General features: G+C 50.7%; 48 protein-coding genes, 3 tRNA genes, 1 rRNA gene and 13 pseudogenes (1 of these 65 running past the window's edge). 47 read left to right on the top strand and 18 right to left on the bottom strand.

Features of this window, described 5'->3' with window-relative positions; genetic code table 11:
• Positions 1–3: 3 nt before the first annotated feature.
• The 3 genes from rrf (at position 4) to dkgB (ending at position 1355) form a co-directional block, all read left to right on the top strand.
• Positions 4–119: ribosomal RNA gene (gene rrf / locus J4728_RS20205) — 5S ribosomal RNA — on the top strand.
• 191 nt (positions 120–310) lie between these two features.
• Positions 311–387 (top strand) — tRNA-Asp (locus tag J4728_RS20200).
• 164 nt (positions 388–551) lie between these two features.
• On the top strand, positions 552–1355 hold the full coding sequence (gene dkgB, locus J4728_RS20195; RefSeq protein ID WP_023260524.1) for a 2,5-didehydrogluconate reductase DkgB: 804 nt from the start codon (positions 552–554) through the stop codon (positions 1353–1355).
• Between the two features lie 20 nt (positions 1356–1375).
• Here the strand turns inward: dkgB and yafC are convergent, their stop codons facing one another.
• Positions 1376–2290 (bottom strand): DNA-binding transcriptional regulator YafC, encoded by a 915-nt coding sequence (gene yafC / locus J4728_RS20190; RefSeq protein WP_000648534.1) that lies wholly within the window; start codon positions 2288–2290, stop codon positions 1376–1378.
• Between the two features lie 104 nt (positions 2291–2394).
• On the opposite strand from yafC, the gene J4728_RS20185 reads away from it, so the two are divergent.
• The 3 genes from J4728_RS20185 (at position 2395) to J4728_RS20175 (ending at position 5350) form a co-directional block, all read left to right on the top strand.
• On the top strand, positions 2395–3570 hold the full coding sequence (locus J4728_RS20185) for an MFS transporter (protein WP_052944123.1): 1176 nt from the start codon (positions 2395–2397) through the stop codon (positions 3568–3570).
• Between the two features lie 131 nt (positions 3571–3701).
• Entirely contained in the window at positions 3702–4502 is an 801-nt protein-coding gene (locus J4728_RS20180) for an endonuclease/exonuclease/phosphatase family protein (RefSeq protein ID WP_001230970.1), read from the top strand.
• Positions 4503–4579: 77 nt separating this feature from the next.
• Complete coding sequence (locus tag J4728_RS20175) at positions 4580–5350, top strand: class I SAM-dependent methyltransferase (RefSeq protein ID WP_023255415.1); 771 nt, start codon at positions 4580–4582, stop codon at positions 5348–5350.
• A gap of 55 nt (positions 5351–5405) precedes the next feature.
• On the opposite strand, the gene mltD is transcribed toward J4728_RS20175, so the two are convergent.
• Positions 5406–6773 carry a murein transglycosylase D gene (gene mltD, locus J4728_RS20170; protein WP_000644706.1) on the bottom strand — a complete coding sequence of 456 codons (1368 nt, stop codon included), beginning with the start codon at positions 6771–6773 and terminating at the stop codon, positions 5406–5408.
• 71 nt (positions 6774–6844) lie between these two features.
• Positions 6845–7600: a hydroxyacylglutathione hydrolase gene (gloB, locus tag J4728_RS20165; RefSeq protein ID WP_001052773.1), complete on the bottom strand. Its 756-nt coding sequence runs from the start codon at positions 7598–7600 to the stop codon at positions 6845–6847.
• Positions 7601–7634: 34 nt separating this feature from the next.
• Between gloB and J4728_RS20160 the strand changes: the two genes are divergently transcribed.
• A complete protein-coding gene (locus J4728_RS20160; protein ID WP_000801238.1) occupies positions 7635–8357 on the top strand; it encodes a class I SAM-dependent methyltransferase in 723 nt (240 codons plus the stop codon).
• On the opposite strand, the gene rnhA is transcribed toward J4728_RS20160, so the two are convergent.
• The gene (gene rnhA, locus J4728_RS20155) at positions 8354–8821 is read right to left on the bottom strand and encodes a ribonuclease HI (protein WP_000917872.1); all 468 of its coding nucleotides are present in this window, start codon (positions 8819–8821) and stop codon (positions 8354–8356) included. The two genes, J4728_RS20160 and rnhA, sit on opposite strands and share 4 nt — an antisense overlap.
• A gap of 63 nt (positions 8822–8884) precedes the next feature.
• Between rnhA and dnaQ the strand changes: the two genes are divergently transcribed.
• Together dnaQ and J4728_RS20145 are read left to right on the top strand one after the other, a co-directional pair.
• Positions 8885–9616 carry a DNA polymerase III subunit epsilon gene (gene dnaQ, locus J4728_RS20150; protein WP_001670675.1) on the top strand — a complete coding sequence of 244 codons (732 nt, stop codon included), beginning with the start codon at positions 8885–8887 and terminating at the stop codon, positions 9614–9616.
• A gap of 133 nt (positions 9617–9749) precedes the next feature.
• Positions 9750–9826, top strand: a tRNA-Asp gene (locus J4728_RS20145).
• Positions 9827–10147: 321 nt separating this feature from the next.
• On the opposite strand, the gene J4728_RS20140 is transcribed toward J4728_RS20145, so the two are convergent.
• The 4 genes and pseudogenes from J4728_RS20140 to tagK all read right to left on the bottom strand — a co-directional run bounded on the left by J4728_RS20140 (position 10148) and on the right by tagK (position 12692).
• Positions 10148–11203, bottom strand: a complete 1056-nt coding sequence (locus J4728_RS20140) for an ImpA family type VI secretion system protein (protein ID WP_000367614.1) — start codon at positions 11201–11203, stop codon at positions 10148–10150.
• Between the two features lie 10 nt (positions 11204–11213).
• A pseudogene (locus tag J4728_RS24025) lies at positions 11214–11309 on the bottom strand (hypothetical protein); the annotation flags it as partial.
• Positions 11297–11803 (bottom strand): annotated as a pseudogene (locus J4728_RS20135) (impE family protein); the annotation flags it as partial. The pseudogenes J4728_RS20135 and J4728_RS24025, both read right to left, overlap by 13 nt.
• A complete protein-coding gene (gene tagK / locus J4728_RS20130) occupies positions 11790–12692 on the bottom strand; it encodes a type VI secretion system-associated protein TagK (protein ID WP_000806682.1) in 903 nt (300 codons plus the stop codon). The pseudogene J4728_RS20135 and the gene tagK, both read right to left, overlap by 14 nt.
• A 367-nt stretch (positions 12693–13059) precedes the next feature.
• Here tagK and tssH point away from each other — a divergent pair, with 367 nt between their 5' ends.
• The 13 genes and pseudogenes from tssH to J4728_RS20065 all read left to right on the top strand — a co-directional run bounded on the left by tssH (position 13060) and on the right by J4728_RS20065 (position 23880).
• Positions 13060–15699 carry a type VI secretion system ATPase TssH gene (gene tssH / locus J4728_RS20125; RefSeq protein WP_208212324.1) on the top strand — a complete coding sequence of 880 codons (2640 nt, stop codon included), beginning with the start codon at positions 13060–13062 and terminating at the stop codon, positions 15697–15699.
• A gap of 99 nt (positions 15700–15798) precedes the next feature.
• Positions 15799–16341: a type VI secretion system contractile sheath small subunit gene (gene tssB / locus J4728_RS20120; RefSeq protein WP_000996817.1), complete on the top strand. Its 543-nt coding sequence runs from the start codon at positions 15799–15801 to the stop codon at positions 16339–16341.
• A 23-nt stretch (positions 16342–16364) separates the two neighbouring features.
• The gene (gene tssC / locus J4728_RS20115; protein WP_208212323.1) at positions 16365–17873 is read left to right on the top strand and encodes a type VI secretion system contractile sheath large subunit; all 1509 of its coding nucleotides are present in this window, start codon (positions 16365–16367) and stop codon (positions 17871–17873) included.
• A gap of 66 nt (positions 17874–17939) precedes the next feature.
• Positions 17940–18326, top strand: coding sequence for a BPSL0067 family protein (locus tag J4728_RS20110; protein ID WP_208212322.1), 387 nt, complete (start codon positions 17940–17942; stop codon positions 18324–18326).
• Positions 18327–18338: 12 nt separating this feature from the next.
• A complete protein-coding gene (locus J4728_RS24190; protein ID WP_020437319.1) occupies positions 18339–18785 on the top strand; it encodes an STY0301 family protein in 447 nt (148 codons plus the stop codon).
• 253 nt (positions 18786–19038) lie between these two features.
• Positions 19039–19524, top strand: a complete 486-nt coding sequence (locus tag J4728_RS20100; RefSeq protein ID WP_000312802.1) for an Hcp family type VI secretion system effector — start codon at positions 19039–19041, stop codon at positions 19522–19524.
• Positions 19525–19591: 67 nt separating this feature from the next.
• Positions 19592–19786: pseudogene (locus J4728_RS24020) on the top strand (type VI secretion system lipoprotein TssJ); the annotation flags it as partial.
• Between the two features lie 42 nt (positions 19787–19828).
• Positions 19829–20314: a type VI secretion system amidase effector protein Tae4 gene (locus tag J4728_RS20090; RefSeq protein ID WP_001081550.1), complete on the top strand. Its 486-nt coding sequence runs from the start codon at positions 19829–19831 to the stop codon at positions 20312–20314.
• A complete protein-coding gene (locus J4728_RS20085; RefSeq protein ID WP_000379146.1) occupies positions 20299–20682 on the top strand; it encodes a type VI secretion system amidase immunity protein Tai4 in 384 nt (127 codons plus the stop codon). The genes J4728_RS20090 and J4728_RS20085 overlap by 16 nt, the downstream gene beginning before the upstream one ends.
• A 142-nt stretch (positions 20683–20824) precedes the next feature.
• Positions 20825–20983 (top strand): annotated as a pseudogene (locus tag J4728_RS20080) (type VI secretion system tube protein Hcp); the annotation flags it as partial.
• Positions 20946–21845 (top strand): annotated as a pseudogene (locus J4728_RS20075) (ImcF-related family protein); the annotation flags it as partial. The pseudogenes J4728_RS20080 and J4728_RS20075, both read left to right, overlap by 38 nt.
• A 169-nt stretch (positions 21846–22014) precedes the next feature.
• Positions 22015–23522 (top strand): annotated as a pseudogene (locus J4728_RS20070) (RHS repeat-associated core domain-containing protein).
• Position 23523: 1 nt separating this feature from the next.
• Entirely contained in the window at positions 23524–23880 is a 357-nt protein-coding gene (locus J4728_RS20065) for a hypothetical protein (RefSeq protein WP_023228808.1), read from the top strand.
• Between the two features lie 79 nt (positions 23881–23959).
• On the opposite strand, the gene J4728_RS20060 is transcribed toward J4728_RS20065, so the two are convergent.
• Positions 23960–24169, bottom strand: coding sequence for a SymE family type I addiction module toxin (locus J4728_RS20060; protein ID WP_023228807.1), 210 nt, complete (start codon positions 24167–24169; stop codon positions 23960–23962).
• 235 nt (positions 24170–24404) lie between these two features.
• Here J4728_RS20060 and J4728_RS24325 point away from each other — a divergent pair.
• From J4728_RS24325 to J4728_RS20050, 3 genes and pseudogenes are all read left to right on the top strand, one after another.
• Positions 24405–24497, top strand: a pseudogene (locus J4728_RS24325) (RHS repeat-associated core domain-containing protein); the annotation flags it as partial.
• A 126-nt stretch (positions 24498–24623) separates the two neighbouring features.
• Positions 24624–24833: a hypothetical protein gene (locus J4728_RS20055; RefSeq protein ID WP_175066217.1), complete on the top strand. Its 210-nt coding sequence runs from the start codon at positions 24624–24626 to the stop codon at positions 24831–24833.
• Positions 24833–25318 (top strand): CPCC family cysteine-rich protein, encoded by a 486-nt coding sequence (locus J4728_RS20050; protein WP_175066218.1) that lies wholly within the window; start codon positions 24833–24835, stop codon positions 25316–25318. Before J4728_RS20055 ends, J4728_RS20050 begins: the two co-directional genes overlap by 1 nt.
• Before the next feature lie 122 nt (positions 25319–25440).
• Here the strand turns inward: J4728_RS20050 and J4728_RS20045 are convergent.
• A pseudogene (locus J4728_RS20045) lies at positions 25441–25683 on the bottom strand (SymE family type I addiction module toxin); the annotation flags it as partial.
• Between the two features lie 52 nt (positions 25684–25735).
• On the opposite strand from J4728_RS20045, the gene J4728_RS24320 reads away from it, so the two are divergent.
• The 10 genes and pseudogenes from J4728_RS24320 (at position 25736) to J4728_RS20000 (ending at position 34877) form a co-directional block, all read left to right on the top strand.
• On the top strand, positions 25736–25933 hold the full coding sequence (locus J4728_RS24320; RefSeq protein WP_001224066.1) for a transposase: 198 nt from the start codon (positions 25736–25738) through the stop codon (positions 25931–25933).
• A pseudogene (locus tag J4728_RS20040) lies at positions 25867–26437 on the top strand (integrase core domain-containing protein); the annotation flags it as partial. The gene J4728_RS24320 and the pseudogene J4728_RS20040, both read left to right, overlap by 67 nt.
• 772 nt (positions 26438–27209) lie before the next feature.
• Positions 27210–27707, top strand: a complete 498-nt coding sequence (locus J4728_RS20035) for a Saf-pilin pilus formation protein SafA (RefSeq protein ID WP_208212320.1) — start codon at positions 27210–27212, stop codon at positions 27705–27707.
• 74 nt (positions 27708–27781) lie between these two features.
• Positions 27782–28522 (top strand): pili assembly chaperone SafB, encoded by a 741-nt coding sequence (gene safB, locus J4728_RS20030; RefSeq protein WP_024792644.1) that lies wholly within the window; start codon positions 27782–27784, stop codon positions 28520–28522.
• Between the two features lie 23 nt (positions 28523–28545).
• The gene (locus J4728_RS20025) at positions 28546–31056 is read left to right on the top strand and encodes a fimbrial biogenesis outer membrane usher protein (protein ID WP_208212318.1); all 2511 of its coding nucleotides are present in this window, start codon (positions 28546–28548) and stop codon (positions 31054–31056) included.
• Positions 31057–31077: 21 nt separating this feature from the next.
• A complete protein-coding gene (gene afaD / locus J4728_RS20020; RefSeq protein WP_208212317.1) occupies positions 31078–31548 on the top strand; it encodes an AfaD family invasin in 471 nt (156 codons plus the stop codon).
• A 407-nt stretch (positions 31549–31955) separates the two neighbouring features.
• Entirely contained in the window at positions 31956–32777 is an 822-nt protein-coding gene (locus tag J4728_RS20015; protein WP_208212315.1) for a polysaccharide deacetylase family protein, read from the top strand.
• A gap of 82 nt (positions 32778–32859) precedes the next feature.
• Positions 32860–33097: pseudogene (locus J4728_RS20010) on the top strand (PerC family transcriptional regulator); the annotation flags it as partial.
• 497 nt (positions 33098–33594) lie between these two features.
• Positions 33595–34542, top strand: coding sequence for a LysR family transcriptional regulator (locus tag J4728_RS20005; RefSeq protein ID WP_000970301.1), 948 nt, complete (start codon positions 33595–33597; stop codon positions 34540–34542).
• A gap of 119 nt (positions 34543–34661) precedes the next feature.
• Complete coding sequence (locus J4728_RS20000; protein ID WP_208212313.1) at positions 34662–34877, top strand: hypothetical protein; 216 nt, start codon at positions 34662–34664, stop codon at positions 34875–34877.
• 3 nt (positions 34878–34880) lie between these two features.
• On the opposite strand, the gene pagN is transcribed toward J4728_RS20000, so the two are convergent.
• The 4 genes from pagN to fadE all read right to left on the bottom strand — a co-directional run bounded on the left by pagN (position 34881) and on the right by fadE (position 40044).
• Complete coding sequence (gene pagN / locus J4728_RS19995) at positions 34881–35600, bottom strand: adhesin/invasin protein PagN (RefSeq protein WP_000787605.1); 720 nt, start codon at positions 35598–35600, stop codon at positions 34881–34883.
• Positions 35601–35945: 345 nt separating this feature from the next.
• Positions 35946–36353, bottom strand: coding sequence for a Spy/CpxP family protein refolding chaperone (locus tag J4728_RS19990; RefSeq protein ID WP_000788200.1), 408 nt, complete (start codon positions 36351–36353; stop codon positions 35946–35948).
• A 370-nt stretch (positions 36354–36723) separates the two neighbouring features.
• Positions 36724–37491: an amidohydrolase gene (locus J4728_RS19985; RefSeq protein ID WP_000015789.1), complete on the bottom strand. Its 768-nt coding sequence runs from the start codon at positions 37489–37491 to the stop codon at positions 36724–36726.
• Positions 37492–37599: 108 nt separating this feature from the next.
• Positions 37600–40044 carry an acyl-CoA dehydrogenase FadE gene (fadE, locus tag J4728_RS19980; RefSeq protein WP_000973041.1) on the bottom strand — a complete coding sequence of 815 codons (2445 nt, stop codon included), beginning with the start codon at positions 40042–40044 and terminating at the stop codon, positions 37600–37602.
• A 239-nt stretch (positions 40045–40283) separates the two neighbouring features.
• Between fadE and lpcA the strand changes: the two genes are divergently transcribed.
• Together lpcA and J4728_RS19970 are read left to right on the top strand one after the other, a co-directional pair.
• Complete coding sequence (lpcA, locus tag J4728_RS19975; protein ID WP_000284051.1) at positions 40284–40862, top strand: D-sedoheptulose 7-phosphate isomerase; 579 nt, start codon at positions 40284–40286, stop codon at positions 40860–40862.
• 212 nt (positions 40863–41074) lie between these two features.
• Entirely contained in the window at positions 41075–41842 is a 768-nt protein-coding gene (locus J4728_RS19970; protein WP_000333387.1) for a class II glutamine amidotransferase, read from the top strand.
• On the opposite strand, the gene dpaA is transcribed toward J4728_RS19970, so the two are convergent.
• Entirely contained in the window at positions 41813–42553 is a 741-nt protein-coding gene (gene dpaA / locus J4728_RS19965; protein ID WP_001225658.1) for a peptidoglycan meso-diaminopimelic acid protein amidase, read from the bottom strand. The two genes, J4728_RS19970 and dpaA, sit on opposite strands and share 30 nt — an antisense overlap.
• 249 nt (positions 42554–42802) lie before the next feature.
• Here dpaA and dinB point away from each other — a divergent pair, with 249 nt between their 5' ends.
• From dinB to prfH, 3 genes and pseudogenes are all read left to right on the top strand, one after another.
• Positions 42803–43858, top strand: coding sequence for a DNA polymerase IV (gene dinB, locus J4728_RS19960; protein WP_001226204.1), 1056 nt, complete (start codon positions 42803–42805; stop codon positions 43856–43858).
• A gap of 218 nt (positions 43859–44076) precedes the next feature.
• Positions 44077–45216, top strand: a pseudogene (locus J4728_RS19955) (RNA ligase RtcB family protein).
• Positions 45213–45827 (top strand): peptide chain release factor H, encoded by a 615-nt coding sequence (prfH, locus tag J4728_RS19950; RefSeq protein WP_208212310.1) that lies wholly within the window; start codon positions 45213–45215, stop codon positions 45825–45827. The pseudogene J4728_RS19955 and the gene prfH overlap by 4 nt, the downstream one beginning before the upstream one ends.
• A 154-nt stretch (positions 45828–45981) precedes the next feature.
• Here the strand turns inward: prfH and pepD are convergent, their stop codons facing one another.
• The gene (pepD, locus tag J4728_RS19945) at positions 45982–47439 is read right to left on the bottom strand and encodes a cytosol nonspecific dipeptidase (protein WP_001292977.1); all 1458 of its coding nucleotides are present in this window, start codon (positions 47437–47439) and stop codon (positions 45982–45984) included.
• Between the two features lie 248 nt (positions 47440–47687).
• Between pepD and gpt the strand changes: the two genes are divergently transcribed.
• The 3 genes from gpt to crl all read left to right on the top strand — a co-directional run bounded on the left by gpt (position 47688) and on the right by crl (position 49938).
• Positions 47688–48146 (top strand): xanthine phosphoribosyltransferase, encoded by a 459-nt coding sequence (gpt, locus tag J4728_RS19940; protein WP_001292018.1) that lies wholly within the window; start codon positions 47688–47690, stop codon positions 48144–48146.
• A gap of 88 nt (positions 48147–48234) precedes the next feature.
• Positions 48235–49479: an esterase FrsA gene (frsA, locus tag J4728_RS19935; protein ID WP_000189582.1), complete on the top strand. Its 1245-nt coding sequence runs from the start codon at positions 48235–48237 to the stop codon at positions 49477–49479.
• A 57-nt stretch (positions 49480–49536) separates the two neighbouring features.
• On the top strand, positions 49537–49938 hold the full coding sequence (gene crl, locus J4728_RS19930; RefSeq protein WP_000174693.1) for a sigma factor-binding protein Crl: 402 nt from the start codon (positions 49537–49539) through the stop codon (positions 49936–49938).
• Between the two features lie 50 nt (positions 49939–49988).
• On the opposite strand, the gene phoE is transcribed toward crl, so the two are convergent.
• Positions 49989–51041 carry a phosphoporin PhoE gene (gene phoE, locus J4728_RS19925; RefSeq protein ID WP_001043667.1) on the bottom strand — a complete coding sequence of 351 codons (1053 nt, stop codon included), beginning with the start codon at positions 51039–51041 and terminating at the stop codon, positions 49989–49991.
• A gap of 281 nt (positions 51042–51322) precedes the next feature.
• Between phoE and proB the strand changes: the two genes are divergently transcribed.
• The 4 genes and pseudogenes from proB to J4728_RS19905 all read left to right on the top strand — a co-directional run.
• Positions 51323–52426: a glutamate 5-kinase gene (proB, locus tag J4728_RS19920; protein WP_001285275.1), complete on the top strand. Its 1104-nt coding sequence runs from the start codon at positions 51323–51325 to the stop codon at positions 52424–52426.
• Positions 52427–52437: 11 nt separating this feature from the next.
• Positions 52438–53688: a glutamate-5-semialdehyde dehydrogenase gene (gene proA, locus J4728_RS19915; RefSeq protein WP_208212308.1), complete on the top strand. Its 1251-nt coding sequence runs from the start codon at positions 52438–52440 to the stop codon at positions 53686–53688.
• 115 nt (positions 53689–53803) lie between these two features.
• A tRNA-Thr gene (locus J4728_RS19910) sits at positions 53804–53879 on the top strand.
• A gap of 163 nt (positions 53880–54042) precedes the next feature.
• Positions 54043–54297, top strand: a pseudogene (locus J4728_RS19905) (Arm DNA-binding domain-containing protein); the annotation flags it as partial.
• Positions 54298–54314: 17 nt separating this feature from the next.
• Here J4728_RS19905 and J4728_RS19900 read toward each other — a convergent pair.
• Positions 54315–54496: pseudogene (locus J4728_RS19900) on the bottom strand (IS3 family transposase); it runs 983 nt beyond the window's last position.

The raw sequence follows: 54496 nt of genomic DNA, 5'->3' as shown, positions 1-54496 counted from the left end.
TTGCCTGGCGGCACTAGCGCGGTGGTCCCACCTGACCCCATGCCGAACTCAGAAGTGAAACGCCGTAGCGCCGATGGTAGTGTGGGGTCTCCCCATGCGAGAGTAGGGAACTGCCAGGCATCAAATTAGAAGTATGGCATTAACTTTCGGGGCAGTTCACTACTCGACAGAGAGTAGGACAAAAGCGAAAGCTTTTGAACGTTGCGAAGCAACGGCCCGAAGGGTGAATCACGAAGTGATTCATAAACTGCCAGGCATCAATTTAAGCAGTAAACTGATGTAAAAATCAGTGATTGTAAAAGAATTCGGTGGAGCGGTAGTTCAGTTGGTTAGAATACCTGCCTGTCACGCAGGGGGTCGCGGGTTCGAGTCCCGTCCGTTCCGCCACTTATTAAGAGCCCTGAGCATTAGCTCAGGGCTTTTTCTTTGCCTGCGATTTAATTATTGCTCAATTCGCAAAAATCCTCTGCATTTCTCGCTCTTTTTCTACAAAGCGCTGAAGGTCATAATCCCCTCAGTTAACGAACATAGTGATTAAAAAGAGGAATTCTATGACTATCCCTGCATTCGGTTTAGGTACTTTTCGCCTGAAAGACGACGTGGTTATCGCTTCTGTGAAAACGGCGCTTGAACTGGGCTACCGTGCTGTCGACACTGCGCAAATCTATGATAATGAAGCGGCTGTTGGACAGGCGATTACTGAGAGCGGCGTACCACGTAGCGAGCTGTACATCACCACCAAGATCTGGATTGAAAACCTTAGCAAAGACAAGCTAATCCCAAGCCTGAAAGAGAGCCTGAAAAAACTGCGTACCGATTATGTCGATCTGACGCTGATCCACTGGCCATCTCCGGGTGATGCCGTGTCTGTCGAAGAATTTATGCAGGCATTGCTTGAAGCTAAAAAACAAGGGCTGACTCGCGAAATTGGCATTTCAAACTTCACCATTCCGTTGATGGAAAAGGCTATTGCCGCGGTGGGCGCAGACAATATCGCCACCAACCAGATTGAGCTATCTCCGTATCTGCAGAATCGTAAGGTGGTTGACTGGGCGAAAGCGCACGGTATCCACATCACCTCTTATATGACGCTGGCATACGGTAAGGCGCTGAAAGATGAAGTGATTGCGCGCATTGCGGCTAAACATAATGCGACCCCGGCGCAGGTTATTCTGGCATGGGCAATGGGTGAAGGTTACTCCGTGATCCCTTCATCCACCAGGCGTGAAAATCTGGCAAGCAACCTGCTGGCGCAGGATCTGCATCTGGATGCCGAAGATAAAAATGCGATCGCGGCACTGGACTGCAACGATCGTCTGGTTAGCCCGGAAGGACTGGCTCCTGCCTGGGATTAATTACCCGATCCTTTGTACCTTTACCCCTCTTTCACAGCTCCTGCGGGAGCTGTTCTTATATATTCGCTCAAAAAGTCGATAAATGCCCGAATACGTGTGCTGACGGCGCGATCGCTGTAGTAAACGGCGCTGAAAGGCATTTCTACCGGCAGACGTTTATCGGCCAGCAGTTCCACCAGTTCTCCCCGCGCGATCTCTTTATCAATCATATAATCTGAAAGACATGCAATGCCGTTACCGTTCAGGCAAAGTTGTTTTAACGTTTCCCCGCTATTGGAAGAAATCCCACATTTGATCTCATGGAGCTGCCCGTCGCTACAGGCAATCGGCCAGGTATTGAGCGAAACAGGTTCTGAGAACCCCAGACACAGATGCCGTTTCAACTCTTCAACGGTCTCAGGCTTGCCAAAGCGGGCAATATAATCCGGCGAGGCGATAATCTTGCGATAGCTGGTAAATAACGGGCGCGCGCGCAGACTTGAATCTGTCAACGTGCCTGCGCGTATCGCAACATCCACTTTTCGTTCAATAAGATTGATGAACGTTTCTGAGGAGACAAGAGACAACGTTATTTCCGGATACCGTTCACGAAAAGGTTTAATCAGCGGCATCAGGAAATGCAGCATTACCGGCGTTGCCGCATCGATACGCAGTAAGCCGCGCGGGGTATTACGCGACTCCATGATTTCCGTTTCTGCGGCGGCCATTTCTTGCAGTATCTGCTGCACGCGCCTGAAGTATCGCTCTCCTTCTTCAGTCAGGCTCAGCTGTCGGGTCGTACGATTAAGCAGACTGACGCCGAGCTTCATCTCCAGCTTTTTAACTGCCCGGCTGACAGCGGAATTGGCCTGTCCAAGCTGCTCTGCCGCCCGGCTGAAGCTGCCGCTTTCCACGACAGCGACAAAAATTGCGAGTTCTTCGGAGGTGGCTTTCATTTTTGCTCCTGAAGCAAAATTAAATTGATATTTTGGCTATTTTTGTCATTAAAACATCCAGGCATACTGCGTGTCATCTGATTACTGCTGTTATGGAGTTATGTATGCCTCTCGCTTTATTTGCACTGACTATAAGTGCCTTCGCTATTGGCACGACTGAGTTTGTGATTGTCGGCCTGGTGCCGACCATTGCTCAACAACTGGCTATCTCGTTACCTTCCGCCGGAATGCTGGTTTCAATCTATGCGCTGGGTGTGGCTATTGGCGCGCCGGTGCTAACCGCGCTGACCGGACGCCTGCCGCGTAAACAGTTACTGGTCGCGCTGATGGTCTTGTTTACGGCGGGGAATTTGCTGGCATGGCAGGCACCGGGCTATATGACATTAATCGTCGCCCGTCTGCTGACGGGCCTGGCGCACGGCGTGTTCTTCTCGATTGGATCTACCATCGCGACAAGTCTGGTGCCAAAAGAGAAAGCGGCTTCTGCGATCGCTATTATGTTTGGTGGTTTAACGGTAGCGCTGGTCACGGGCGTGCCGCTGGGAACATTTATCGGTCAGCATTTTGGCTGGCGTGAGACCTTCCTTGCGGTATCACTGTTAGGCGTGATTGCGCTGATGAGCAGTCAATTGCTGATTCCGGCCAATATTCCCGGTCGGGCGGCCGCCAGCATTCGTGACCAGGTGAAAGTACTGACTCATCCTCGTCTGTTGCTGATTTACGCCGTTACGGCGCTGGGCTACGGCGGGGTATTCACGGCATTCACCTTCCTGGCGCCAATGATGCAGGATCTGGCGGGATTCTCCCCGGCAGCGGTAAGCTGGATCTTACTGGGGTATGGCGTATCAGTGGCTATCGGCAATATCTGGGGCGGTAAACTGGCGGATAAGCATGGCGCCGTGCCGGCGCTGAAATTCATTTTCGCCGTGCTGTTTGTTCTGCTTATGGTCTTCCAGGTGACGGCCTCCACGCAGTATGTCGCGCTGGCTACCATTCTGGTGATGGGGGTCTTTGCCTTCGGTAACGTACCGGGGTTGCAGGTCTACGTGGTACAGAAAGCGGAACAATTCACGCCTAATGCAGTAGATGTGGCGTCAGGTCTGAACATTGCGGCGTTTAACATTGGTATTGCGCTGGGTTCCGTGATTGGCGGACAAACGGTGGCGCATTACGGTTTGGCGCAGACGCCGTGGATTGGCGCCCTCATTGTTCTGGTGGCTTTCCTGCTGGTGGGCGTCAGCGGACGTCTTGATAAACCTGTACGCATTGCTCTGGAGTAAATTATTGATGTAAGCGCCTACTTACAAAACAAACTGCAATTGTTCGTTGAAAGTGAGTGCTAAAATCCCTATAACAGAAGAACCAGTCCGGTTGAGGACTGGTTGACGTTACAGAGGTTTGAAAGTCAAAAGTGCGAAAAAACACCTATGCGATGCGCTATGTTGCCGGACAGCCCGCCGAGCGGATTTTGCCGCCAGGGTCGTTTGCGAGCATTGGCCAGGCATTGCCCGCCGGGGAACCGCTAAGCAGTGAAGAGCGGATCCGTATCCTCGTGTGGAATATATTCAAGCAGCAGCGAGCCGAATGGTTATCGGTGCTGAAGAACTACGGCAAAGATGCGCATCTGGTCCTGTTGCAGGAGGCCCAGACGACGCCTGAACTGGTACAGTTTGCCACCGCTAACTATCTTGCCGCCGATCAGGTTCCCGCTTTTGTATTACCTCAGCATCCGTCTGGCGTCATGACGCTTTCTGCCGCCCATCCTGTTTACTGCTGCCCTTTACGGGAAAGAGAACCAATTTTACGTTTGGCGAAATCAGCCCTGGTGACGGTATATCCGTTGCCGGATACCCGTTTATTAATGGTAGTAAATGTTCATGCGGTAAATTTTAGTCTGGGCGTGGACGTGTACAGTAAGCAGTTACTTCCGATCGGCGACCAGATTGCGCACCATAGCGGCCCTGTCATTATGGCGGGGGATTTTAATGCCTGGAGCCGCCCACGTATGAATGCGTTGTACCGCTTTGCACGTGAGATGTCGCTGCGCCAGGTGCGTTTCACTGACGATCAACGCCGTCGTGCGTTTGGACGACCGCTGGATTTTGTTTTTTATCGTGGTTTAAACGTGAATGAAGCCTCCGTACTGGTGACGCGCGCTTCCGATCACAATCCGCTACTCGTTGAATTCAGTCCCGGCAAACCTGAGCAATAAAGGTGCGTCAGGTCTGCCGTGGGGCAGGCCTCTGCGGGTGCTGCCCTTTACTTTTCTCATAACAGAAGGGCACTACCATGACAACGCATTCCCACCATGACAATGTTGAAAAGCAGTTTGGTTCACAGGCGAACGCCTATTTACATAGCGCCGTTCACGCAGCGGGTCGTGACTTAGCGCGGCTGGCGCAAAGGCTGTCTGATTTTTCCCACGCGAACGTACTGGATATGGGATGTGGAGCTGGACACGCGAGTTTTGTCGCTGCGCAACATGCCAACTCGGTCGTGGCATACGATTTATCAGCCAGCATGCTTGAGGTTGTCGCTGGAGCGGCGGAAGAAAGACATTTAAGTAATATTACTCTCCGGCAAGGCTATGCCGAAAAACTGCCCTTTGAAGATGCATCGTTTGAGATGGTGATTAGCCGCTATTCCGCGCATCACTGGCACGACGTTGGTCAGGCATTGCGTGAGGTTTATCGTGTATTAAAACCCGGCGGCGTGCTGATTATCATGGATGTCATGTCGCCTGGACATCCTGTACGCGATATCTGGCTGCAAACGGTGGAGGCGTTACGCGACACGTCGCATGTCCGTAACTATTCCAGTGGTGAATGGCTGGCGATGGTCAATAACGCGATGCTGGTAACGAATACCGTGATAACCGATCGTTTATCGCTGGAGTTTCGCTCATGGGTAACGCGGATGCGTACTCCAGCGCCGTTGGTTGAGGCGATTCGATTATATCAGGCGAGCGCCCCGGTAGAGGTGAAGCGTTATTTTGAGTTGCAGGATGACGGCTCGTTTAGCAGCGATACTATCATGCTGGAAGCGCATAAAGCGGTATAGCAATTTAAAAGGCGCCGGGGGAAGCGGCGCCTTTTGGCTTTTTCGTCGGACAATATCAGGAGTCTGGCGTGCTATTGTCCTTCACAAACAACGTAAGCTGATCGCCCGGTTGTAGATTATCCGTATCATGGTTCCAGCGCATCACATCTTTGATATTCACCCCGTGACGTCTGGCGATACTGGAAAGCGAATCGCCTTTACGGACACGATAGGTAATGCTATCGCTATTGTTTGCCAGTCGTTGCGCGCTGCTGCCAGCGCCTACGGTCAGGCTTTGCCCGATTTTCAGGCGCGAACCACGCAGGTTGTTCCACTGCTGCAAGTCCTTCGTGCTTACGCCAAGCCGCGAAGCAATACCGGAAAGCGTATCGCCAGAGCGCACCTTATAGCTACGGCTATTCAACGGCGTATTGTCGGCGATCAGTTGGGACTGAACGGCGTCAATCTCACCGGAAGCCAGCGACTCACGCAACTGCTCGGCATGCTTTTTGGGCACCATAACATATTGCGGACCGCTTACGCCTAAGGTAGACCCTTTTACACCGGCATTAAACGTCTTCAGCTTGCTGATAGACATGCCCGCCATATCCGCAACCTGGGCCATTTCAACTGGACTGTTTAAACGAACTCGTGCCAGCGCTCGGCTTTCATCTGTTGTTGGCAGACGTACGCCGTAGCGTTTGCTGTTTTTGAGAATTTCACTCAATGCCAGCATCTTAGGTACGTAGAGTTTTGTTTCTCTGGGCAAAGAAAGCGACCAGAAATCCGTCGGTTTTCCACGCGCTTTGTTTGCTTTAATTGCCCGCATAACACGGCCTTCGCCGCTGTTATACGCTGCAACAGTTAACAGCCAGTCGCCGTCAAACATTTTGTTCAGACGCTGCATCATGTCTAACGCGGCGGTCGTAGAGGCTACAACATCGCGACGCGCGTCATAATTACGGGTCTGCTTTAAACCATAATTGCGCCCTGTGCTCGGTATGATCTGCCAGATGCCTGCGGCATTGGCGCCAGACGTTGCGTGAGGATCAAAAGCGCTCTCCACTATGGGTAGTAGTACCAGCTCCATAGGCATGTTACGTTTCTTAACCTGCCCCGCTATCCAGTACATATACGGCTCTGCCCGTAAAGTTACATCGTGGAGATAGCTCTTATTGCGTAAATACTTCTGTTTCTGTTCGCGAATCCGGCTGTTTTCCGGAATTCCCATCTTTAGCTCGTCGCCAATGAAAGCCCACAAGTCCTGATCTGGCGCGATAGACGTTCCGTCGTCCATCCATCGTGCCTGACTCGTAAACTTTCCTGCTTCCCCTTGACCAGCTGCAGAAAGGCTCTGTGCGTGCTGTTGGACGTTGCCAGTGTTCTGAGACGTCTGGCACCCCACAAGCAGGACAGAGGCGAGTAATATCGCTTTTGCCTTCATGTGTGTGTCAATAGTTGCTTAAAAGACGACCGATCATAACGGCGAAGTTAGCGAATGACAAGTAAGAATTATCAGAACGTGTCTTTCTTTGACCTTAACCATGCAAAACGCGCTTCTGGTTGTTGCAATATTGTTTCTTTGTTTATTTCGTTAATTAAATCAATATCTTCAGTTCTTAAAAAAAGATTAATCTTACGCTCATTTTTAAGAATAACGGGTAATGTCATTTGTTTTTTTACACGTAACTCTTTAACTTTACGATAATATTCATTTATGAACGAATCGTGCGGAAGTATGCTCAATGCGAACTTAATGTTAGCTAAAGTGTATTCGTGAGCGCAGCAAATGAGCGTGTCGTCAGGCAGAGAATTAATTTTCATAAGTGACTGATACATCTGTGATGGCGTGCCTTCAAACAGTCGACCACAGCCGCCAGAAAACAGCGTGTCGCCGCAGAATAAGTAAGGGTGGCTAAAGTAACAGACGTGTCCTAACGTGTGACCCGGCGTGGCAAAAAGAGTAAATTTCTCGCCTAAAACGCGAATAGTATCGCCATCGCCAACAAGATGGGTTGCTCCCTTGTCTTGCGTTTCCGCCGGTCCATAAACCGTCATTTGCGGGAAGTGTTGCAACAGCTCTTTGACTCCGCCAACATGGTCGTGATGGTGATGCGTCAGAAAAATCGCCTCCGGCATCCACTTATGTTCAGCAATGGCCTTTAAGACGGGTGCCGCTTCGCCGGGATCAACAATCACACAGCGGCCTTCATCATTGGTCAGCACCCAGATGTAATTGTCCTGAAACGCGGGAATACTGTTAAGATTCATATATTACCTCTCAAATAATTAGCGGAAGGTTGCGATGAAACCGGCAAGGCTCTCTCAAACTGTCGTTGCGCCCGGATGTTGGGGTGAGTTGCCCTGGGGCAATTACTACCGTGAGGCGCTGGAACAGCAGCTAAATCCGTGGTTTGCAAAAATGTATGGTTTCCATTTGCTTAAAATCGGTAATTTAAGCGCAGAAATCAATTCCGAAGCGTGCGCGGTCTCCCATCAGGTGAATGTTTCGTCGCAGGGGTCGCCGATGCAGGTTCTGGCCGATCCGCTACACCTTCCTTTTGCGGATAAATCCGTCGATGTTTGTCTGCTGGCGCATACTTTGCCGTGGTGTACCGACCCGCACCGTTTATTGCGGGAAGCCGACCGCGTATTGATTGATGACGGTTGGCTGGTCATCAGTGGATTTAACCCGCTGAGTTTGATGGGGTTACGTAAACTGGTACCCGTTTTACGTAAAACACCGCCCTATAATAGTCGGATGTTTACCCTTATGCGGCAACTGGACTGGCTGTCTTTACTCAATTTCGAAGTGCTACATTATAGCCGTTTTCATGTCTTACCTTGGAAAAAGCAGGGAGGGCGGCTTTTAAATACGCATATCCCGGCGCTGGGCTGTTTACAGCTTATTGTGGCCCGTAAGCGGACCATCCCGCTTACGCTTAATCCGCTGCGACATAATAAAAGTAAAACCCCTATCCGCCAGACCGTTGGCGCCACCCGGCAATATCGCAAACCGGATGGCTAAGCCTCCGCCTGGTAGCCACTATCTTCCTGCGTGGGGTTCATTGCCGCGGCGCGCGCCAGTTCATCACAACGCTCGTTTTCGGGATGGCCTGCATGGCCTTTGACCCATACCCATTTGATCTGATGCTGACCTAACGCAGCATCGAGACGTTTCCAGAGATCGACATTTTTTACGGGTTTCTTTTCCGCAGTTTTCCAGCCGCGTTTCTTCCAGTTATGAATCCATTGGGTAATTCCTTGCCGCACATATTGGCTGTCGGTGCTCAATGTCACTTCGCAATGTTCTTTTAACGCTTCAAGCGCGACGATCGCAGCCATCAGTTCCATACGGTTATTGGTGGTCAGCGTGTAACCTTCACTAAACGTTTTTTCATGACCGCGATAGCGTAAGATAGCGCCATAACCACCAGGCCCTGGATTCCCCAGGCAAGAGCCATCGGTGAAAATTTCTACCTGTTTAAGCATTTCTGGTAGACTTCCTGTAATTGAAATCGATAACAAAACGCAAGTCTGACATAAATGACCGATATGAGCACTGCAATTACACGACAGATTGTCCTCGATACCGAAACCACCGGTATGAACCAGATAGGCGCGCACTATGAAGGTCACAAGATTATTGAGATCGGTGCGGTTGAGGTGATAAACCGTCGTCTGACCGGCAACAATTTTCATGTTTACCTGAAGCCGGATCGGCTGGTGGATCCGGAGGCGTTTGGCGTACACGGTATTGCCGATGAGTTTCTGCTGGATAAGCCGGTTTTTGCTGATGTGGTCGATGAGTTTCTTGATTATATCCGCGGCGCGGAGCTGGTCATCCATAACGCATCGTTCGATATCGGCTTTATGGATTATGAGTTTGGTCTGCTTAAACGCGATATTCCTAAAACCAATACTTTCTGCAAAGTTACCGATAGCCTGGCGTTGGCGCGGAAAATGTTCCCCGGCAAGCGTAACAGCCTTGATGCGCTGTGTTCGCGTTATGAGATAGATAATAGCAAACGTACTTTGCACGGCGCATTGCTCGATGCCCAGATCCTTGCCGAAGTGTATCTGGCGATGACGGGCGGGCAAACGTCCATGACGTTTGCGATGGAAGGAGAGACGCAACGGCAGCAAGGTGAAGCGACCATTCAGCGAATCGTTCGCCAGGCCAGCCGGTTACGGGTCGTTTTTGCCTCTGAGGAAGAGCTGGCTGCGCATGAATCGCGGCTTGATCTGGTGCAGAAAAAGGGCGGAAGTTGCCTTTGGCGGGCGTAATTTATTCCTTTTTAGGCTATAAAAATCATCCTTCGGGCGATTTTTGCAGCAACTGATTCAAAAGGTGAGAAAAAGCGTTGACGGGCGACACCGCAAACCGTAATATTCGCCTCGTTCCCAGCGGGAACATCACGGAGCGGTAGTTCAGTTGGTTAGAATACCTGCCTGTCACGCAGGGGGTCGCGGGTTCGAGTCCCGTCCGTTCCGCCAGATACAAATCTCAGGGTGTTTTTATACATCCTGTGAAGTAAAAAAAACCGTATCCCTGTAAAAGGGATACGGTTTTTTTTCGTCTTCAAGAAGTTCCACCGCCTATCGTGGAATCTGACGCAAATGGGCCTACGCCTGGATGACGAACAGGATATTACCGCCACTTCTTTCACTGTCATGGCTATTTTGATCCCACTGACATTTAAGGCGCGGCCTCATGGCGGTGCTTAACCGGGATCGGGACATGTTCAGCGCAGAAGCAGACTGCGTAATGTTGATATCACTCAGATAATTACGGAGAACCGCCAGACATGCGCATCATCACTCCAGGGCATCCCACTTCTCCAGCAACTCCACCGGGATCTCATTGATCACCTCCGAGAACCGTTTTCCCACCAGTCTTTCAGCCTGGCGTAACAGTGGGATGGTCGGGCTACTGGGTTCACTGCTCTCAAACCAGCGACGAATGCACCGCAGGCGCTCCAGCGCATCATTACGATCGCGAATTGGCCCCGGTTCAGCATTGTGTGGGAGGGATATACCGGGTGGCGCGTTGACAGGCGGCACATCCTCTGCCCGTGCCGGAACGGCATTATCCATAACCGTGCCTGCGGGGTCTGGCACTGGCGCTGGCGACGGAGGGATTTCCGGTGTGGTTGTCTGTACCACGTCAGGCAGCAGCGCTAACAACTGCCGCAGGCGTGAAAAATCTGGAGCCAGATCGCCTAATGTCTCACGCGCCCACACTTGCAGGCGTTCTGCGCTTTCCTGCGCTTCGCGAAACGCCGCCAGCGGTAATGCCCCACGGGCTTCGAGGTCGGCCAGTTGCTGGCGGACGGATTCGGGGGCCAGCGCATCAGCCGGGCGAGGGGCGGATAACGCGCGCTCGACATCCCGTACCTGCAGGCGCAGGACGGCACTGTTTGACAGCGTGATACCGCGAATGTCTGCCATCACGCCTTCGTGATCCAGCAGCGCCGCCAGGGCATTACTGCGCGCCAGCGCCGCATCTTCAATAGATTCTGCGGGTGCGCCTTCGCCGGTAAGCAGCTGTGGATGGAGTGCATCGGACCAGATTACGCTCAGTTCTGCCAGTTGCGTGAGCATTTCCGCCAGTCCCTGTGCGCCAGCCTGCTGGATGCGACTGCGCAGCAGCAGGATCAACACCCGGATATCCTTACTGCGCGTGAGCAGACGGCGCGCATCACGTTCAATTTCCGGCCAGTTCACGGCTTCCGGCGTACTGACAAAATCACCATATTGCGCCTCCGCCTGGGGGGCGGCGCGACTGAACAGCAGCAGGTATTCCGGGTCGTACTCCGGATCGGGGCCGCAGGGTTGTTCCGCGCTTACCGGTTTAGTCAGGGACATATCCATATCATTACTCTCAGTGGGTTAAGCCGTGTTCAGGTTCAAAAATCATGCCGGTCACCGGACGGTCATGCATGGCTTTACCTGCCCAGGCCGTCCATACACGCCGCCGGTGACTAGCTCAAGTACCGGGCCAAGGCGGGAATCGCTGTCGCTCGCCCAGTCAAATGCGCCGCCGTTCCACTGCCCGCCCGTGTCTGTTATGGCTTCCAGTGCGGTATTACGGTGTTTATCAACCTCACCGGTATCGTCATGACAGGCGAGTGCCGCCAGCAGTGACTCCACCCAAACGGGCTGCGGCAGAAGAAAACCGGGTCGTTGTTCACCCTGAAAAACGGTGTGGCGGAACATTTCGCAGCGAACCAGCTCCCGGTACAGCCGGGCCTCCTGGGTATAATTGGCCTCCATCCTGGCGCATAGCTGAAGCTGGTGTAGCGCCCGCGACCAGTCTCCGGCCACACACAGCAACTGAAACAGGCTGTGGCGGCAGAGCGCTTTCGCCGGATTTTCCCGAACCTGCTGCTCCGCCATCTGAATCCCCTCCGCAAAAGAGTATTCCTGTATCAGCGCGGACAGGGTAGCAGGAAGCGTGTCAGTTTTTTTCATGGGCGGTATTTCCATTTTTCTGTGTCGGAGTGATTCGGTAGTGGCTGTCGATGCCAATAATACGATGCTCGCGGCGGGTCAGATCGGGCAGTATCTCGCTATGTGCGGTTTTCCCCGCCTGTTCCGGCGAGAGCAGTTGCAGGATATCGGGCATTGATTCCATCGCCAGCCAGTGCATTTCACCCTCACCGGTCGTGTCCAGCGTATCCAGAATGGCATCAATACCGGGCGCGCCTGCCACCATATCCTGTAACGTGTCGGTGTCGCCCTTTTTATCGTATAACGACGTCAAATCCTGGGTGACAGCGTCTTCATTTCGGGGAAACGGTTTAGCACGGAGGGGCTTTTCCTGCCCGGAGGGCCGCAATGCCTGCTGATATTCCTGGTAAAGCTGGTGTAGTGTGCTATCCGCTTCATGGCCAGTGTAAGAGGATGCGGTTTCCCGGACGGGAATAATATCGAACGGGTTCTGCGGATTGAGCTGTTGTTGTTTAAACCAGTCCAGATCCAGGTACTCAGCAACGGATTCAGATGACTGAACCAACTGAGGAAACGAAACATCGGGACGGGACTCATCATTGGTGCGGGCAAGGCACCAGGATGACAGACCCCATTCAATCGTATCTCCATCATTCAGCCGCATACGGTGATGAGGTTCCATCACCTGCTCATTGACGGCACAGCACAGTTCATCCGAGTGATTAACAATCCACCACGCCTCTTCGTGGCGAACAAGACTGAGCGCGATATCGTCTTTCCCATGTTGCTCAAAAAGCGGAATGTAGGGGGCGGCGGCAGTAAATACGATGTATGTCCCTGCGGGATACTGTGCGTTATCCGTTATACCCTGCGACTGTATTTTCCGTAATTCCCACATGTCTTGTTTCATTATGTCCCTTAAATGTATTTATTTTTCTGGAGGAAACGTTTAGGGAGTTTTAATTCATAAATAATTTTAACTAAATTCATAGGGAGTCATTATTGATGACACCCTTTTTATTATTTTCTTCGTGAATGCATTGTTGTATGCATAGATGTCTTTTTTGAAATATTATTTCTTTTAATTCTGCAATTGCGATTTTTATCTTGCTGTTCATTGATTATTTAATATTAACGGCTTGGTTGCTAATTAGTCCCTGATCTGTATCATTGTTTTGTTTCGATATTTTTTCGAGGCTATCAATAAAGAATTGTTTATGTATTTATATGCATTGATGCATTATTTTTATGAATTTTTATGTCACAAGGCATAACACATGGAAACTCCTGTTTCACGCAGTGCGTTATATGGAAAACTGGCCGGCCCACTATTCCGGTCGCTGGAATCGGCAACGGCATTTTGCAAACTACGCTCTAATCCCTGGGTTGAGCTGACTCACTGGCTGCACCAGTTAACACAGCAGCCCGATAACGATATTCTCCACGTTCTTCGGCATTACCAGATCCCTCTTTCTGATGTGGAGAAAGCGTTACTCCGGCAACTGGATATGCTGCCCGCCGGGGCCAGCGCCATTAGTGATTTTTCTCACCATATCGATCTCAGCGTTGAAAAGGCCTGGATGCTGGCGAGCGTCCGTTACGGCGATAACAAAATTCGCAGCGGCTGGTTGCTGCTGGCCTTGTTGACCACGCCAGAACTGCGTCGGGTACTGAGCAGTATCTGCGCGCCGCTGGCCACGCTTCCGGTTGATGAACTGACGGAAATACTGCCCTCGTTGATCGAAACATCGCCGGAAGCGCAGGAGCGCCCTTACGACGGCTCCGGCCTGGCATCAGCCATTCCCGGTGAAAGCAGTCAGGCGATTCCCAACGGCGGGCAGGACGGTAAATCCGCGCTGGCAAAATACTGTCAGGACATGACGGCACAGGCGCGCGACGGCAAAATCGACCCGGTGACGGGGCGTGAGCATGAAATCCGCACCATGACGGATATTCTGCTGCGCCGTCGCCAGAATAATCCACTACTGACTGGTGAGGCGGGCGTCGGAAAGACGGCGGTCGTCGAAGGTTTTGCCCTCGCGATTGCGCAGGGGGAAGTGCCACCCGCGCTGCGGGAAGTACGGCTGCTGGCGCTGGACGTTGGCGCTCTGTTGGCCGGAGCCAGCATGAAAGGCGAGTTTGAATCGCGTCTGAAAGGGTTACTGGAAGAGGCCGGGCGCTCGCCGCAGCCGGTTATTCTGTTTGTCGATGAAGTTCACACTCTGGTGGGCGCGGGCGGCGCATCCGGCACGGGCGATGCCGCTAACCTGCTGAAACCGGCGCTGGCGCGCGGCACCCTGCGGACTATCGGCGCCACCACCTGGAGCGAATACAAGAGCCATATTGAGAAAGATCCGGCGCTGACCCGTCGTTTTCAGGTGTTGCAGATTGCCGAACCGGAAGAGATCCCCGCAATGGAAATGGTGCGTGGTCTGGTGGATACGCTGGAAAAACACCACAACGTACTGATTCTGGATGAGGCGGTACGTGCGGCGGTACAGCTTTCTCACCGCTACATTCCCGCCCGGCAGTTGCCGGATAAGGCTATCAGCCTGCTGGATACCGCCGCGGCCCGCGTGGCGCTGACGCTGCACACGCCGCCTGCCAGCGTACAGTTCCTGCGCCAGCAGCTAAAAGCGGCGGAAATGGAACGGTCGCTGTTGCAGAAGCAGGAAAAAATGGGGATTCAGTCAGATGAGCGGCGCGATGCGCTGACGGCGCGAATTTTCTCGCTCAACAATGAACTGACTGCATCCGAATCTCGCTGGCAGCGGGAGCTGGAACTGGTACATACGTTGCAGGAACTGCGTGTCGCAGAGTCTGATGCTGATGACAAAACCACGCTGCAACAGGCCGAAACGGCGCTAAGGGAGTGGCAGGGCGACGCGCCGGTGGTGTTCCCGGAAGTCAGCGCGGCGGTTGTCGCGGCGATTGTCGCCGACTGGACCGGTATTCCTGCCGGGCGCATGGTGAAAGATGAGGCCAGCCAGGTGCTGGAACTGCCTGCCCGACTGGCGCAACGCGTTACCGGGCAAGACGGCGCGCTGGCGCAGATTGGTGAACGTATTCAGACCGCCAGGGCGGGACTGGGCGATCCACGCAAACCGGTGGGCGTGTTTATGCTGGCCGGGCCGTCCGGTGTCGGTAAAACCGAAACCGCGCTGGCGCTGGCGGAGGCTATCTACGGCGGTGAGCAGAACCTGGTAACCATCAATATGAGCGAGTTCCAGGAGGCTCACACCGTTTCCACGCTGAAAGGCGCGCCCCCCGGCTATGTGGGCTATGGCGAGGGTGGTGTGCTGACGGAAGCAGTGCGTCGCCACCCCTGGAGCGTAGTGCTGCTCGACGAGATCGAAAAAGCGCACCATGACGTCCATGAACTCTTCTATCAGGTGTTTGACAAGGGCGGGATGGAGGACGGTGAGGGAACACATGTCGATTTCAAAAACACCACGCTATTACTCACCACCAACGTGGGTTCCGACCTCATCAGCCAGATGTGTGAAGATCCGGCCTTAATGCCCGATGCTACGGGGCTTAAAGAGGCGCTAATGCCGGAATTGCGCAAGCATTTCCCGGCGGCATTTCTGGGCCGCGTGACGGTGATCCCTTACCTGCCGCTGGATGAAACGTCGCGTGGCGTGATTGCCCGTCTGCACCTTGACCGGCTGGTGGCGCGGATGGGTGAACAGCACGGCGTGACGCTGACGTATAGCGAGGAACTGGTCGCACATATTGTGGCGTGCTGTCCAATGCATGAAACGGGCGCGCGGTTGCTGATTGGCTACATCGAACAGCACATTCTGCCACGACTGTCGCGCTACTGGTTGCAGGCCATGACGGAAAAAGCCGCGATCAGGCAGATTGATATCGGCGTTAATGGTGATGAGCAGATTGTTTTTGAGATCGTTTGCTGAAACCGGCCGTTCGAAGTGTCCGTAGTGCGATTTTAAAAACTGTACCGGTATACCGCTCCCCTTGCGGCAACCAGTTGACTAAAAAGGAAATGAAGGATTATGGCTATCAACAATAGCGCGCAGAAATTCATCGCGCGCAACCGCGCGCCGCGCGTGCAGATTGAATATGACGTAGAGATTTACGGTTCCGAGAAAAAAATCGAGCTGCCGTTCGTGATGGCGGTGCTGGCCGATCTGGCCGGGAAACCGCGTGAAGAACTGCCGCCGGTGACGGATCGCAAATTCCTCGATATTGATATTGATAACTTCAATGAGCGCATGAAAGCCATTGCGCCGCGCGTGGCGTTCGCTGTGCCGAATACGCTGACGGGTGAAGGTCAGTTGATGGTCGATATCACGCTGGAAAATATGGACGACTTTTCGCCGGCACAGATTGCCCGCAAGGTGGACGCCCTGAACCAGTTACTGGAAGCCCGCACTCAACTGGCGAACCTCCAGACCTACATGGATGGCAAGGCGGGGGCGGAAAATCTGGTCAATAAACTGTTGCAGGACCCGACTCTGCTGAAAACGCTGGCGAATGCGCCGAAATCGGCCGCTACCCAGCAAGATGTGTCAGCGGATAATGAATCAGCGGAATAACGTCGAATTTTTAAGGAATTTTCATGGCAAACAGTAATATGCAGGCAACCGACGCGGTTGCTCAGGATACCGCCTCCGCATCCGGTGAATTTGATGCGTTGCTGAATCAGGCCTTCCGACCCAAGACTACCCAGGCGGCAAAAGCCGTGGAAGCCGCGGTGCAGACGCTGGCGCAACAGGCGCTGGCGAACACGATCACCGTCAGCGATGACGCCTATAAAAGCATCAGCGCTATTATTGCGCAGATCGACTTTAAACTGACCGAACAGATCAAACTGATCCTGCAACATCCCGACTGGCAGAAGCTGGAATCCTCCTGGCGCGGTATGGAGCATTTGGTTTACAACACCGAGACCGACGAAAAGCTGAAAATTCGCTTCATGAATCTGTCAAAAGATGAATTGCGGCGCAACATGAAGCGTTACAAGGGCATCGCCTGGGATCAAAGCCCGATGTTCAAGAAACTGTATGAAGCCGAATACGGCCAGTTAGGTGGCGAACCTTATGGCTGTATCATTGCGGATTACTACTTCGACCATACACCGCCCGATGTGGATCTGCTCGGCTCTATCGCCAAAGTCGCCGCGTCGGCCCATGCGCCGTTTATTGCCGGGGCTTCCTCCTCGGTACTGCAAATGGACTCCTGGCAGGAGCTGGCGAATCCCCGCGACCTGACCAAAATCGTCACCCAGAACCTGGAATATGCGCCGTGGAACTCGCTGCGGGCTAGCGAAGACTCCCGTTATATTGGCCTGACGATGCCGCGTTTTCTTGCCCGCCTGCCGTATGGCGCAAAAACCAACCCGGTGGACGAGTTTGATTTTGAAGAAGATGCGGATGGTTCTGACCATACCAAATACGTCTGGAGCAACGCGGCCTACGCGATGGGCGTAAACATCAACCGTTCCTTCAAACACTACGGCTGGTGTACGTTGATTCGCGGTGTGGAATCAGGCGGTGCGGTGGAAAATCTTCCCTGCCATACCTTCCCGACTGACGATGGCGGCGTGGACATGAAATGCCCGACCGAAATCGCCATCTCTGACCGCCGCGAGGCTGAACTGGCGAAAAACGGTTTTATCCCGTTGATCCACCGTAAAAACTCAGACTATGCCGCCTTTATCGGCGCACAATCGCTGCAAAAACCACAGGAATACTACGATCCGGACGCGACGGCCAACGCCAACCTGTCCGCCCGTCTGCCGTACCTGTTCGCCTGCTCGCGCTTCGCTCACTTCCTCAAATGTATCGTCCGCGACAAAATCGGTTCCTTTAAAGAGCGTGAGGATATGCAGCGCTGGCTAAATGAATGGATTATGAATTACGTCGACGCCGATCCGGTGAACTCCTCGCAAGAAACTAAAGCCCGTCGTCCGCTGGCTGCCGCTGAAGTAGTGGTGGAAGAGGTGGAAGGCAATCCAGGTTATTACGACGCGAAATTCTTCCTGCGTCCGCATTTCCAGCTTGAAGGGCTGACGGGATCGCTGCGCCTGGTGACAAAACTGCCGTCAGTGAAGCAGGGCAATGCCTGATGCATTTATTTTGTGAATGTTTAAGCGAGTGAAGTCAGAGAAGATAGAGAATATAAAGAGGGATATATGGCATATATTTACGGTTTGGTTGATTCGTTGCAAGGGAAAGATCAGGTCGGTGATGGGGAGTGTGTGACTTTAGTCAAGCAATATGCACATTTGGGGGTTACAGGAACCTGGAAGCAAGGGCGAAAGGTTTTTGGGGATAAGTCGATCCCCAGGGGGACAGCAATCGCAACTTTTGTTAATGGTAAATACCCATCTGGTAGCGCTGCGCATAAACATGCTGCTTTCTATCTTGAACAGGATTCTAACTATATTTATGTTATGGATCAGTGGAAAAAGAAGAAAAAAATCTCGTCCCGCTCACTTTCTCGTAAAGGTGGGATACGTAGTGATGGCACATATCCGGATGCCAGTAACAATGCCGAAGCTTTTTATATTATTGAGTAGGAAATACATATTATGACCATAAGCTCAACTTTTCATCTGTTACCTGGTATTGTTCTGCTCTTTTCACAATATGCTGTAGCCTGGGAAGTCAGTTGTCCGGCTGTTATTGATACTCAGTCTTCTGCTGTGAGCCTGAAGTCTGATGTCCCAGCGCCGTGGCAGCTTTCTCCTCGATATATGTCGCGTTTATGGTTAAGTAGTATTGGGGTAACGCAGGGTAAACCTGAAAACCTGATGGATCTCAAACCAGAGACTAAAAAAGTAAACGGTGAAAATTGGTCTGTATGGGAAACAGAACGTGTTAGCGATAAAGAAACCGATCGCTATTGGGTTTCGTGTATTTATGGTCATGAACAGATATGGTTGACGCAACCAATACCTGCTTCTTCTACTCGCTGTAAGACTCATAATTTTGAGGGATCGCCAGAAGACCAGTCTATATCTTTTATCTGTAATTAGCGATTTGAGACGTGAAAATTTCAGTACAGGTTATGGTTTTTATTATCGGAAGTTATGAAGCATTATTCATATGCATTAAATAATGCAAATTCATAAAATAACTAAATACATTATCGGTACCGGAAAAATATACAGTCTTCTGTTCTCCTGAAGTTATTGGAGAAGGATTCTGTACGGCAATGATTTATCTATAAACAAAAAGATATAGATAAAATCAGGTTTATTTTAAGTAAAACTTAATAAGGATATAAAAATGGCTTATGACATTTTTTTAAAAATTGACGGCATTGATGGCGAGTCAATGGATGACAAACACAAAAATGAAATTGAAGTACTGAGCTGGCGCTGGAATATTCATCAGGAATCCACCATGCACGCCGGTAGCGGCCTCGGCTCCGGTAAGGTCTCCGTCACCAACCTGGATTTTGATCACTATATCGATCGCGCCAGCCCGAACCTGTTCAAATACTGCGCCTCCGGCAAGCACATTCCGCAGGCCATTCTGGTTATGCGTAAGGCTGGCGGCAATCCGCTGGAGTACCTCAAGTATACCTTCACCGACCTGATTGTCGCCGTGGTTTCCCCGAGCGGCAGCCACGATGGTGAAATCGCCTCCCGTGAAACGGTGGAGCTCTCCTTCAGCACCGTGAAGCAGGAATACGTGGTGCAGAACCAGCAGGGCGGCAGCGGCGGCACCATCACCGCAGGCTACGACTTCAAGGCCAACAAAGAAATTTAACGGCTGTTTTTCCGGCCAGATGTTATGTCTGGCTGGTTTTATTGTTTTGATTTTAAAGGAATTTACAGTGAATAAATGGCGTAACCCCACTGGGTGGTTATGTGCGGTAGCTATGCCTTTTGCACTGCTCCTGCTTTCCGGATGCGGCAGTAGCGATTCGCTACCTGACCCCTAATCGCAGCGGCCTGGCCTGAGCGTGAAAGCGTTTTACAAGGTGAATTCTGACAATCAGAAGAAAGCGGCGTCCATGAAGATACGTGTTGAGAATTAATGACCTACACAGAATTTTTAGAGGTTAAGCAAAATGAACAGACCTTCATTCAATGAAGCGTGGTTAGCTTTTAGGAAGGTGAATCATTCCGTCGCTGATGTGGGTAGCATTATTGGTGGAAACGTTGGGAAAAATATAACTGGTGGTTATTTTCAAAATGCCTGCCCTATTCGAATGAGCTATGTTTTGAATGCGACAGGGTTCCCAATAGCCCGTAACTCTCCGTATGCAAAGGTTAGTGGTGCCGATAATAAATTCTATATTTATCGCGTGAATGATATGATTGATTATCTTACTCATACTATGGGCAAGCCTGATCTTATTGTTAATAATCCGAAACAGAGTGACTTTATCGGGAAGAAAGGAATTATCGTAGTAAAAGGGCATGGCTGGAGCAATGCCAGAGGACACGTTACATTATGGAATGGCAGTATCTGTTCAGATCAGTGCCACTTATTAAATGACCCAGATAATGGACCATTTGTTCCTGAAGTTGGGACTCTGTGGATACTGCCGTGAAATGGTTAATATTAGTTACTTTCAGCATAAGTGGAATGCTGGTATGGCAGCCATCCTTTGCACAAGAAGCATTGACCACACAATATTCACAGTCGGAGCTCTTAAAAAATTGGGCGCTGAGTCATTGTCTGGCATTAGTATACAAAGATGATGTCGTTAAAAACGATGCCAGAGCTACGGCCAGTGCTTACCTTGAATATGGTAAACAATCTGTGGAGATTTACCATGAAATTGATGAGATTGCGAAAAAATATTCAGGGTTGAAATATAACGGTTCGATATCATCAGATTTTAATACCATGAAGTGCATAGATTTTATCCATGACAGGGAATTAAATGAATTAATTAAAAGGCGTGTCGAGAAGTAAAATTCAAAGATATTAAAAGCATACGTTCTCTTGCTCTGATGAATTTATGGGTAAGAAAGAGCTGTACAGGAATAGTTAATCTGTTCACCTAATAAAGCAGATAAATCAGGGCTTAATTTAGGTAGTTAAAAGGATAGTAGATATGTCTTATGACATTTTTCTGAAAATTGACGGCATTGACGGCGAGTCAATGGATGACAAACACAAAAATGAAATTGAAGTACTGAGCTGGCGCTGGAATATTCATCAGGAATCCACCATGCACGCCGGTACGCGCCGTCGGCGCGGATGCGGGAACGGTGTTTGTGCGTAGCAACGGCGCGCCGCTGGATCGGGGCGTGCCGGGTATTTTTACCCGTGAAGGATACCGGGAGCTGTTCGACAAACGATTACCGGAATTTGTGGCGGCGGCGACGGCGAACGATGGCTGGGTGATGGGCCGGGAGAGTACGCCAAAAAAGCTGACTGATAGCCTGCGCAGCCAGATACCGGGGCAGGAGCAGTCTGTCGCCCGCGAAGTCCGCCGTTTGTACCTGACGGAATATGCCCGCCGCTGGCAGGATTTTCTGGACAGTATCCATAGTATCAACAGTGCCGGGGAAGAGGGCAGTTCCGGCCTGGCCTATGATTTACAGGTGCTGCGCACCCTGGCGTCGCCGGACTCACCGCTGATGCGGCTGGGAAAAGCGGTGGTGGAGCAGACCACGCTGGTGCCGCCGCCGGACCCGCAGGCCAGACAGAAACAACTGGCGCAGCGCGCATCCGGTAACGCGGGGAAAGTGGTACAGACGGCAAAACTGTTCCAGGATATTCACCCGGAAGAACGGCTGGAAAAAACGCTGGTGGATGACCGTTTCGCCGCGCTGCGCGAGGTCATTGCCGGGCGGACGGACGGCGGACAGAGCGGCGGTGGGACGATGCAGATCGCTTCGCTGCTGACCATGCTCAACGAGTATTACACCCAACTGACCATTGCTGATAGCGCGCTGGCGGCGGGGACGTTGCCAGCGCGCATTACTGCCGCAGACAAGTTGCAACTGGAGGCGGCGAAACTGCCTGCGCCGCTGAAAAACATCCTGCTGGATCTGACGAAGCAGGGAACGCGCAAAATCAACGCCGGGACCGGCGACGTGCTGAACACCCAGATGCCGGTACGACGCGGCGGACCGTCTGCTGGAAATCCGCCGCAGGCGGCATGATGCGGCGGAAGGCGGAGAGCCGGAAGTTATCCGGTTCAGCTACGACAGTGCGGGTAACCTGCTGAGCGAGGAGACGGCGCAGGGCGTGCTGCAGCACCGGTACGATGTTCAGGGCAACCGCACAGAAACGCAGATGCCGGACGGGCGGATGCTGCGGTACCTGTACTACGGGAGCGGCCATCTCCAGCAAATCAACCTGGGGCGTGATGTCATCAGCGAGTTCACGCGCGACCACCTGCACCGTGAGGTGCAGCGGAGCCAGGGGCGGCTGCACACGCGGCGGATGTACGACCGGACGGGCCGGTTAACGCGGAAACTGACCTGTAAAGGAATGCGCGGTGTGGTGCCGGAGACGTTTATTGACCGGGAATATGCGTACAGCGGCCAGGATGAGCTGCTGAAAAAGCGGCACAGCCGGCAGGGGGGACGGATTATTTTTACGACACGACGGGGCGCATCACGGCGTGCCGGAATGAGGCATACCTGGACAGCTGGCAGTACGACGCGGCGGCGAACCTGCTGGACAGGCGGCAGGGAGAGACCGCGCAGGCGGGTGCAGGCAGCGTGGTGCCGTTCAACCGGATAACGTCATACCGTGGGCTGCATTACCGTTACGATGAATATGGCCGGGTGGTGGAAAAGCGGGGCCGCAACGGTACGCAGCACTACCGCTGGGATGCGGAGCACCGGCTGACGGAAGTGGCGGTCATCCGGGGGAGCACCGTACGGCGTTACGGGTACGTGTACGACGCGCCGGGCAGGCGGGTGGAGAAGCACGAACTGGACGCGGAAGGAAAGCCGTATAACCGGACGACGTTTTTATGGGACGGAATGCGGCTGGCGCAGGAGTGCAGGCTGGGAAGAAGCAGCAGCCTGTATATCTACAGCGACCAGGGGAGCCACGAGCCGCTGGCGCGGGTGGACAGGGCGGCGCCGGGCGAAGCGGATGAGGTGCTGTATTACCATACGGACGTAAACGGCGCGCCGGAGGAGATGACGGACGGCAGGGGCAATATTGTCTGGGAAGCGGGCTATCAGGTATGGGGGAACCTGACGCATGAAAAAGAAACCCGGCCCGTACAGCAGAACCTGCGTTTCCAGGGGCAATATCTGGACAGGGAAACGGGGCTGCATTACAATTTGTACAGATTTTTTGATCCGGATATCGGGAAGTTTATATCGGGCGACCCGATAGGGTTAAGGGGCGGAATAAACTTATATAGTTACGCTCCGAATCCGTTAAGTTATATTGACCCATTGGGATTGTCTCCTGTTAGTCCTAAAACGGTTTTATTCTCACAAGATAGTATTAATGCTGTTTTTGAGGACGGAAGAAACGTTAATGGGTTAATACATAGACTTATAAATGACCCCTCATATATAAATGAAGTTGAGCCAATTAGAAAAGTCAGGATGCGGGATTTACCCGCAAATGTTCAAGAGCGTTTATTGTCTCAAGGAGCACATAAGGATTCAGTATTTAGTTTGGATAATAGACGCCTGTATGCAGCTAAGGAAGCTGGAGTACCTAAAATTCCATCCAGATGGGCAACTCCAGAGGAGTTGTCAAAAATTAATCTTGACCGAAGATTTTCAACTAGTGATGGTGGTAAATCAATAAGAACAAGAGGTTGTGGCTGACATGAATGTGAAGGCAATAGAAACAAAATATGGTCTAATTTACGGGCGAGATGCTTTAGTTCTATCAGGGACTGAATTAATACTCTATCCTTTTAATTTTGTCATTAAAGCGTCGTTATCTTTGTCTTCTTGTAAGCCAATTATTAAAGATGCCCCTGATGTTAACGTTGAATTTTTGTTTAGTAACATCAAAAAACTGTCTATATATAAAGTGGATGATTATCCATATGAAAAATATTCTCTATCAAGCTTTGATTTGATAGAGAATATGGATGGAGACGAACTTCAACATATAGTCCTTAGCACTTATGATCATGTTTTCGATATAATTGGGAAATATGAGATTAAATATTCGTAAATAAAGTCGTTTTTTCAATAAACCGGGAAATATCTTCTGATTTTCCCGGTTTTTTTACTATCAATTTCCGTTCAATCCACTAAACCAGCACATCCTTAATTCCCTTAACCACCTGTTTAGCCTGATAAAGCTGCTCGCGCAGCTCCTGCACCTCGTTGCTCTCAACCATCAGCACAATACACCCCTCCGAGATCTTCACGGTAACGCCGCGCCCGGTGTCAAACCCCGCCTCTTTCAGCCAGTCGCCCTTGAGGTGCAGGCTGGGGTGCTGTGAGTAATACGTAGTCATTCCGGTTTTACGTTCTTCGTGGCGTACTCAGACATAACCGACATTAAGACGGAGTTGTGTTTTACATACGATATTTTTGTATTTAACTTTCTGATTTGATAGTAAAATAAGCAGTGTGCAGATGGCTCAATTTATCAGGGTATGGCGGTAGCATATGAACTACGATTCGATGGTTTCAGGGAAATACGAACGAAACCAGTAGTATGATCCATTGATCGGATAGTATCGCTGCCTTGATCCAATCTCGCTGAGAGGTGGAATAAACCTTTATCAGTATGCGCCGAATCCGATAAGCTGGATCGATCCGTTAGGGTTATCAAATTGTGGTATTGTTGGTTCTGTTAAATGGAAAGGTTTCAATCCAAATAAAAATCCATTAACAGGTAAATCTGGGTTACAAGGGCACTATGAAAAACACGGTCATGAGTTTGGTAATATTACTCAGAATCAATATATGGCAAAAGCTAAAGAATTTGCTACTAAACCCTTAACACCATCAATACAAGAAGCAAAAGTCGGTAATTTTGTAATTAGACACGATAAAGCTACTGGTGAGATTTTTGTAGGTCATATGGGTAAAAGAGAGATAAGGACCTATTATAAAGATGATGGGCGAAGTAGTACCCCATTCCAGGACGCGATTGACTTGGCCGGAGCAAAATAATGTATTCAGAATTTACTCGTAGTGAAGTAGTTGATTTTTTGAGCTATTATGCTTTGTTTACTCTAGTTATAGATGATAGAGTTAATTTTTTGCATGAAAATGGCATAATTGAAGAACCGTCTATGATCCTTGCTAGGAAACAAGTTTACAATGCTGAACTTCTTGATAGCTATCGAATATCACCATTGGTTAGAAATAAATACTTAGAAAATAAAATTAAAGAAATTACAGGTAACGATATAAGAATTATTGATCATCCTGATAGTGAAATAACAGGTGTATCATGTATTTCTTGCGGTTATGTAGTTTTTGAAAACCAAGAGGACTCTATTTTTGAAATATGTCCGGTTTGTGGTTGGCAGTCAGATGAATTGAATGAAGATGGATATAGTAAATTAAATGATGCCTATTTAAATCACTATATAAATACATCTTTATACAAAGAAAATGTACTAAAATATATTGACGTATATATAAGAAAATAGAATAAATAAAAGCCGGGCAAGAAAATAAATCTTCCCGGCTTTTTATTATTTAATTCCCATCCGATCCCTCCTTCGATCCTGTTGCACTTAATCACCGGAATATCTCCGGTATTGTTCAGCGCCCCCGGAAAGGTTTTTAGCCACGCTTTCACCTTCTTTTGATTAATAAAAGTCACGCCCATCCCTTCAATACAGCCAAAGAGTCCGCGGGTATGCTGCGGCGTAATCACGATGCAATCCCTCATTACCCGCACCTTGACGGGCATCCCGTTAATAAACCCCGCCTGCGGCATCTATTCACCGTACAAACGAACTGAAAGTCTCTCAACGCGTGAGTATGTAAGTATCCCGCATAATCGAGCCATTCACATTTAGAGATCATCCGGCATAATCAATCTGCCAACGCAGGAGATCGCTGTGCGTAAAGCCCGTATTACTGCGCACCAGATCATCGCTGTGATTAGATCAGTCGAATCCGGACAGACTGTTAAAGATGTCTACCGGGAGGCCGGTATTTCTGAAGCCACCAGGGACAACTGGAAGTCTGGATACGGCGGCAGGGATACGCGTGGAATCACAAAAGGCTCCACCGTATTTACTGTCTGCTCAAGCTGAATTTTCGCCGTAAGGGTAAACAACGGCTGCCGGTACGCAATCCCTCGCCACTGGTCACGCCGGAAGCGCTGAACCAGAGCTGGTCTGTGGGCGTCGTTTTCGCACGTTCAATGTTGTTGATGACTGTAATCGTGAAGCGTTGTCGATTGAAATCGATCTGAATCTGCCAGCTCTGCGAGTGGTCCGTGTACTCGACAGGATTACAGCAACCGCGGTTATCTGGCCATGCTGCGTATGGATAAGGAACCGGAATTTATCTCGCTGGCACTGGCTGAATGGGCAAAGAAACATGCAGTAAAGCTGGCGTTTATCCAGCCGGGTAAGCCGAAGAAAAACGTTTTCATCACGCGCTTTAACCGGACATACCGTACAGAAATACTCAATTCTTATCTGTTCAGAACGCTGAATGAGGTGCGGGAAATTGCGGATAAAGGGTTATCAGAATATAACTGCGAACGTCCATATGAATCGCGGAACAATATGATACCGAAGGAATACCGCTAACAACATTATCTGGCCGGAATCTTAAAAATGCATGGAACTAAAACGGGTCTATTTACAGGGGCACCTGCGATGAATTTCGCTGCACTGAAAAGCGATACCGGATGAGAGCTGCTTCAAATTAATGTGCCATGTTCACGGGGAGGTGGTGCGACGTTTGCATAATCCAGCAAGAACTGAAAGGAAGGGGAGAGCTTTTTCATGCCTGTATAATCAGTCTGGCCTGTGTCAGTCAGCTCTTAGTGTTGAGACTCTCGTTGGAGCGTTATAATTGCTTTTCCGTTTCGGAAAACAAGATTTTCCATTAAAGATCTTCCCTGCGAGGAAAAGTTAACTAATAATCTTACCGTCGAGTTAGGAGATGTAGGAGATGTATGTTTAAATATAAACAATGTTGCAACGATGCCTGATAATTATCCTCTCTTCGAAGATAAGTTTCCCACACCCAGCGTGGTGGGTTTCATTGTAATGTTATCACTTGAATGTAAATGGAGGGTATAATTGCTTTTTGACTGGCATTCTATTCCACCCTGACAATACGATGTTAACATCAATGCTGGTTATATTGGCAATAACGCAATTTTTTTCAGATTAAGAGGTGCTCTGATATATAGATTTTTATGACATTACTTATTTGAATTGGTAACAAATACCAATAAGTACAAGCTGTTATTACCAGCCACGGATTTTTACATACGGTAAGATTTGGTATGGCGTTATGTATTATGGATGTGCTGGACTATTTTAATTTGGTCAAAAAAAAGGTGGTTTTTCGATGAAAAAAGTAAAAAATTTAATTATCGCAAGTGCATTAAGCATTATGGCTGCTAGTTGTTATGCCGGCTCGCTCGTGCCGAATACAAGCACTGGCGTGTCGGCGGATGTAAATTTCAGTAATCCTGGACAACTACAAGCACAGCTTATTCCAGTGTCTGGCTTGATGGCAGGGTCTCATAAGGGTGATGAGACTATTGCTACGCTTTCGGTAAGCGGTTCGAGCAAACAATACGCGGTAACGGGAGATTATTCTAAACCTGAAGTAGTGGGCAACAACAGCGATGTGTGGACGGTAACTGGTAAAAGTGGTAATACCATTAAAGTTACCTTTGGGGGGGTAGGCTGTGCCAATAAAGGTTCATTAGTGGATGGTGCTTCGCATAAGTGGTGGGTATATAACATGGCAGATAAAGTCGCTGTGAAATTGTCTGGATCACAAACGGTAAAGGCTGATACTTATCCAGTGACGATACACATAGCGGAGTATCAAGCTTAATAGTAAACAACTTTTATTGCGCCTTATTAAGGCGCAATAAATATCAAGTCATACATTTTTTTATAACTTGTAATATGAAAATTATTAGTTTTGGTGTAATGGCGGCTGTTTTATTCGTCTCTAATTCTATAACTCCTCCAGTGTATGCCTCTGAGCAGAAATTAAATTTAAACACTAAATCATTCAGCGTGAAGCTGGGGGCTACACGGGTGATTTATCACGCTGGTACAGCTGGAGCCACGCTCTCGGTGAGCAACCCGCAGAATTACCCTATTTTGGTTCAGTCTTCAGTCAAAGCAGCAGACAAAAGTTCGCCTGCTCCCTTTTTGGTGATGCCGCCTCTATTTCGTTTAGAAGCGAACCAGCAGAGTCAACTGCGTATTGTCCGTACTGGTGGTGACATGCCAACGGATCGTGAAACTTTACAGTGGGTCTGTGTAAAGGCGGTACCACCCGAAAATGAACCGTCGGATACACAGGCTAAGGGCGCGACCCTTGACCTCAATTTGTCCATCAACGTCTGTGATAAGCTGATTTTCCGCCCGGATGCCGTGAAGGGGACGCCGGAAGATGTTGCAGGAAATTTAAGATGGGTGGAGACGGGCAACAAACTTAAGGTGGAGAACCCCACCCCGTTTTACATGAATTTAGCCTCCGTCACAGTAGGGGGAAAGCCCATTACAGGGCTTGAGTATATCCCCCCCTTTGCTGACAAAACACTAAATATGCCAGGTGGCACTCGTGGTGATATCGAGTGGAGAGTTATTACAGACTTTGGTGGTGAAAGTCATCCGTTCCACTACGTCCTTAAATAAATCCAGGGGCTTAGCGGCAGAATATGAAGTTCAAACAACCTGCCTTGCTACTGTTTATCGCGGGAGTAGTTCACTGCGCAAATGCGCACGCTTACACATTCGATGCATCGATGTTGGGCGATGCAGCGAAAGGGGTTGATATGTCGCTCTTTAACCAAGGGGTACAACAGCCAGGGACTTATCGCGTGGACGTGATGGTGAATGGTAAACGTGTCGACACCCGTGATGTGGTGTTCAAATTGGAAAAGGATGGGCAAGGAACGCCTTTTCTGGCTCCTTGTTTGACGGTCAGTCAGCTTTCACGCTACGGCGTAAAAACGGAAGATTACCCTCAGTTGTGGAAAGCAGCAAAGCCCCCAGATGAGTGTGCGGATCTGACCGCCATTCCACAGGCTAAAGCGGTACTGGATATCAATAATCAGCAACTGCAACTGAGTATTCCGCAGTTGGCGTTGCGTCCGGAATTTAAGGGGATCGCTCCTGAAGATCTCTGGGATGATGGTATTCCGGCGTTTCTGATGAACTACAATGCGAGGACAACGCAGACGGATTACAAAATGGATATGGAGAGGCGTGACAACTCTTCCTGGGTACAACTGCAACCGGGAATCAATATAGGTGCGTGGCGTGTCCGCAATGCGACCAGCTGGCAGCGGAGTAGTCAACTGTCGGGGAAGTGGCAGGCAGCATATACCTATGCTGAGCGTGGACTGTACTCACTAAAAAGTCGTCTGACTCTGGGGCAAAAGACTTCGCAGGGGGAGATATTTGATAGTGTGCCATTTACCGGTGTGATGTTGGCATCGGATGACAACATGGTGCCCTACAGTGAGCGGCAGTTTGCTCCGGTAGTGCGTGGGATTGCCCGCACGCAGGCTCGGGTGGAGGTCAAACAGAATGGTTACACCATTTACAACACCACTGTGGCGCCCGGACCGTTTGTACTGCGGGATCTGTCGGTAACAGACAGTGGTGGTGATCTGCATGTCACCGTGTGGGAGGCCGATGGCAGTACACAAATGTTTGTGGTGCCGTATCAGACCCCGGCGATAGCACTGCACCAGGGATATTTGAAGTACAGCCTGTTGGCGGGCCGATACCGATCGTCAGACTCTGCAACGGATAAGGCGCAGATCGCGCAGGCTACGTTGATGTATGGTCTGCCGTGGAATCTCACTGCATACGGCGGTATACAGAGTGCAACGCACTATCAAGCTGCATTGCTTGGTTTGGGGGGATCTCTCGGGCGGTGGGGGAGTTTATCTGTCGATGGAAGCGACACACACAGTCAGCGTCAGGGGGAGGCGGTACAGCAAGGAGCCTCCTGGCGACTGCGTTACAGCAACCAGCTGACTGCGACGGGGACAAATTTTTTTCTGACGAGATGGCAGTATGCCTCGCAGGGCTATAACACCCTATCCGATGTGCTCGACAGTTATCGACATGATGGTAACCGTCTATGGTCGTGGCGGGAAAATTTGCAGCCGAGCTCGCGTACCACCCTGATGTTGAGTCAGTCATGGGGGAGGCATTTGGGCAATCTGAGTTTAACCGGTTCCCGTACCGACTGGCGTAATCGCCCCGGTCATGATGACAGCTACGGACTGAGTTGGGGAACCTCTATCGGAGGGGGCTCGCTGTCATTGAGCTGGAATCAAAACAGAACGCTGTGGCGCAATGGCGCGCACCGTAAAGAGAACATAACCAGCCTGTGGTTCAGTATGCCATTAAGCCGCTGGACGGGGAATAATGTAAGTGCTAGTTGGCAGATGACTTCACCATCACACGGTGGTCAGACGCAACAAGTGGGGGTCAACGGAGAGGCATTCAGTCAGCAACTGGATTGGGAGGTGCGTCAGAGTTACCGTGCCGATGCCCCGCCAGGTGGTGGTAATAACAGCGCATTGCACTTGGCATGGAATGGGGCTTACGGCCTGTTAGGTGGTGACTATAGCTACAGCCGGGCGATGCGCCAGATGGGAGTCAATATCGCGGGAGGTATAGTTATCCACCATCATGGTGTGACGCTGGGGCAACCTTTGCAAGGCTCAGTGGCGCTGGTTGAAGCGCCAGGGGCCTCGGGGGTGCCAGTTGGCGGCTGGCCTGGCGTTAAGACGGATTTTCGTGGCGACACCACAGTGGGCAACCTGAGCGTCTATCAGGAGAATACAGTCAGCCTCGATCCGTCGCAACTACCGGATGACGCAGAGGTCACACAAACCGATGTGCGCGTGGTGCCAACCGAAGGGGCGGTGGTGGAAGCGAAGTTTCACACTCGCATCGGGGCCAGGGCACTGATGACGCTGAAACGGGAAGATGGTAGCGCCATTCCTTTCGGGGCGCAGGTTATAGTCAATGGGCAGGATGGCAGCGCTGATCTGGTGGATACTGATAGCCAGGTTTATCTCACTGGTCTGGCGGATAAGGGCGAACTGACGGTGAAATGGGGAGCACAGCAATGTCGGGTTAACTACCAGCTACCTGCCCACAAGGGAATCGCGGGCTTGTATCAAATGAGCGGTCTCTGCAGATAACCGATTCTGAAGGAGAGAACAATGTGGATGAAAATACAGCGAGTGAAAACGGTTATCTATAGCGTAACCTTACTGGTTGCTGCCAGTAGCTTGATGCCGATAGCGAACGCCGCAGAAAAACTTCAGACAACGCTACGTGTAGGGGCTTACTTTCGGGCCGGGCATGTGCCAGATGGGATGGTGCTTGCGCAAGGCTGGGTGACTTATTACGGCAGCCACAGCGGGTTTCGGGTATGGAGCGATGAGCAAAAGGCGGGTAACACGCCTACCGTATTGCTGCTGAGCGGGCAACAGGATCCTCGCCATCACATTCAGGTTCGCCTGGAGGGCGAGGGGTGGCAACCAGATACGGTGAGTGGTCGTGGCGCCATTTTAAGAACCGCTGCAGATAACGCCAGTTTCAGTGTGGTCGTTGATGGCAATCAGGAAGTGCCTGCGGATACCTGGACGCTGGATTTTAAGGCCTGTGCATTGACACACGAGGAGGCGTAGACATCCGTTCCACTCATACTTCCTGTATCAGTGAATAAGGCGAATACTGTATATCAGGCTCGAGGATGTATTGAAAATTTACTCAAGGCAAATATGGTTAGCAATCTTCATTGCAGAAAAATCAATTGCTGATTGATTTTAAAATCTGAAATTCACCTTTTTTTGTAGGGAGAGGAATATTATGTTTCGTAAAATAATTTAACGGACACTGATGCCTTTATTATTTTCTGTTTTGTGGATTTGTTTGATTCACTCTTTTGTGAGCGGGGCTTTATAAGCCCCTGGTATAAGGTTTGTTTATCTGTCAGGTATTCATATGTGATATTTAAGATTTTATGTTTAGAGGGCTTTTTCTTGTCCCCTCAGGCGTAAAAATAATTTATTTTTTATATAAAGGAATAAAGCATATGTCTTATGCACGACATTTACCGGTATTAATGTATCACCATGTCAGTGATAAACCCGGACAGATAACCTTATCTCCCCGTACGTTCCGGGCGCAGATGAAATGGCTGGCTGAATCTGGCTGGAAAACCGTTACCGCAGCAGAGGTGGAAGCTTTTTATCATGGTGCAAGATTGCCTCGTAAAAGCGTCATGCTGACCTTTGATGGCGGCTGGCTGGATAACTGGTTGCAGGTTTTTCCGGTGCTGCAGGAGTTTAATCTGCATGCGCATCTCTTTCTTGTGACCAGTTTGATCAGTGACGGACCGGTCCGTATTCCTGCAGGCGAACTGGTGTACTCTCATGCTGAGTGTCAGATGCTGGTTAAACAAGGCCGGGCTGATGAGGTCATGCTGCGCTGGTCAGAGGTCCGGGAGATGCACCTCAGTGGCCTTGTTGAGTTTCACTCGCACACGCACACCCACCGACGCTGGGACCAGAAACCTGTGTCCCGTAATCCGTCGGATTTGCTTCGTGTCGATATTCTTCTTAGTCGTAAGCGGATGAGGGAGATGCTGGGTTACTGCAGTCAGCATCTGTGCTGGCCTGAGGGCTGGTATTGTTCTGACTATATTCATGTGGCTGAAGAGCTGGGGTTCACATACCTGTATACCACAGAAAGGCGTATGAACAATCCAGTCATCGGTTCACAGCGTATTGGTCGTATCAACACAAAGGAGCGAAAGAATGTGGGCTGGCTGAAACGTCGTCTGTTTTATCACACCACGCCCGGATTTTCTTCGCTGCTGGCCCGGCATAAGGGGGCACGTCGGATAGCTGACTGAGCCGGAGATCAGGATGAAAGTGCTGCATACCGAATCCTCCCCCATCATCGGCGGGCAGGGGTTGTAGGCTATATCCCAAATGATGGTGCTGATTTTGAGCAGAAATAAGATAACACCGGAGGCCGTGATAGACCCGGTTGCGCAGAATCTGGAGGCAGCAGGTCACTGGCGCAGGGCTTCTACCCGTTGGCTTTTGGTCATGGGCGATTTTGAATGTACAGAGGCCCAGCGGGAGTGGTTGTTGTTGCGCCGGAATTATTGCCTTGCGCAGATATCTTCCCCTGGCGCCAGTAAAGCTGGATATCAGCGACGTGACGAAATGAGAGGAGCCTGCACATAGGTTTGTGTTTTGAGTAAGTGTCTTATTTAAACCGTCTGTTCTGTTTCCTCCGCTTTCACAAATAATATCGAGCCGGGTGGGGGGTATGCAAGTAAGAATAATCTGGCGATGTTTTGCTTGTTTCCACGGGATACTTTGTTAGGTGAACGATGCAATTAATGCGCTCCAGACTGCGTCACAGAAAAGGAGAATGCCTTTGCAGAACGGGCGCATGACAATGAACCACTTTATTATTGGTATCTGGTTCGGCGACAACCTTGACGATCACGTCTGAGATAGGGTATTTACACTGAGTGGTAAACAGGTTCAATTAGTAACCGGAGATGGATGCAAAATCATGATCGATTCAGATGCTATTTTGCAGCCAATAGATTTTTTTATTAAGATGATATCAAGGACATTGAGGCACACAATGACGTATCAGTAAGTCGTTGATAGCTCATTTGATATAAGAATTTCTTTTATCAACGGAAGATAATGATGGAACTGATCAATAATCGTGGTATGCGAGACTGGATGATATTTATTAAAGTGGCGGAAGTAGGGAATCTTTCCCGGGCTGCACGGGAATTAGATATTAGCATTTCTGCTGTCAGTAAATCGCTTAGCCGCCTTGAGAATTCTATTGAGGTTACTTTACTTCGGCGCGATTCACATCACTTAGAACTGACTGGAGCTGGTCAGACAGCCTATGCAAGCATGAAAAGGATAACATCTTCCTTTCAGTCCTTGCTGGATGAATTGCGAAATCCGGATAAAATTATCAGAGGGAGTATAAAATTTTCGGCTCCGGCTATTGTCTGTGAGTTTCTTGCCAATAAGTGGATATGGGAATTTACAGCTAGCTATCCGGATACAAAAATCTACCTGGATTCACGAGAGCGTAGCGATTTTTTTAGTAAATCCCTGGAGTTTGATGAGCTGGTTTTTAAAAGTGGCATAATCGAAAGTGAGGATCTCGTGTATCGAAAGATAAGCCCTTTAAAGTTGGTTCTTTGTGCGAGTCCGAAATATATCAGAAAATATGGCAGGATCTCACATCCTGGCGATTTGGAAAATCACATTATTATGGGTCTTCACAACCATGGTCTTTCCGGACCTCTTACTCTTTTCCGTCAAGATGAATCATACACTATTAGTGGCGCTGTTAATGTTCATTTATCTTCCAATAATCTTTTGAGTGTTCTTAATTTGGTTTTAGAAGGAAAGGGTATCAACCTCATGACTCCGGCCTGGCTTGCCACCAAATACTTAAAAAATAATGAACTTGAAATTATACTTCCTGAATGGAGGGTTCCAGATCTCCCCATTTATCTTGTATGGCGTCATCGTCAGTATTATTCTCCTTTATTTCAACGCTTTCTGTCTTTTATTGAAGATAAATGGAATAATCGCCCACAAATTGATTTTCTGAATGATGATTAACCCGTTTGGAATGGTTTTGACACGTTCCTGACTTAAACCCACATGATGATGACTGAATTGAGGCATCGAGATATGCGACTGGTCAGCCAGTCGTCTTTTGACGATGCCCAATACAAAACATGAAGCCGACTGACGGAAATGATAATACCCGGAAACAGGACGGGGCTGTTTTTGGGCAGCCGGAAGTTAAGCCCATACCAGAAACGTTGCAGTGTACTGAAAAATGGCGCCAGGTTGCACCTGTTCAACGATTTTCTGAAGGCGCAGGAGTATTCATTACTGATATCCTCCATTGCGCCTTCGGGAACCCACAGGACCAGCTATTTTACCGATAGTGTTTAAAAGGCGTAAGTAATGCCGAGCATGAAGTCATTGGAGGCAGCCTTTGTGTCTGCATCATAAGCGGTATGTTCATCACCAGCATAGTGATTTTTTGAAATGCTTACTTTGCCGGCATTAATGTATTTATAACTGGCGTCAATCATAATATTATCTGTTACAGCATATTTTGCACCGATACCTGCGCCCCAGGCAAAGTTATTTTTTGAAGCAGACAGAGTTTCATTAATACCAAAACCAACAGGAATGGTGTTATTACTTAGCTTCACATGAGCGAGGCCAACGCCTGCGCTGATATAGGGAGTAAATGCCGTACTATTGTGAAAATCATAATAGCCATTAACCATGTAAGTGGTCATTCGGACCTGATTTTTTACATTTATGTGTACTGGCTGACCAAATGCAATAATATCCTGCCCGCCTTTAGCATCCGTCTCACCTCTGAAAGTGGTATCCAGTTCTAAACGTACTGGAAGCTGGAATGGGTCATAAAAGTCATAACCGATAGCAACCCCGCCGCCAAAAACGCCTTTGGTACGGTCAGGTAACGTTGCATGACCATTGACTATCTCATCCTGGCTGAAGGTTGAGTTGATTCCATAGACATTGACTACGGATGTCCCCGCTTTCCCGGTGATATAGATCCCTTCTTTTGCTGATGCAGTAGCGGACCAGGCTACCACAAGGGGAATGATGCAGACTGCGAAAAAGTTTTTCATTTCAGAACCTGCCTTAATATTGGGCTAAAAGACAAGTTTCACGGTATAGGGTGTGATATAACGATTACATAAACGAAGCCCAAAAAACGGTCTATTGTAACGCTGGGTTTTCTGTAAGCGGGTAAAAAATGAGATGAAGATTTTAAATAACAATACGATAATCGTCGGTATGGAAATCCATCTCCTCGCCAAATTGCCCAACGTATGCCAGCCCCACGTACGGTTTCACTTCTATGTTATGTAACGGGTAGTGTGAGATAGAGCGATGCTGTAAGAAAAAGATGAAGATGAATTTGTACCCGACCAGGATAAAGCCCGTTATCCAGGAATAACGGGCAAAAATATTTACTCAAGTGCCTGGGCGAGATCTTGTTGTACCTGTTGACGTTGTTCTGGTGTCAAGACTTTGCTTAAATCAAAATAATATTTAACCCGATAATAGCGAGCCTGTTGTTCTATGTTACTGAAGGCTGCAAGCTGCTGTTTTACGGCGGCGTCATCCCATTTACCGGATTTAATCACCTCTATCAGCGCACCGTCTTTAATTCCCTTCATAGAAATCTGACTGACGTCGGTTTCCAGTTGTTGGTGAAGTTTTTTGATCCGGGTAATCTGATCGTTTGTCAGCTTCAGATGCTGGACAATAGGATCCTGGGCGGGCAGGGGAGGATTGGGGACAGCGGTGGCGAAAGCGCCAAAAGAAACGCCCGCCAGAGTCGCTGCCAGTAAAGTTGTGCGTACAAAGTTTTTCATGAAGATATCCTGATAAGGGAGTGATTAACCGTTTTTATTACCCACGAATGGCGAGCAATTATCTTAGAGCCTATCCCATTAGGGCTATTTTACTTGCCATTTTGGACCTGGGCAGTGCTCGCCAAAACGCGTTAGCGTTTTGAACGCCGCTAGCGGCGGCCCGAAGGGCGAGCGTAGCGAGTCAAACCTCACGTACTACGTGTACGCTCCGGTTTTTGCGCGCTGTCCGTGTCCAAACTGGCTGCGCCAATAACGCCTGGTGGGATAGGCTCTTAGTCAGAATACGTTGCCTGCCACATTACGCCACGCGAATTTGTTTTACGGAGAGTTACGGAGTGAAACAATCCCGCCGCGGTGAGCGGCAGGTTGCTTACAAGGTGAATGGATCGGCATCGCGCCAGGCTGGAAATTTTTCGCGATAGTCCTGCAAGGCGACGAGAGAAAGATCGGCATCGATACGTGTCGCCTGGTGTGGTTCGGCGGTGGCGATAATGTCGCCCTGGGGATTAATGATCCGGCTATCGCCGCGATAATGTAACCCGTTACCATCGGTGCCAACCCGGTTGCAGCCTGCGACATAAGCCTGATTTTCAATAGCGCGCGCCGTCAGTAATGTTTGCCAGTGTAGCGAGCGCGGCGCGGGCCAGTTCGCTACATACAGCGCCAGATCGTAATCATTGCGGTTGCGCGACCATATCGGAAAGCGCAGATCGTAACAGATCAACGGCAGGATGCGCCAACCGCGCCACTGCACGATGATGCGTTTATCGCCTGCGGCATAATGTTGATGTTCATCCGCCATACGAAACAGATGGCGCTTATCATAGAGATGAACCTTGCCTTCCGGTTCAACCAGTAAGAAGCGATTTACGGCGCCGCGCTCAGTTTGTAGCGCCGCGCTGCCGGCAATCAGAGCGTCAGTTTGTCGGGCTTTGGCCTGCATCCACGTAATCACGCTATCTTGCGAAAGTGAGTTATTAGCGGCCTCCATCGCGAAGCCGGTGGTAAACATTTCAGGCAGAACAATCACATCCCGGCCAGATACGAGCTCTAGCTGTCTGTCAAAATGACGCAGGTTTGCCGGGCCGTCCATCCAGACTAAAGGTTGTTGCAACAGAGTAATTTTCAAACCAGACACGATCGGAGCTCCTCATTGAACAGCGTCTTTACACTGTAGCATGAGCAATAATAAAAAAGCGGCAAGAAAAAGCCCCGCGAAAGCGGGGCAGGAAAGACACGAGACTGATTATGCGGCTTCGACTTTACGCACTTTCTCCGGCAGCTTTACCGGTTTGGTCGCCAGCGCTTCAGGTTCAAAATCATCAACGTTGATACTGCGCAGGCGGCTCTCTTCCGCTTTCGCCAGGATGGCGGCTTCATCTTTATCTATAAGCCCTTTCGCCAGCGCATTGCGCGCCAGTTCATCCAGACGAGTAAACGGCAGATTTTTACCCAGTTCTTTGCAGATGCGCTGGTGGATAGGGTCGGCAGCGATGACATCACGCAGCGCTTCTTCCAGTAAACCGACCGGATTATGTTCGGCGGGTGTCAGATACTGGCCGCGCCCAATGCGTGAACGTGTGGCGTTCGGCACTTGCAGGATCTTCGCCACGGCGTGATCCAGCTTATCAGACGGCGCCAGATAATGACGGCCAGTCGGGAAGATCATCGCGGTGAGCAATCCGGCCACGACGCGGTTCGGGAAGTTCTGCAGCAGATCGTCCATCGCTTGTTCAGCACGATACAGCGCATCCTGTACGCCCCAGTGTACCAGCGGCAGGTCGGCTTCGTGGCGACCTTCGTCGTCGTAACGCTTCAGTACGGCTGAGGCCAGATAAAGCTGACTCAACACATCGCCCAGACGCGCGGAGATACGCTCGCGGCGTTTCAGGCTGCCGCCCAGTACCGCCATTGACACGTCGGACAGCAGGGCCAGGTTTGCGCTCAGTCGGTTCAGATGCTGGTAATAACGCTTCGTGGCGTCGCCGGTTGGCGTATGGCTCGTTAATCCGCGGGTCAGGCCAAGCCAGAAACTGCGAACGGTATTGCTGCCGACATGGCCAATATGTTTAAACAACAGTTTATCAAAGGCATTCACATCATTATTCTGCGCTGCGGCCATCTCTTCCAGTACATAAGGATGGCAGCGAATGGCGCCCTGACCAAAGATCATCATGCTACGGGTCAGGATATTCGCGCCTTCCACGGTGATCGCGATAGGCGCGCCCTGGTAAGCACGCGCCAGGAAGTTGCTCTCGCCCAGCATAATGCCTTTACCCCCAGTGATATCCATCGCGTCGATAATGGACTGCTGGCCGCGGTGGGTGCAGTGGTACTTCACGATAGCCGACAGTACCGCCGGTTTTTCGCCTAGCATAATGCCGTAGGTGATTAACGATGCGGCGGCATCCATCACATAAGCGTTACCTGCAATACGCGCTAGCGGTTCCTCAATACCTTCCATCTTGCCGATAGAAATTTTGAACTGACGACGAATGTGAGCATAGGCGCCGGTTGCCAGCGCGACGGATTTCACCCCGCCAGTGGAGTTGGACGGCAGGGTAATACCGCGTCCTACCGACAAACATTCCACCAGCATACGCCAGCCCTGTCCGGCCATTTTGGGGCCGCCGATAATATAATCAATAGGCACGAAAATATCGTTACCGCGGGTTGGACCATTCTGGAACGGAACGTTAAGCGGGAAGTGACGACGACCAATTTCCACACCCGGCGTTGAGGTGGGGATCAGGGCGCAGGTAATACCCAGCTCTTCTTCTCCGCCTAACAATCTATCCGGATCGGAAAGCTTAAACGCCAGGCCCAACACGGTAGCTATCGGTGCCAGCGTAATGTAACGCTTGTTCCAGGTCAGGCGCATACCCAGCACCTGCTGGCCCTGCCATTCGCCCATGCAAACCACGCCGGTATCCGGAATGGCGCCTGCATCAGAACCTGCTTCCGGGCTGGTCAGCGCAAAGCAGGGGATCTCCTGGCCGCGCGCCAGTCGCGGCAGATAGTGATTCTTCTGCTCTTCCGTACCATAGTGCTGCAACAACTCGCCAGGGCCGAGTGAGTTTGGAACGCCGACGGTGATAGCCAGAATCCCGGAGACGCCGGACAGTTTTTGCAGTACACGGGACTGCGCATAAGCGGAGAACTCCAGTCCGCCGTACTCTTTTTTAATGATCATCGCAAAAAAACGATGCTCTTTCAGATAAGCCCACAGTTCCGGCGGCAGATCCGCCAGTTCATGGGTAATCTGGAAATCGTTCGCCATCCGGCACGCTTCTTCTACCGGACCGTCGAGAAACGCTTGCTCTTCGGCAGTGAGTTGCGGTTGCGGATAGTTGTGCAGTTTTTTCCAGTCAGGCTTGCCCTGGAACAGATCGCCTTCCCACCAGGTTGTACCGGCATCAATCGCTTCTTTCTCAGTGCGCGACATCGGCGGCATGACCTTACGGAAGCCGCGGAACACCGGTGCGGAAATCATTGATTTTCGCATCGGTGTGAGGTTAAACGGCACGAGGATAATGGCCAGAGGAACCAACAGCCAGATGGACCACAGGCCAGCGACGCCAAGTGCGGCGGTCCAGGCGAGCAGAATCAGGCTGCTGAGAAATAAACTCACGCGGTGATAGAACAATGCGCCGAGCAGAACAACCGTAGCGATAATACTCAAAATCATCATAACGAAAAGCTCCCTTGCTTGTAGGAGGTCTGACCACTTGTGATGATTAGGTTGTAGTGGATGTAAAATCTTTTAGCAATGTGTTTACAAAATAATTACAACAAAGCTCACATTGTTGCCGTTTTTGGGGGCACGAAAAATCAAAAGCGTGAGGCGTTAATTCGGCTTATGCTTCTCGCCTGTACTGCTATCCGGTACACTGCATACTGTCATTTACATTCATGCTGAAGGATATCCTCATGTACCAGGATCTTATTCGTAACGAACTGAACGAAGCGGCGGAAACGCTGGCTAATTTTTTAAAAGATGACGCCAATATTCACGCCATTCAGCGCGCGGCGGTCCTGTTGGCTGACAGTTTTAAAGCGGGTGGTAAGGTACTTTCCTGCGGTAACGGCGGCTCCCATTGCGATGCGATGCACTTTGCTGAAGAGCTGACAGGTCGTTATCGTGAAAATCGTCCGGGCTACCCGGCAATTGCGATTTCTGATGTTAGCCATATATCCTGCGTCAGTAATGATTTTGGCTATGACTATATTTTCTCTCGTTACGTTGAGGCGGTAGGGCGCGAAGGCGATGTCCTGTTAGGGATCTCGACGTCGGGTAACTCTGGTAACGTGATTAAAGCGATTGCCGCGGCCCGTGAAAAAGGCATGAAAGTGATTACGTTGACCGGCAAAGACGGCGGCAAAATGGCGGGAACGGCGGATATTGAAATTCGCGTACCGCACTTCGGTTATGCCGATCGTATTCAGGAAATTCATATCAAAGTGATTCATATCCTGATTCAACTGATCGAAAAAGAGATGGTTAAATAACTATACCCGTCATACTTCAAGCTGCAGGTGCGTTGGTTGCGCTCAGAAACCCCAGTCACATAGTTATCTATGTTCCTGGGGATTTCCTCCCTTACCGCCTTCCTGCAACTCGAATTATTTAGGGTATAGCATATTGTTTTCTTTGATATTTTGAGATTTGATTGGCTGTAAAAATTACGCCTTCCCGCTTAAGGCGTTTGTGGAGGTGATGTATGTGCGAACTGCTTGGGATGAGCGCCAATGTGCCGACGGATATCTGCTTTAGCTTCACCGGACTGGTGCAGCGTGGCGGCGGAACCGGGCCGCATAAAGACGGCTGGGGAATTACCTTTTACGAAGGAAAGGGCTGTCGCACGTTTAAAGATCCGCAACCGAGCTACCATTCGCCGATTGCGAAACTGGTACAGAATTACCCGATCAAGTCCTGCTCGGTTATCGCCCATATCCGTCAGGCTAATCGCGGTGAAGTGGCGCTGGAAAATACACACCCTTTTACCCGGGAATTATGGGGACGCAACTGGACTTATGCTCATAACGGTCAGCTCAACGGTTATAAGTCGCTGGAAACCGGTAATTTTCGTCCGGTGGGGGAAACCGACAGCGAAAAAGCGTTTTGCTGGCTATTGCATAAATTAACGCAGCGTTATCCCCGCACGCCGGGCAACATGACAGCGGTATTTAAATATATTGCGACACTGGCGACGGTATTACGTGAAAAAGGCGTTTTTAACATGCTGCTGTCAGATGGGCGATATGTGATGGCGTTTTGCTCAACCCATTTGCACTGGATCACTCGCCGGGCGCCGTTTGGCGTAGCCACGCTGGTGGATCAGGATATGGAAATTGATTTCAGTTCACAGACCACGCCAAATGACGTGGTTACCGTGATTGCTACCCAGCCGCTAACGGGGAATGAAACCTGGCAAAAGATTATGCCAGGCGAATGGGCGTTATTTTGCCTCGGAGAGCGTATAATTTGAGGCCAGCTGTGGCTGAACGACTTCGTGACTCAACGGTTTGCTCACGACGTAACGTCCATCAACGATAGAAACAGTTGGCGGCTTATGCGTCTGTTCAAAATAATCGTAGCCGGGTTTTAGCTGCGCCCAGAAATCTTTGTAATAAGAATATTTATGACGCTGCATATTGGCGTCGGTCATCCGGAACGGATAAATACTCACCTGTACGCTCGGCTGACCAAAGACCAGCGCGGCGGTGACAAACTGGAAAATCTCATCAATGCCGCTGTCGGTCATGGCATAGCAGCCGACGGAAACACAGGCGCCGTGAATCATCAGATATTTACCATCATAGCCATGCGCGCGATCGTAGGCATTGGGAAAACCAATGTTGATGGCCTTATAAAAACGGCTGTCTGGCTTGAGTTGATTGCGCTGAACGCTGTAAAACCCTTCCGGACTTTTAAAATCGCCCTGACGGCGTTTCGGGCCTAACCCACCGGAATAGTTGCAAATTTTGTAGCTATCAAGCAACTGGTATTGCTCACCCATTTTGACGTAGAGATCAAGAGTGCGCTCTTCTTTAAAAATCTGAATATAGACCGGTGAGCCCATTAACTGCTGCTTATACTCTTTACTGACCGGCGTGACGGGGCTGCTGCTGCTCAGCAAACCGGCAAACGAGACGCACGGCATCAGAAGCATCGCAAGAAAAAATGCGATTTTACGCATACTGCTTGTTCCTTGATAAAACGGTTACACACGCCAGAACGGCAAAAGAGTCCCCAAATCGGAGTAATCTGGATTTGGAGCGCTCACATTAGCACCACGGCAGTTTTTCGCAAGTCCCCGTGTGTACGTTTACAATTTTCCCGCCGCTTTCGTCGTCATACCTTCGAATATGTCGCATTTTTAACGCGAATGTCTCTTTGCGCGCAATAAAACATACTGTACACTTAAACAGTATTGTGGGGGCGAGCGATGCGCAAAATCATACATGTTGATATGGACTGTTTTTTTGCCGCGGTAGAGATGCGTGATAATCCGGCGTTACGCGATATTCCCATTGCCATTGGCGGGAGTCGTGAGCGAAGAGGTGTTATCAGTACCGCCAACTATCCTGCGCGCCAGTTTGGCGTACGTAGCGCGATGCCGACCGCCATGGCGCTAAAGCTGTGCCCCCATCTCACCTTATTGCCTGGCCGCTTTGACGCCTATAAAGAGGCTTCGCGGCATGTACGTGACATCTTTTCCCGCTACACTTCACTGATTGAACCGCTCTCGCTGGATGAAGCCTGGCTGGATGTGACTGACAGCCCGCACTGTTATGGTTCGGCGACTCTGATCGCCAGGGAGATTCGTCAGACTATTTTCAATGAATTGCAACTCACCGCCTCCGCCGGCGTTGCGCCAGTGAAATTTCTGGCGAAGATTGCCTCCGATCTCAATAAACCGAACGGACAATATGTTATTACGCCAGCCGATGTACCCGGCTTTCTTAAAACGTTGCCGTTAGCCAAAATTCCAGGCGTGGGGAAAGTTTCCGCCGCAAAACTGGAAAATATGGGGTTAAGAACCTGCGGGGATATTCAACAGTGCGATCTGGCGATGCTTCTCAAACGCTTTGGTAAATTTGGCCGGGTATTATGGGAGCGTAGTCAGGGTATTGACGAGCGTGATGTTAACAGCGAAAGGCTGCGTAAATCGGTAGGCGTTGAGCGTACTCTGGCGGAGGATATTCATGAGTGGTCGGACTGCGAGGCCATTATTGAGCATTTATATCCGGAACTGGAGCGTCGTCTGGCTATAGTAAAGCCCGATTTACTGATTGCCCGCCAGGGCGTTAAATTAAAATTTAATGATTTTCAGCAAACCACTCAGGAACATGTCTGGCCGCAATTAAATAAAGAAGACTTAATTACCACCGCCCGTAAAACCTGGGACGAGCGTCGCGGCGAGCGCGGCGTACGGCTGGTGGGGCTACACGTAACGCTGCTCGACCCTCAATTGGAACGACAGTTGGTGTTAGGGTTATAAGTCAGGCCATTAAGATTTTATCACTATTACGATTGCGCCATCTAAATTTCAGTATTACTATACCCGCGTTTTCTCATTCTCAATAACTGCAAAGGAGGTTCATCATGACACTTTATTCTCTGAACGCACTTTGCAGACATTTCCAGGATTAATTTTCTCTTATTGCTCTGGATTAGTCTGCCATTTCCTGATTTTTTAATTCATATATGGAATGGTATATGGGCAATTATATTCGTCCTTTATCAGATGTGGTATTTTCTATCGCATCGGATAACCTGTGGATCGAAGATTCCGCGATCCAACAATTATATACGACGGCTAAGTTAACCGGTATGAAACGCGTTATCGGGATGCCAGATCTGCATCCGGGGCGCGGCTATCCTATTGGCGCAGCCTTTTTCTCGCGTGGACGTTTTTATCCGGCGCTGGTCGGCAACGATATCGGCTGCGGCATGGCGTTATGGCAAACGGATATTTTAGGGCGTAAATATAACGCCGATAAACTGGAGAAGCGGCTGGCGTCGCTGCCTGACGTGGCGGACGCGCAGTGGCTGGAGGAGAATGTCCCCGCCGCAATGCAGCATCATTCGTGGCGCTCTGCGCTGGGTTCCATTGGCGGCGGCAATCATTTTGCCGAGCTGCAACAGGTCGATCGCATCGTCGATGCTGATTCGTTCGCTTTGTCGGGGTTGCAAAAAGCGCAGTTATGACTGCTGGTACACAGTGGTTCACGCGGTCTGGGGCAAGCTATCCTGCGTCGTCATGTGGAGGCGTTTTCGCATAACGGTTTGCCGGAAGATAGCGACGATGCGCGCCACTACCTTGCAGAACATGACGATGCGCTGGCATTTGCCCGCAGTAATCGCGCGCTGATTGCCCGCCGGATACTGCAACAGCTCAGGGCTGAGGGCGAACCGCGGCTGGATGTGGCGCATAACTTCGTTGAACCCTGTACTGTCGCGGGTGAGGCGGGGTGGCTGCACCGTAAAGGCGCTACGCCAGATGGGCAGGGACTGGTGATTATCCCCGGCTCGCGCGGCGATTATAGCTGGCTGGTGAAACCCGTCGTCAGCGAGGAGAGCCTCTTCTCCCTGGCGCACGGCGCGGGGCGCAAATGGATGCGTACCGAGTGTAAAGACCGGTTATCGGCAAAATTTACCCCGCGACAGCTCTGCCGTACTGGGATGGGTAGCCGGGTGATTTGCCGCGATCGCCAGCTCATTTATGAAGAAGCGCCGCAGGCGTATAAATCCATCGATAGCGTTGTGGATTGTCTGGCAGACGCCGGACTGATTACGCCAGTTGCCTGCCTGCGTCCGGTGCTGACGCTGAAAACCTCAGGGGAGAAAAGCGCATGATCTTACTGCAACTTTCTTCTGCGCAGGGACCTGACGAGTGTTGTCTGGCGGTAAAAAAAGCGCTGGATTGTCTGACGAAAGAAGCCGCCAGAGAAAAGGTATCGCTGACACGGCTTGAAACAGAGCCGGGACGATTACCAGACACGCTGCGTTCTGCGCTGGTCTCGCTGGACGGCGAAAAAGCCATGGCTTTCAGTGAACGTTGGTGCGGCACGTTACTGTGGATTTGTACCAGCCCGTATCGCCCGCACCATGGGCGAAAAAACTGGTGCGTCGGCATTGGGCGCTTTTCCGCCGACGAGCACATACAGTCTGATGAGATTCGTTTCGAGACTCTGCGCTCTTCCGGCCCGGGTGGGCAGCACGTTAATAAAACCGACTCGGCAGTGCGGGCCACGCACCTGGCGAGCGGGATTAGCGTGAAGGTTCAGTCGGAGCGCAGTCAACATGCGAATAAGCGTCTGGCCCGGCTGCTGATTGCCTGGCGGCTGGAACAGCAACGGCAAAATGAGTGTGCGGCGTTGAAGTCTGAAAGGCGTCTGTTCCATCATCAGATTGAGCGCGGCAATCCGCTACGGATATTTAAAGGAATGGCGTTTACGCCACAATAATTCGGTGTTACCGGCGCTGTTATAGGGCTGTCCGGCTATTCGCGTGTAGCCGCAGCGCTATTCAGCGCATCCAGGAGAGCTTATCTGGCAATGGATACCCGATATTCCTATTGATAGCCCGTTCCAGAAATGGGACGGGCATTTTAGCGCTTTCTTACTTCGCAGGAATCGCTTTCAGCAATTCGGTCAGCAGAGTCCAGTAGTGGCCGACGCTTTCGATATGTACCTGCTCATCCGGAGAGTGAGGTCCGGTAATGGTAGGCCCAATAGAAACCATGTCCATATCCGGATAGGGTTTCTTAAACAGACCGCATTCCAGGCCGGCGTGGATAATCTGGATGTTCGGTGTCTTGTTGAACAGACGCTGATAGGTTTCCCGCACCAGGTGCATGACCGGCGAGTTCGCATCGGGCTGCCAGCCAGGATAGCTGCCTTTTGCTTCGGTTTTCGCGCCAGCCAGCTTGCCCAGCGAATCCAGCATACTCACCACATAATCTTTACCGCTGTCGATAAGAGAGCGAATCAGGCAGTGAATTTCGACATTCGCATCAGACATTGTGACCACGCCAACGTTCAGCGATGTTTCCACTACGCCTTTCGCCACGTCTGAATTGCGGATCACGCCGTTCGGCGTTGCGTTCAGCAGGCGCACAAAGGTATCGCGTGACGGCGCGGTCAATGCGGCTTTATCACTGGCAACCTCATTGAGTTGCAGCGTCAGGTTTTTCTCTTTTTCCGCCAGTTCGTTTTTCAGAATATCCTGGTAAGCGTTCACTAATGTTTTCAGAGCGCCTACGTTGTCTGCGGCAACGGCGAGGGTAGCGAACGCTTCGCGCGGAATCGCGTTACGCAGCGTGCCGCCGTTGAAATCGATCAGACGCAGATCCAGTTCTTCTGCGTGCCCGGCCAGAAAACGCGCCAGCAATTTGTTGGCATTGCCAAGGCCGAGGTGAATTTCACCACCGGAGTGGCCGCCTTTCAGGCCTTTCAGGGTTAGCTTAAAGCACGCAAATCCTGCGGGTACAGCTTCACGGGTCAACGGCAGATTAGAGGTAAAATCAATACCGCCTGCGCAGCCCATATAGATCTCACCTTCTTCTTCAGAGTCGGTGTTGATCAGGATGTCGGCCTGCAACCAGCCGGACTGGAGGCCGAACGCGCCATCCATGCCCGCTTCTTCGGTCATGGTCAGCAGCACTTCCAGCGGGCCGTGGACGACATTATCGTCAGCCAGTACCGCTAACGCAGAAGCCATTCCAATACCATTGTCGGCGCCGAGCGTAGTACCGCGCGCTTTAACCCATTCGCCATCAATATAAGGCTGGATAGGATCTGTAGTGAAGTCGTGAACGGTGTCGCTATTTTTTTGCGGCACCATATCCAGATGCGCCTGTAAAACGACCGGCTTGCGATTTTCCATACCTGCAGTGGCGGGCTTACGGATCAGAATATTACCGACCTGGTCGCGATCCACGTAAAGGCCTTTCTCTTTGGCCCAACTCACAATATGTTCCGCGAGTTGCTCTTCGTGATAGGACGGGTGAGGAATAGAACAGATTTTGGCAAAAATATCCCACAAAGGTTGTGGTGATAACTGAGACAGTTCAGACACGATAAGTCTCCTTGGCGGTGGTCTGAAAAACGTTCTTACAGGCCACAGGGTTAGCGGAATTGATAACTCTTACGAGATGCGACTGAGAATACCACTTTCTCCGCCTGCGGGTAGTATAAAGCATACAAAAAGAGGCGTGGATTCCGCTAAACACTGGTTTTTAGCGCGTCAGGTCTCTATAATCTCGCGCAACTATTTCCCCCTCGAACACTTTTTAAGCCGTAGATAAACAGGCTGGGACACTTCACATGAGCGAAAAATACGTCGTCACCTGGGACATGTTGCAGATTCACGCACGCAAACTGGCGAGCCGCCTCATGCCTTCAGAACAATGGAAAGGCATTATTGCCGTAAGTCGTGGCGGCCTTGTACCGGGCGCACTACTGGCGCGTGAATTGGGCATTCGTCATGTCGATACCGTATGCATCTCCAGCTACGATCACGATAACCAGCGCGAACTGAAAGTGCTGAAACGTGCAGAAGGCGACGGCGAAGGCTTTATCGTCATCGACGATCTGGTCGATACCGGCGGCACCGCCGTCGCGATTCGCGAAATGTACCCTAAAGCGCATTTCGTCACGATTTTCGCTAAACCGGCGGGCCGTCCGCTGGTTGATGATTATGTTATTGATATTCCTCAGAACACCTGGATTGAACAGCCCTGGGATATGGGTGTGGTATTTGTACCGCCGATTTCAGGTCGTTAATCAGCAGCTTTTCAGAGCGCCCGGCAATGCCGGGCGCTGTTTTATTGGTTACAATAAGCCTCTATGAGTATCCAAGGAGGCTGCACGAATGACACAGGCTAACCTCAGCGAAACCCTGTTCAAACCCCGCTTTAAACATACTGAAACGTCTACCCTTGTCCGTCGGTTCAATCGTGGGTCGCAGCCGCCCATGCAATCCGCGCTGGACGGTAAGAACGTCCCGCACTGGTATCGCATGATAAACCGCCTGATGTGGATTTGGCGCGGCATTGACCCACGAGAAATCCTTGATGTGCAGGCGCGTATTGTGATGAGCGACGCAGAGCGAACGGATGATGATTTATACGATACGGTCATCGGTTACCGCGGCGGCAACTGGATTTATGAGTGGGCAAAGCAGGCGATGGACTGGCAGCAGAAAGCCTGTCAGGAACAGGACGCCATGCGCAGCGGACGCTACTGGCTTCATGCCTCAACGCTCTATAACATTGCCGCCTACCCGCATTTGAAGGGCGATGAGCTGGCGGAGCAGGCGCAGGCGCTGGCGAATCGCGCCTATGAAGAGGCCGCGCAGCGGTTGCCAGGCTCGTTACGTGAAATGGAATTTGCCGTTCCTGGCGGTTCGCCTGTCACCGCGTTTTTACATATGCCGAAAGGGGATGGCCCGTTTCCGACGGTGCTCATGTGCGGCGGCCTGGACGCCATGCAAACCGACTATTACACCCTGTATGAACGCTATTTCGCGCCGCGCGGTATCGCGATGTTAACGCTTGATATGCCTTCGGTTGGATTTTCATCAAAGTGGAAATTAACCCAGGATTCCAGCTTGCTCCACCAGCATGTGTTAAAAGCGCTTCCTAATGTTCCCTGGGTGGATCATACCCGTGTTGCGGCGTTTGGTTTCCGTTTTGGCGCCAATGTTGCGGTGCGTCTGGCCTATCTGGAAGCGCCGCGTTTGAAGGCGGTGGCTTGCCTGGGGCCGGTGGTCCATGCGCTACTTAGCGATCCGCAACGACAGAGCACGGTGCCGGAGATGTATCTGGATGTGCTGGCCAGCCGTCTGGGTATGCATGATGCTTCGGATGAGGCGCTGCGTGTGGAGCTCAATCGCTATTCGTTGAAAGTACAGGGGCTACTGGGCAGACGTTGTCCTACGCCAATGCTTTCCGGCTTCTGGAAAAACGATCCTTTCAGCCCGGAAGAAGAGTCTCGCTTAATTACAACATCATCTTCAGACGGTAAGCTGATAGAGATCCCTTTTAACCCGGTGTACCGCAATTTTGACCGCGCGCTGCAAGAAATTACCGACTGGATTAATCATAGATTGTGTTAATAGATTGATAAATTCTATTGATTTGGTAAAACAGTTGCTTCATTAAAGGAGATCGCAATGACGTTACCGAGTGGACACCCGAAAAGTAGATTGATCAAGAAATTTACCGCGCTTGGCCCCTATATCCGGGAAGGGCAGTGCGAAGACAATCGTTTTTTTTTCGATTGCCTGGCAGTTTGCGTCAACGTGAAGCCCGCGCCAGAGAAGCGTGAATTTTGGGGCTGGTGGATGGAGCTGGAAGCACAAGAGAAACGCTTCACTTATCGTTATCAGTTTGGTTTGTTTGATAAAGAGGGCAACTGGACCGCAGTGCCGATTAACGAAACCGAAGTGGTGGAGCGACTGGAATACACGCTACGCGAGTTTCATGAAAAGCTACGCGACCTGCTGATTTCTATGGAGCTGGCGCTGGAGCCGTCTGACGATTTCAACGACGAGCCGGTAAAACTGTCGGCATAACCCTGCTGTCATGCCTGATGGCGCAGCGCCATCAGGCACAATGCGACTTATCAGAACTGGTAGGTCAACCCTATTGCCACAATATCATCGTCATTAATGCCTAACGTGTTATCGCTATCAAGCTGATTGATTTTGTAATCTACAAACGCGGACATATTTTTGTTGAAGTAATAGGTTGCGCCAACGTCAATGTAATTCACCAAATCCTCACTGCCGACGCCCTCAATATCTTTGCCTTTTGACAGCACATAGCCTAATGACGGACGCAGACCAAAATCAAACTGATACTGGATAACTGCTTCGAAGTTTTGGGTTTTATTGGCAAATCCGCCGGAAACTGGCGTCATGTTGCGGGTTTCTGAATAGAAGGTCGCAATATAAATATCATTCGCGTCATACTTTACACCCGTAGCCCAGGCTTCGGCTTTATCGCCCGTACCGCGGCGCTGCAGATTTTGCTCCCTGGTGCGATCGGAGAGAGTATAAGCGCCGCTGACGGCAAAATCGCTGCCGCCGAAATCATAGCTCACGGATGTGCCGAAGCCGTCGCCGTTTTGCTTTTTCACATCGCGATCTTCGTTTTTCCCCTGATACTGTAAGGTAAGATCCAGTCCATCAACGATGCCGAAGAAATCGGTATTGCGGTAAGTCGCCAGCCCGCTGGCGCGTTTAGTCATAAAATTATCGGTCTGGGCGGAAGAGTCGCCGCCGAATTCGGGAAACATATCCGTCCAGGCCTCAACATCGTACAGCGCGCCCAGGTTACGTCCATAGTCAAAAGAACCGATATCTTTTAATTTCAGGCCAGCAAAGGCCAGGCGGGTTTTTTGCTGGGACGAATCACTTTCGGCTTTATTACCGGCAAACTCAGCTTCCCAGCGTCCGTAGCCGGTCAATTGATCGTTAATTTGCGTTTCGCCTTTAAAACCAAAACGAACGTAGCTTTGATCGCCATCTTTGCTGTCATAATCGCTCATATAGTGCATGGCTTTAACTTTTCCATACACATCAAGCTTATTACCGTTTTTATTGTAAACCTCGGCGGCGTGAACAGATGCTGATGCGATGATACTCACCACTATTGCCAGAGTGCTCTTATTCATTTCCATTCCTGTTTTAATTACGCGCTATGATTTGTCGGGAAACCCGGTAAAAAACAGGAAGGTTTTTAACGTTCGGTAATGAAAGATTTATGACAAAGTGAGAATTTTTTTAAAAAATATGTTTAATTGTTGCGGTAATAAAATGGTCAAATTCCGCCGCTACGCTTGCTGATCCTGCGCAACAAAATTTCACGCTACGCGTACAGGTTGTTGGCAACCGGAGCCAGTCCTGCTAAAACGTTCATTTGGTCTTTATTTCTTATTTTGAACGGCAGAGAATCATGAGTGACAGCCAGACGCTGGTCGTAAAACTCGGCACCAGCGTGCTAACAGGCGGATCGCGCCGCCTGAACCGTGCCCATATCGTAGAACTTGTCCGCCAGTGCGCGCAGCTACACGCCGCGGGACATCGTATTGTTATTGTTACCTCTGGCGCGATTGCCGCCGGACGTGAACATCTCGGCTACCCGGAACTGCCGGCAACAATTGCCTCTAAACAGCTTCTGGCGGCGGTAGGGCAAAGCCGTCTGATTCAACTGTGGGAGCAGTTGTTTTCAATTTACGGTATCCATATCGGGCAGATGCTGTTGACGCGTGCGGATATGGAAGACAGAGAGCGCTTTCTGAACGCCCGCGATACGCTGCGTGCATTACTGGATAACCATATTGTGCCGGTTATCAATGAAAATGATGCCGTTGCGACAGCGGAAATTAAAGTGGGCGATAACGATAACCTCTCCGCGCTGGCGGCGATCCTGGCAGGCGCGGATAAACTGCTGCTGCTGACCGATCAGCAAGGATTATTTACCGCCGATCCGCGTAGCAATCCGCAGGCGGAGCTTATCAAAGATGTGTATGGCGTTGACGATGCGCTGCGCTCTATCGCGGGAGACAGCGTTTCCGGGCTGGGAACCGGTGGTATGAGCACTAAGCTTCAGGCGGCAGACGTGGCCTGTCGCGCGGGTATTGATACAATTATTGCCTCAGGCAGTAAACCGGGCGTGATCGGCGATGTGATGGAGGGGATTTCCGTCGGCACCCGTTTTCATGCGCAAGCCTCGCCGCTGGAGAACCGCAAACGTTGGATCTTCGGCGCGCCGCCGGCAGGCGAAATTACGGTTGATGAAGGCGCGACCGCGGCAATGCTGGAACGTGGCAGTTCACTTCTGCCAAAAGGCATCAAAAGCGTGACGGGCAATTTCTCGCGGGGGGAGGTCATCAGAATTTGTAACCTGCAAGGGCGTGATATTGCTCATGGCGTCAGCCGTTATAACAGTGATGCTCTGCGGCGGATAGCCGGTCACCACTCTCAACAAATCGATGCGATTTTGGGCTATGAATATGGCCCGGTCGCTGTTCATCGTGATGACATGATTACTCGATAAGGAACAGGCATATGCTGGAACAAATGGGCATTGCTGCTAAAGCGGCGTCGTATAAGCTGGCGCTGCTCTCCAGCGGCGAAAAAAATCGCGTGCTGGAAAAAATAGCCGATGAACTGGAAGCGCAAATGGAAAGTATCCTCAGCGCGAACGTACAAGATGTTGAGCAGGCGCGAGACAACGGCCTGAGCGAAGCGATGCTGGACCGCCTGACGCTGACCCCTGCGCGTCTGAAAGCGATTGCTGACGATGTGCGCCAGGTCTGTAATCTCGCCGACCCGGTCGGGCAGGTGATCGACGGCGGTCTGCTGGACAGCGGGCTACGTCTGGAGCGCCGCCGCGTGCCGTTGGGCGTGGTTGGCGTTATCTATGAGGCGCGTCCGAATGTTACCGTTGATGTGGCTTCTTTGTGTCTGAAAACCGGTAATGCGGTGATTCTACGCGGTGGGAAAGAGACGCATCGCACGAATGCCGCAACCGTTCGTGTCATTCAGAAGGCGCTGAAAGCTTGCGGTTTACCGGAGGCGGCGGTTCAGGCGATTGATAATCCGGATCGTTCGCTGGTCAATGAAATGCTGCGTATGGATAAGTACATCGATATGCTGATCCCGCGCGGCGGCGCAGGCTTGCATAAACTGTGTCGCGAGCAATCCACCATTCCGGTGATTACCGGCGGGATTGGCGTGTGCCATATTTTTGTTGATAGCAGCGCAGACATCGCCCCGGCGCTGAAGATTATTGTCAACGCTAAAACCCAGCGCCCGAGCACCTGTAACACGGTGGAAACCTTGCTGGTGCATCAGGACATCGCAGAACGCTTTTTGCCTGCGCTGAGCAAGCAGATGGCGGAGAGCGGCGTGACGTTGCATGGGGATGAAACCGTCATGCAGGTACTGCATGGCCCTGCCAAACTGGTGGCGCTGAAACCGGAAGAGCTGGATAACGAGTTTCTGTCTCTGGATCTGAACGTTGTGGTGGTCGAAAATATGGATGGCGCTATCGGCCACATTCGCGAACATGGCACTCAGCACTCCGATGCGATTTTGACGTGTGATATGCATAATGCTGCGCGTTTTGTGAACGAAGTGGATTCCGCTGCGGTTTATGTCAACGCCTCTACCCGTTTTACCGACGGCGGGCAGTTTGGGCTTGGCGCAGAAGTGGCGGTCAGCACGCAGAAATTACATGCCCGCGGTCCGATGGGGCTTGAAGCGCTTACCACCTATAAGTGGATCGGCTTTGGCGATGGTACGATTCGTGCGTAATTAATGACGAGCGGTGCAAAAATAGCCGGTTGAGTAGCAAGGCTATTGACGCACCGCCCGGTTAGTTTTAACCTTCTACCCCGTGATTCACCTGCGTGAACACACCCTTCTTAGGGCCGATATAGCTCAGTTGGTAGAGCAGCGCATTCGTAATGCGAAGGTCGTAGGTTCGACTCCTATTATCGGCACCATCTCAAGTTCCTCAAACGTCCGTATTCATCCATAAATACACTGATTTATAACGACTTTATTGCTTTTTTGTCCATCACCGTCCGTAACCATCCAGTAGAATCCGACACTGAATGTGTATAGGATTGTGTATATGTTCCTGTTCGGTCTTGGATTCCTATCCACATGCCTTTAAACGATATGCAGATTCGCCGCGCTAAGCCTGAAACTAAAGCCTATACACTCGGAGATGGGCAAGGGTTGTCATTGCTAATTGAACCTAATGGAAGCAAGAGCTGGCGGTTCCGTTATCGTTTTGCCGGTAAGCCAAAAATGATCTCGCCGGGTGTGTATCCGACGATCACACTTGCAGATGCCAGTTCTCGTCGTGATGATGCCCGAAAACTTGTGGCAGAAGGAAAGAGCTGTGATCCTACCCGCGTAATATGGGCACAACCCTAAGCGAGGCTCTGGTTTTCAAATTGTTCCGGACTGAGACCGCCACAGGCACTGTGACGACGCCACCGATTGTAATCACACTCAATATAATTAAACACTGCTGTCCGCATTATTTCCCGGCTGACAAAGTCCTCTCCGTGGATACATTCCACCTTCAGCGTATGGAAGAAGCTTTCCGCAC

The organism is Salmonella sp. 32070601201500089SM (assembly GCF_017573605.1).
Classification (GTDB): domain Bacteria; phylum Pseudomonadota; class Gammaproteobacteria; order Enterobacterales; family Enterobacteriaceae; genus Salmonella; species Salmonella enterica.
This window is presented reverse-complemented; position numbering and strand designations above follow the sequence as displayed.

Bases quoted from the DNA above. Each gene is read 5' to 3' on its own strand.
- J4728_RS20050 (WP_175066218.1), top strand. From the start codon at position 24,833: ATGTATTCAGAATTTACTCGTAGTGAAGTAGTTGATTTTTTGAGCTAT.
- dkgB (WP_023260524.1), top strand. From the start codon at position 552: ATGACTATCCCTGCATTCGGTTTAGGTACTTTTCGCCTGAAAGACGAC.
- J4728_RS20005 (WP_000970301.1), top strand. From the start codon at position 33,595: ATGATGGAACTGATCAATAATCGTGGTATGCGAGACTGGATGATATTT.
- safB (WP_024792644.1), top strand. From the start codon at position 27,782: ATGAAAATTATTAGTTTTGGTGTAATGGCGGCTGTTTTATTCGTCTCT.
- J4728_RS20000 (WP_208212313.1), top strand. From the start codon at position 34,662: ATGAAGCCGACTGACGGAAATGATAATACCCGGAAACAGGACGGGGCT.
- dinB (WP_001226204.1), top strand. From the start codon at position 42,803: ATGCGCAAAATCATACATGTTGATATGGACTGTTTTTTTGCCGCGGTA.
- frsA (WP_000189582.1), top strand. From the start codon at position 48,235: ATGACACAGGCTAACCTCAGCGAAACCCTGTTCAAACCCCGCTTTAAA.
- tagK (WP_000806682.1), bottom strand. From the start codon at position 12,692: ATGAAACAAGACATGTGGGAATTACGGAAAATACAGTCGCAGGGTATA.
- J4728_RS20025 (WP_208212318.1), top strand. From the start codon at position 28,546: ATGAAGTTCAAACAACCTGCCTTGCTACTGTTTATCGCGGGAGTAGTT.
- gloB (WP_001052773.1), bottom strand. From the start codon at position 7,600: ATGAATCTTAACAGTATTCCCGCGTTTCAGGACAATTACATCTGGGTG.
- crl (WP_000174693.1), top strand. From the start codon at position 49,537: ATGACGTTACCGAGTGGACACCCGAAAAGTAGATTGATCAAGAAATTT.
- yafC (WP_000648534.1), bottom strand. From the start codon at position 2,290: ATGAAAGCCACCTCCGAAGAACTCGCAATTTTTGTCGCTGTCGTGGAA.
- pagN (WP_000787605.1), bottom strand. From the start codon at position 35,600: ATGAAAAACTTTTTCGCAGTCTGCATCATTCCCCTTGTGGTAGCCTGG.
- dpaA (WP_001225658.1), bottom strand. From the start codon at position 42,553: ATGCGTAAAATCGCATTTTTTCTTGCGATGCTTCTGATGCCGTGCGTC.
- J4728_RS20065 (WP_023228808.1), top strand. From the start codon at position 23,524: ATGAATGTGAAGGCAATAGAAACAAAATATGGTCTAATTTACGGGCGA.
- tssH (WP_208212324.1), top strand. From the start codon at position 13,060: ATGGAAACTCCTGTTTCACGCAGTGCGTTATATGGAAAACTGGCCGGC.
- J4728_RS20035 (WP_208212320.1), top strand. From the start codon at position 27,210: ATGAAAAAAGTAAAAAATTTAATTATCGCAAGTGCATTAAGCATTATG.
- mltD (WP_000644706.1), bottom strand. From the start codon at position 6,773: ATGAAGGCAAAAGCGATATTACTCGCCTCTGTCCTGCTTGTGGGGTGC.
- J4728_RS20160 (WP_000801238.1), top strand. From the start codon at position 7,635: ATGAAACCGGCAAGGCTCTCTCAAACTGTCGTTGCGCCCGGATGTTGG.
- J4728_RS20185 (WP_052944123.1), top strand. From the start codon at position 2,395: ATGCCTCTCGCTTTATTTGCACTGACTATAAGTGCCTTCGCTATTGGC.
- tssC (WP_208212323.1), top strand. From the start codon at position 16,365: ATGGCAAACAGTAATATGCAGGCAACCGACGCGGTTGCTCAGGATACC.
- lpcA (WP_000284051.1), top strand. From the start codon at position 40,284: ATGTACCAGGATCTTATTCGTAACGAACTGAACGAAGCGGCGGAAACG.
- proB (WP_001285275.1), top strand. From the start codon at position 51,323: ATGAGTGACAGCCAGACGCTGGTCGTAAAACTCGGCACCAGCGTGCTA.
- J4728_RS20175 (WP_023255415.1), top strand. From the start codon at position 4,580: ATGACAACGCATTCCCACCATGACAATGTTGAAAAGCAGTTTGGTTCA.
- rnhA (WP_000917872.1), bottom strand. From the start codon at position 8,821: ATGCTTAAACAGGTAGAAATTTTCACCGATGGCTCTTGCCTGGGGAAT.
- J4728_RS20090 (WP_001081550.1), top strand. From the start codon at position 19,829: ATGAACAGACCTTCATTCAATGAAGCGTGGTTAGCTTTTAGGAAGGTG.
- J4728_RS20100 (WP_000312802.1), top strand. From the start codon at position 19,039: ATGGCTTATGACATTTTTTTAAAAATTGACGGCATTGATGGCGAGTCA.
- J4728_RS19990 (WP_000788200.1), bottom strand. From the start codon at position 36,353: ATGAAAAACTTTGTACGCACAACTTTACTGGCAGCGACTCTGGCGGGC.
- dnaQ (WP_001670675.1), top strand. From the start codon at position 8,885: ATGAGCACTGCAATTACACGACAGATTGTCCTCGATACCGAAACCACC.
- prfH (WP_208212310.1), top strand. From the start codon at position 45,213: ATGATCTTACTGCAACTTTCTTCTGCGCAGGGACCTGACGAGTGTTGT.
- J4728_RS20060 (WP_023228807.1), bottom strand. From the start codon at position 24,169: ATGACTACGTATTACTCACAGCACCCCAGCCTGCACCTCAAGGGCGAC.
- gpt (WP_001292018.1), top strand. From the start codon at position 47,688: ATGAGCGAAAAATACGTCGTCACCTGGGACATGTTGCAGATTCACGCA.
- proA (WP_208212308.1), top strand. From the start codon at position 52,438: ATGCTGGAACAAATGGGCATTGCTGCTAAAGCGGCGTCGTATAAGCTG.
- phoE (WP_001043667.1), bottom strand. From the start codon at position 51,041: ATGAATAAGAGCACTCTGGCAATAGTGGTGAGTATCATCGCATCAGCA.
- J4728_RS20110 (WP_208212322.1), top strand. From the start codon at position 17,940: ATGGCATATATTTACGGTTTGGTTGATTCGTTGCAAGGGAAAGATCAG.
- J4728_RS20015 (WP_208212315.1), top strand. From the start codon at position 31,956: ATGTCTTATGCACGACATTTACCGGTATTAATGTATCACCATGTCAGT.
- afaD (WP_208212317.1), top strand. From the start codon at position 31,078: ATGTGGATGAAAATACAGCGAGTGAAAACGGTTATCTATAGCGTAACC.
- J4728_RS20055 (WP_175066217.1), top strand. From the start codon at position 24,624: ATGGCAAAAGCTAAAGAATTTGCTACTAAACCCTTAACACCATCAATA.
- J4728_RS19970 (WP_000333387.1), top strand. From the start codon at position 41,075: ATGTGCGAACTGCTTGGGATGAGCGCCAATGTGCCGACGGATATCTGC.
- tssB (WP_000996817.1), top strand. From the start codon at position 15,799: ATGGCTATCAACAATAGCGCGCAGAAATTCATCGCGCGCAACCGCGCG.
- fadE (WP_000973041.1), bottom strand. From the start codon at position 40,044: ATGATGATTTTGAGTATTATCGCTACGGTTGTTCTGCTCGGCGCATTG.
- J4728_RS24190 (WP_020437319.1), top strand. From the start codon at position 18,339: ATGACCATAAGCTCAACTTTTCATCTGTTACCTGGTATTGTTCTGCTC.
- J4728_RS20140 (WP_000367614.1), bottom strand. From the start codon at position 11,203: ATGGATATGTCCCTGACTAAACCGGTAAGCGCGGAACAACCCTGCGGC.